We start from the raw sequence: 57,671 nt of genomic DNA, 5'->3' as shown, positions 1-57,671 counted from the left end.
GCCATAGTGGTATCAATGTCACGCAGCTTAGGGACATTCGCCACTTCGACCGGCTCTTCGGCCAGTAGTGAAGCAAATAAAATCGGGAGGGCGGCATTTTTCGCGCCGGAAATGGCCACATCACCTTTTAGCGGGCCATTGCCCGTCACTCGAAACTTTTGCATCAGACCCTCTTACAACTGCATCAGCTTTTTATCGCGCGCCCATTCAGTTGGGGTCATCGCTTTAATACTGACGGCATGGATATCATTGCGTGCAATATGCGCCATCAGCGGTGCATAAATCGTTTGTTGCTTTTTCACACGTGACATCCCGTCAAACATCTCTGCCACGGCAATCACTTCAAAGTGGCTGCCATCGCCTTTCACGTGCAGCTCGTCCACTGACAAAGCTGCCTCTAAAATGGCTTTAACTTCGCTTGCTTCCACGTTTAAACCCCTTTTTGATGCTCAGCATCGTCCAAAAATGTCTCTACATTGCTCAGCGATAAGAGCAACTTAAGTTGCTCTGGCACCCCTTGATAACGCACCTGTTGCCCTTTCTCACGCAGTTGCTTATCCAGGTGTAGCAACATCGCCATGCCGGCGGAATCTACACGTGATAGCGCGCTTAAATCCAGGCTCAAGGCAGTGTCAGTGGGGAGCCACTGGTCACGCTGGCGCCAAAAGTCAGGCACTGTGTCACGATCTAGCCGCCCTGACAAGTGATACTGTTGCCCGTCGCCGGCGGTGAAGCTCACGCTCATGAGGCGTCCTGCTTTTGTTTGTCTTCGCGACGGATGGGACGTTCAGCCAAGGTTTTTAATTGCTCGATGACCGAATCAATACCATCGCGACGTAGCGGTGCTTTCCATTCCGACTGCTTAGACTGGATCATACTCACGCCCTCGGCGGTGACGTCATAGGCTTGCCAATTTCCTGTCCGAGTATTTTTACGTAAGCTAAAGTCGAGGCGAATCGGTGGCCGTGACGGATCGGTAATATCGACCCGCACTTTGACAATCTTATCGTCAGGGGCAATCGGCTGATCTTTTTGTACCTCGACATCTTGGTCATCGTACTCAAGCAAGATCTGCGCGTAAGAGGCAATCATGTATTCCGTGAATGCCTCGGTAAAGGCGTCACGCTGCGCGGGCGTGGCTTTGCGATAGTACTGCGCGCCCAACACCAGTGATGCGGCATACCGAGTATGAATGTAAGGCAGTAACTCATCTTTGACCACATCACGCAGCAAGTCAGGATCAGCGCGGAATAAGGTGCGGTCTTTACGCAGGCGGGTAAAGGTGTTGTCCGCCACTTGCTCGATGAGCTGATAAGGGTTGGATTGATCAACCGGCTCGCTCGCCTGTGCCACAGTGCCAAGGCTTGAAACCAGCAGGCAAACGGCGCTGCTCAGTGCGATCCATGTCTTTTTCATGCTGTTTACTCCTTGTCACCAACGCTATAGAGGAACTGACCAATCAAATCTTCGAGTACCAGTGCCGATTTGGTGTCCTGAATCTTGTCGCCGGCGTCTAAATAGCCAATACCCAGCGCTTCATCCACGAAGCCTGGGGTGATACCAATGTACTGTTCACCCAATAAACCTGCGGTATAAATCGATGCCGAGCTTGATTCCGGAAAACGTCCGGCGTCAGCATTGATTTGCAGGGTGACTTGGGGGACATAAGTCTCGGCGTCCAACGCAATGTCGGTCACTTGGCCAACGGTCACGCCACCCACTTTGACCGGTGAGCGCACTTTTAAGCCACCAATATTGTCGAACTCAGCGGTTAGCGTGTAAGTATCCGCCCGTCCCCAACGCTGGACATCGGCCACTTGAAACGCCAAGACCAATAACGCTGCAATGCCAGCAATGACAAAACAACCTACCCAAAATTCTGTTTTACGACTCTGTTGCATGATTAATTCCCAAACATGAGTGCAGTAAGGACAAAGTCTAGGCCGAGCACGGCCAACGATGAATGTACCACAGTACGCGTGGTGGCGCGGCTGATCCCTTCCGATGTCGGCGTGGCATCATAGCCGTTAAAAAGCGCAATCCAGGTCACAGCCACCGCAAACACCACACTTTTTATCAGTGCGTTGCCCACGTCATAGCCCAGATCGACCGACGCTTGCATCACCGACCAGAAACTGCCGTGGTCAATGCCTTTCCAGTCGACGCCGACCAGCTCGCCGCCCCAAATGCCCACCAGCATAAAAATCACTGCCAGCAGTGGCATGGCAATCACACCCGCCCAAAAGCGCGGTGCTATCACTCGGCGTAGCGGGTCAACCGCCATCATCTCTAGGCTTGATAACTGCTCGGTGGCTTTCATTAAGCCAATTTCTGCGGTCAGTGCTGACCCAGCTCGGCCAGCAAATAGCAAGGCAGTCACCACAGGGCCAAGCTCACGTAGCAGCGACAAGGCCACCATTTGTCCAAGGCTGGTTTCCGCGCCAAAGTCTGACAACACCAGATACCCTTGCAAGCTCAGCACCATACCAATAAACAGGCCAGAGACCATGATGATCGCCAGTGAGCGAACGCCTACCGAATAGAGCTGCTTGACCAATAGCGGGAAGGTTTTGCTCGGTTGCGGACGGCCAATCAGTGCGCCTGTCATCACAAAGGTTGCGCGGCCCATGGATTCGGCCACGCGCATGGCCCGGCGGCCCACGTCTTCTATGTGTGTTCTGATCACCGGAAAATCTCCTGGGTTAACTCGCCAGCGGGATAGCGAAAAGGTACCGGCCCATCAGCATGCCCTTCTAAAAACTGTTTTACCCATGGGTCAGGATTGTCACGCAGCGATTGGGGCGAACCACTGGCAATAATGCGGCTATCGGCGAGCAAATATACCTGATCGGCAATACTCATGACCTCTGGCACATCGTGCGAAACCACCACACAGGTCAATCCCAGTGCTTGGTTAAGCTGACGAATCAAGGTCACCAGCACCCCCATGGTGATCGGATCTTGGCCGACAAAGGGCTCATCAAACAAAATCAATTCAGGGTCAAGCGCAATCGAGCGTGCGAGAGCCGCACGACGTGCCATCCCGCCCGATAAATCACTGGGCATTAATCCTTGCGCGCCACGTAAGCCCACCGCTTCTAGCTTGAGCATCACGATGGTGTGAATAAGCGACTCGTCCAAGTCGGTATGTTCGCGCAGCGGGAAAGCGACATTATCAAACACCGACATATCGGTGAATAACGCCCCTGATTGGAACAGCATGCTCATACGCTGACGGACTTCAAACAACTTGCGTCGTCCTAGGGAAGGAATAGCGTGGCCATCAAACACAATCTCGCCCGCATCGGGTTTAAGCTGACCGGCAATCAAACGCAGCAAGGTGGTTTTGCCTATCCCTGATGGCCCCATGATCGCGGTTACTTGGCCACGTGGCACTTGCAAATCAATATTGTCAAAAATGCATCGATTGCCCCGTGAGAAGGTCATCCCACTGATATCTATCAGGCTCTGTGCTGCCATGGCCGCATCTCATGGTTAGAAAGGAACAAAATTAAGTGGCTGATAATAAGGCGTCACCCACCCTAACACAAGCCACGCCGCACCTCAGCGCCCACAGGACGTGACTTATCCCTGATAATAGCAGCTTATCTTCGCTTTTCTTGTCAGACATAGGTCAGCTTACGTCCGACTAATGTAACGCTGCCATTCATAGCGACTGTTTCACGATGACTGTTTCATGGCGACCATTTCATGGCGACCGTTTCACGGCGACAACCCTCATGTTGATGAATGAAATCACCGATTTCATCGCTAAAGCACGGGCTTTTCGCTTCACATTTACCCCGTTAGCCGTCAGAATTGCACCTCATTTGTACCCAATCAAAAAACGCAAAGGATAGGTGTCATGGTCATAGCGGTTGCCATACTCATTGTTGGACTCATCGTGCTAGTGTGGAGTGCCGACCGATTAGTGTTCGGTGCGGCAGCAATCGCGAAAAACTACGGGGTCTCTCCGCTGGTGATCGGGATGACTATTTTGGCCATGGGCTCCTCTGCCCCAGAGATGATGGTCTCGGCCAACGCCGCCTTAGCGGATAAAACCGACACCGCCGTGGGTAATGTGTTGGGCTCCAACATCGCTAATATTGCGCTGATCCTCGGTTTCACCGCACTGATTAAGCCCCTTTCTATTGGCTCGACTATTATTCGTCGCGAGCTGCCTCTGATGCTAGGGGTCACCGTATTGGCTGGGGTGCTGCTTTGGAACAACCACCTGGGCTTTTTTGAAGGCGTGGGGCTGTTCACCCTGTTTGTGATTTTCATCCTAATGATGCTAAAAATCGGCAAAGACTCGGGTGGCACCGATCCAATACTGGCCGACCAACAATCGGATATTCCTAATGATGTCAGTAACCTGAAAGCGGTGCTGTGGATCATCATTGGTTTGCCATTGCTGCTGGTCTCTTCCGATCAAGTGGTTGACTCGGCGGTGACCATCGCGCAGTACTTTGGCATGAGCGATTTGGTGATCGGCTTGACCATCATCGCCATTGGCACCAGCTTGCCTGAGCTCGCCGCGTCGATAGCAGGGGTAATGAAAGGGGAAGATGATTTGGCCGTCGGCAATATTATCGGCTCAAACGTGTTCAATATTCTCGCAGTGATGGGGATCCCAGGATTACTCAACCCCTCAGCGATCAGTGAGTATGCCATGAGCCGCGATTATTATATTATGTTGGTGCTTTCCATCATGTTGCTGATTTTTGCGCTCGGTAAATCACGTAGCATCAACCGCATTGAAGGCGCTGTTTTTCTCCTTTGTTATATCGGCTATCAAGGCTACCTGTTTGTTAACGCAGCAGCCTAAACGGACACGAGTATGAGTGATTACAGTTTTGATTTTCGCCGCGCAGGGCTTGATGTGCTCAACATTGAGCAAGACGCGATTGCGCAGCTAAAAACGGCGATCGATGACCACTTCGCGGCCGCTTGCCAACTCATCTTACATGCCACGGGGAAAGTGGTGGTGATGGGCATGGGTAAATCCGGCCATATTGGTAAAAAAATCGCCGCGACATTGGCCAGCACGGGGACGCCCGCGTTTTTTGTCCATCCAGGGGAAGCCAGCCACGGCGATCTGGGAATGATAAACCAAGGTGATGTGGTACTGGCCATTTCCAACTCAGGGGAAGCCGGTGAAATCTTAACCTTGCTGCCCGTGATTAAACGCCTCGGGATCCCCTTGGTCTGTATGACCGGCAACCCTAATTCCAGCATGGGTCAGCTCGCGAAAGTGAATCTCAATATTCATGTCCCGCAAGAAGCCTGCCCATTGGCCTTGGCCCCCACCTCCAGCACCACCGCCACCTTAGTGATGGGCGATGCCCTCGCGATGGCGTTGATGCAAGCCAGAGGCTTTACCGCGAACGACTTTGCCCTCTCCCACCCCGGCGGCGCACTGGGGCGTAAGCTATTATTACGTATCAGTGATTTAATGCACCAAGACGAGCGCTTACCCGTGGTTGAGGACTCCGCCACCGTCCGTGATGCGCTTTTAGAGGTGTCAGAAAAAGGCCTAGGCATGACCGCGATTGTTGATAGCCACGGGCAACTGACGGGCGTGTTTACCGATGGCGATTTGCGCCGCTTGCTGGATATGCGCATTGACCTGCATACCACCACCATTGGCTCAGTGATGTCGACAAACCCGGTGACCATTGAACCGGAACTGCTCGCGGCAGAAGGACTCAAACTCATGGAAGAGCGTAAAATTAACGGACTGCTGGTTGCTAAAAACGGCCAGCTGCTCGGCGCCCTTAACATGCATGACCTTTTAAAAGCCGGAGTTATCTAATGGCCTCCACTGTGATTGACACCCTCTATGGCCCTGTGGCTGCCGACGTTTTTCAACGTGCGGCGGCGATAAAACTGCTGATTTGCGATATTGACGGCGTCTTCTCCGATGGCCGCGTATACATGGGCAATCAGGGTGAAGAGCTCAAAGCATTTCATACCCGTGATGGGTATGGCATCAAGTCGATCATGAATGCCGGCATCGAGGTCGCGGTGATCACAGGCCGCCAATCGCAGATTGTCGCGAACCGAATGCAAGCCCTCGGTGTCCAACATGTTTATCAAGGACAAAGTGACAAACTTACCGCGTATCAAGACTTGTGCCGCCATGTTGATGTTTTACCCGCACACACGGCCTACATTGGCGATGACTTAATTGATTGGCCGGTGATGGAGAAAGTCGGGCTTGCCTGCTGTGTGGCCGATGGTCACCCACTCCTTAAGCGTCGCGCGCACTTTGTCACGCAAACAGGCGGTGGCTTTGGTGCCGTGCGTGAAGTGTGTGATCTGATGTTAGAGGCGCGTGGCGAACTCGACCAACACAAGGGCTTGAGTTTATGATCCGGCGGCTTGGCCTGCTTCTATTGGTCGTGCTTTGTGCGGTAACCGGTTACTATTTATTGGTTCAGCATGGCTGGCAGCGGGTACAGCAGGTCACGCCTGATGCCGAAAAACCGCTGTTTACTGGCGAAGCGATTCAAACCGTGCAATATGATGCGGACGGCGTGCGCAGCTACACGGTGCACGCCAAACATCTTGAGCATTATGCCAAGATTGATGAAACCCACTTTAATGAGCCCGTTCTGTGGACGTACAAAGCAGGCAAAGAGGAAGAATGGCGCGTGAGTGCAGACTACGCGATATTGTCCGATGACCACCTGTTGACCATGACGGGCAACGTGCGCATTTTTAACCTACTACCGAATGCGCAAATTGATTCGGTAGCCACTGATTCGGTGACCCTGAATCTCACCACACGAGATTTTTGGTCAGAGAGTCCGACGACGATCACCGGCACCCGTTTTCAAACCAAAGGTAAACGGGTGAAAGGAAATTTCGGTAACCACCAGATGGAATTGTTAGACGATGTTAGAGGCCGATATGAAACGACCCCTCGTTAAAGCGCTGGCAGGTGCCATGTTGCTGCTGTCGCATTACTCACTGGCTCTGAGCAGTGATACTGAGCAACCTATTTATATAGAGTCAGAAAGCCAACACCTGGATATGGCGACCAACACGGTAACCTTTACCCAAAACGTGGTCCTGACCCAAGGCAGCATTAAAATCTTGGCCGATAAACTGATCGTGATTCGCCCAGAAGGCCAAGAAGGTGATGAAACCATCGAGGCGTATGGCAAGCCGGCGACGTTTGAGCAAACCATGGACGATGGCAAAGAGATTCATGGCGAAGCCAACAAACTGCGCTACGAAGTGGGCAATGAATTTCTTAAAATGTCGACCAATGCGATGCTTGAGCAAAGTGGCAATCAGGTGGAAGGTAACGTGATCACCTATGAAATCGACAAGCAACAACTTGTAGCAGAAAGTGATAGTACCAAACGCGTCACCACGATTTTGCAGCCGAGCACCAAATCGTCATCCTCTCAGGATGCATCCACGTCAGACGAGCAATAAGAGGCGACATGGCAACACTCACAGCAGCCAATTTGGCCAAAAGTTATAAAGGGCGAAAGGTGGTCGCCGATGTCAGCTTGGAAGTGAAATCCGGTGAAATTGTTGGTCTTTTAGGCCCTAACGGTGCAGGTAAAACCACGTCGTTTTACATGATTGTCGGCTTGGTCGCTCGTGACGAAGGGGCCATCTATATCGATGACAAAGACATTAGCATTCAGCCGATGCATAACCGCTCACGCCTGGGGATTGGCTACTTACCGCAAGAGGCCTCGATATTTCGCAAGCTGAGCGTCTACGATAACCTAATGGCGGTGTTACAAACCCGTAAGTCGTTAAGCAAAGAAGAGCGCCAAGACAAGGCAGAAGATCTGTTGGATGAGTTTAATATTCAGCATATCCGTGACAGCCTAGGGATGGCCTTATCCGGTGGTGAGCGCCGTCGGGTAGAGATCGCGCGTGCATTGGCCGCCAACCCAAAATTTATTTTGCTGGATGAGCCGTTTGCAGGGGTCGACCCGATATCGGTGATCGATATTAAGAAAATCATCGAGCACTTACGTGATCGTGGCTTAGGCGTGCTGATTACCGACCACAATGTGCGCGAAACACTCAGTGTCTGTGAACATGCTTACATTGTCAGCCAAGGACACTTGATTGCACACGGTACCCCTGATGAAGTGCTTAATGATGAGCATGTCAAACGGGTCTATTTGGGTGATCAGTTCAAACTCTAATGCACCTGATTACGCCAACTCGGTGAGCGTGTTCGGATAAAATATAGTGGACTGGCTCACGCTACAAACTGCCAATCAAGGCTATAGTTAATAAAGAGCGCTTGCCCTGTTAGCCAGAGCAAGCGTTTTTAACCTCTTCGGTCGTTGAAATAAGGAAAGGTGTACCGCCTCTATGAAACCCACGCTTCAGCTTAAGCTTGGACAACAGCTCGCAATGACACCGCAATTGCAGCAGGCTATCCGTCTGCTGCAATTGTCGACGCTGGACTTGCAACAGGAGATCCAAGAAGCGTTGGAAACCAACCCGCTGTTGGAACATGACGAAGGCCAAGATCAGGAGGCCAGTCAGCACGAGCAATCCCATGATCAAGATACCGCTGAGCAAGAAACAGCAACCGCCAGCGCGGACACCATGGAAACCTCGGACGCGTTTGAAAAGAACGAAATGCCGGACGATCTCCCGGTCGATACGACTTGGGATCATCTCTACTCTGCCGGTACCGGCAACACAGGCGCAGGGGCCAGCGGATACGACGACCAACCCGTTTACCAAGGGGAAACCACCCAAACGCTCTACGACTATTTAAAATGGCAGCTCGAACTGACGCCCTTTTCGGAAAACGATCAGGTGATCGCCATGGCGATCATTGATGCGGTGGACGATCAAGGTTACTTGTCGGTCAGCACCGAAGAGATCCTCGACAGCTTAGGAAGCGAAGAGATTGAGCTTGACGAAGTCGAAGCGGTGCTCAAACGCGTGCAACATTTTGATCCGCTGGGTGTGGCGTCTCGCTCACTGCAAGAGTGTTTGATGCTGCAACTGGCAACCTACGACGCCGATACCCCTTGGCTCAACGAGGCTCGTAAAGTGCTCACTGAACACATGGACTTACTCGCCAACCGTGATTATCGCCAGTTGATGCGTGAAACCCGGCTAAAAGAGCCTGAGCTTAAGTCAGTGATGCAATTGATTCATAGCCTCGAGCCACGCCCAGGTAACTTGATTGTGACCAACGAGGCCGAATATGTGGTGCCTGATGTCTCCGTGTTTAAGCATCAAGGGCAGTGGGTGGTCCAAATCAACCCAGATAGCGTGCCCAAACTGAAAGTGAACGAGCAATACGCTGCCTATGGTCGTAATGGTTGTAGCCCCTCTGATAGCCAGTTTATTCGCTCACACCTACAAGAAGCCAAGTGGCTGATCAAAAGCCTGGAAAGCCGTAATGACACCTTGCTGAAGGTGGCACGCTGTATTGTCGAACATCAACACGACTTCTTTGAGTACGGGGAAGAGGCCATGAAGCCGATGGTGCTTAACGACATCGCCTTGGATGTCGATATGCATGAGTCAACCATTTCCCGTGTCACGACACAAAAGTTCATGCATACGCCGCGCGGTATTTTCGAGCTGAAGTACTTTTTCTCTAGTCACGTCAGTACCGACAATGGCGGCGAGTGCTCATCCACAGCAATTCGCGCACTGATCAAAAAATTGGTCGCTGACGAGCCGGCTAATAAGCCGCTTAGCGACAGTAAGATTGCCACATTGCTGGCCGAGCAAGGCATTAAAGTTGCACGACGGACCATTGCTAAGTACCGAGAGTCACTGGGTATTGCGCCGTCAAACCAGCGTAAGCGTCTGCTATAGGCGCCTCAACAGAAGGAAAGTGTGTATGCAAATCAATCTGACCGGACAGTCTGTCGACGTCACGCCACCACTACGCGAGTATGTGGAGACCAAGTTTGCTAAACTCGAGCGCTTTTTCGAGCACATTAATAATGTCCATGTTGTACTGAATGTCCAAAAGCTCGACCAGATTGCAGAAGCAACGCTCCACGTGAACAACGGGGAGATCCATGCAAAAGCACAATCGCATGATATGTATGCGGCCATCGATGGGCTGACCGATAAGCTGGTCAAGCAACTGAGTAAACACAAAGAAAAGCTCAAACAGCACTAAGCTATGGAACTGAAAGAAGTACTGTCAGTGGACTGCACCCGCAGTGCCGTCCACTGCTCTAGCAAGAAACGCGCCCTGGAAATCATCAGCCAGGTTGCTGCGGACAAGCTGGGCACCAACGCACAAACCTTGTTTGAATGCATGCTAAGCCGCGAAAAGCTGGGGACGACCGGCATTGGGGCGGGCATTGCCATTCCCCATGGCCGCACGCTCGACAGCCAACATGCCGTAGGCGTGCTGCTACAATGCGCCGAGCCCATAGAGTTTGATGCGGTGGACAAACGGCCTGTCGATCTGCTGTTTGCGCTGCTAGTGCCCGATGAACAGTGCAAGGTACACCTGCAAACCCTGTCTGCGATTGCCGAGAAGTTGAATGACAAAAAGCTGTGTCGTCAGCTGCGCAATGCCAATTCAGACCAAGAGCTGTACAATATCATTACCCAATAATGGGCAACGCTGACGGGAGCGAACTATGATGCTAAAAATTGTCAGTGGCCGTTCCGGCTCAGGAAAGTCAGTGGCATTGCGGGTACTGGAGGATCTTGGTTATTACTGCGTGGATAACCTGCCCGTCAACTTACTGCGTGACTTTGTTGTCTCGCAAGACGATGCGGACGCAAAAATTGCCGTCAGTCTCGATATTCGCAATCTCCCCAACGCCAAAGAGCCGGTTGCCGACACCTTGGCTGCACTGCGCGAAATCTGCGATGTCACTGTGTACTATTTAGACGCCGACGATAAAGATCTGATTAAACGCTTCAGTGAAACCCGTCGTCTGCATCCCCTTTCTCGACACAACCTCTCATTAGAGCAGGCCATCCAAGCTGAAAAGCAGCAAATGGCGCCAATTAAAGAGCACGCGGATCGGGTAATTAACACCACGGGCTTGTCGATTCACGACTTGAGTGAGTCCGTACGTTCACTGGTACTGGGTCGCACCAGCAGCGATTTGGTGATGGTGTTTGAATCCTTTGGCTTTAAGCATGGTTTGCCCGCCGATGCCGATTATGTCTTTGATGTCCGTTTTCTCCCCAATCCACACTGGGAGCCCGCGCTTCGCCCTCATACTGGGCTCGAGAAGCCTGTGCGTATGTTTCTCGCCGCCCAACCTGACGTGGCCATGTTAGTGGCGCAAATAAAAGGTTTCCTCGAGTCGTGGCTACCTGCACTTAAAAACAATAACCGTAGCTATGTGACCGTGGCGATTGGCTGTACCGGGGGCAAACACCGCTCGGTGTATGTCGCGCAATACTTGTCGGATTATTTTCAGGAGCTGGGCGAGCAAGTGCAAACGCGTCACCGTACCTTGGAGCAAAAACAGTGACCTCGGTATCGACTCAAGTATGTATTCGTAACCGTTTAGGCTTGCATGCACGCGCCGCCATCAAGCTGGTTGAACTGGTGCAAGAGTATGATGCCGATGTGGTGCTGCAAAGCACAGATAAATCCGCCACTGCTGACAGTGTAATGGCCATGCTGATGCTGGAATCAGCGCAAGGCGAAACCATTACGGTATCGGCCAGCGGCCCGCAGGCAACAACAGCGCTTGATGCGGTGAAAGCATTATTTGAGGCGGGCTTCGACGAAGACAGCTAACGGTCCCGCCTCCTCAACCACTGCGCTGACCAGCGCGGTGAATGGCGCTAAATCCCCTCTATCACCGATTTGTCATGCGACAGACTCCCCTGATTAGGTTAGAATTTTAGTCATTGCATTTGGGGGAGTGGCCGATGGCAGACACATTAGAACAAGAACAAAGTAACCTAACCCACCAACGGCTCCAAGAAGTCACTCAATTGCTTGAGCAAGGCATGTTTGTGCGCGTACGCCGTATGCTCGAGGACATGGAGCCAGAAGACACTGCTCACCTTTTAGAGGCCTCTCCGCCGAAAGGACGTCTGGTACTTTGGCAGCTCACCGACCCGGAAGATCAAGGTGAGATCCTTGATGAGCTCTCAGAAGATGTGAAAGACGGCATCATGGTTCGCATGGCCCCTGATCAGCTCGCGGCAGCGACGGAAGGGATGGAAACCGATGATGTCGCTTACTTGCTCCGTAGCCTACCGCAAGACGTTTCCCAAGACGTGCTGGCGGAAATGGATGCCCAAGACCGGACGCGCGTACAGCAAGCCCTCTCCTACCCCGAGGAGTCCGCGGGCGGGATCATGAATACTGACGTCATCACCATTCGTGATGATGTGACCGTGGATGTGGTATTACGCTATTTGCGGATGCGCGGTGAGTTACCCGACACCACAGATACCCTGTATGTGATCGACCCAAACGGCCGCTTAATTGGTAATTTGCCGATCAGTGCCCTGTTGGTTAACCAACCGGATACCGATATCGCTGACATCATGGATGCACCGGATGAGGCGATCAGTGTCACCATGGACGACGGTGATGTCGCCAGCCTGTTTGAACGCCGTAATTGGGTCTCAGCCCCCGTGGTGGATGAGCACAACCACTTGGTCGGTCGAATCACCATTGATGATGTGGTGGACATTATTCGTGAAGACGCTGAACACTCGATGATGAGCATGGCAGGCCTTGATGACGAAGAAGACACCTTTGCCCCCGCGTTTAAAAGTGCGCGTCGTCGTAGCATCTGGCTGGGGATCAATGTATTGGCGGCCTTAACCGCGGCATCGGTCTCCAACATGTTTGAAGGCACCTTGGATAAAATGGCAGCCATCGCGGTATTGATGACCATTGTTCCTTCCATGGGCGGCGTGGCTGGCAACCAGACCGTCGCCTTGGTGATTCGCGGCCTGGCAGTTGGCCATATTGGCGACTCCAATACCCGCTGGCTGCTGGCCAAAGAAGCCACCGTTGGCATGATTAACGGCCTTGTCTGGTCGCTGATCATTGGCGGTGTGGTGGTATTATGGAAAGGCAGTCTTGAGCTGGGGTTGATCATTTCAGGCGCGATGATGGTCAACTTGTTTGTCGCGGGTATTGCTGGGGTGGCGATCCCCACGTTACTGAAAAAGTACAATATCGATCCGGCATTGGCCGGTGGGATGGCCCTGACCACCGTCACCGATGTGGTTGGCCTGCTCGCGTTTTTGGGGCTGGCCACCTTATTTATTACCTAGCCTCTATTACCTAGCCTCGTTAGGATAAAAAAAGGCGAGCCATCTGGCTCGCCTTTCTCATCAGGTCGCTTGAAACCGAGCTATTACTCGTCCAAGAAGCTACGCAATGTCTCAGAGCGGCTTGGATGACGTAACTTACGTAGCGCTTTCGCCTCAATCTGGCGAATACGTTCACGGGTCACATCAAACTGCTTACCCACTTCTTCCAGCGTATGGTCGGTATTCATTTCAATACCAAAGCGCATACGCAGTACTTTCGCTTCACGCGGTGTCAGGCCAGCTAGCACGTCATTGGTTGCCATTTTGAGGTTGTTCGACGTTGCCGAATCCATCGGTAGCTCCAACGTCGTGTCCTCGATAAAGTCACCCAGGTGTGAATCTTCATCATCACCGATTGGGGTTTCCATCGAGATCGGCTCTTTGGCGATCTTCAATACCTTGCGAATTTTATCTTCCGGCATCAACATCCGCTCAGCCAGCTCTTCAGGCAGCGGCTCACGCCCCATTTCCTGAAGCATCTGACGCGAAATACGGTTGAGCTTGTTGATAGTCTCAATCATGTGTACCGGAATACGGATGGTTCGCGCTTGGTCCGCAATCGAACGCGTGATTGCCTGACGGATCCACCAGGTCGCATAAGTTGAGAACTTATAGCCACGGCGATATTCAAACTTATCGACCGCTTTCATCAAGCCAATGTTACCTTCCTGGATAAGGTCCAAGAACTGCAGGCCACGGTTGGTATATTTCTTAGCAATCGAAATAACCAGACGTAGGTTGGCCTCAACCATTTCTTTTTTCGCACGGCGTGCTTTCGCTTCACCGATAGACATACGACGGCTGATGTCTTTGATCCGCTCGACCGACAAGCCCGTCTCTTCCTCGATGATCTTCAGCTTCTGCACACAGCGGCGAAGATCTTCTTCGTAACGCGCCACACGCTCTGCGTAAGGCTTGCCAGAGTTCAGTGCTTCGTCAATCCATGCATCCGATGACTCATTGCCCGCAAACAATTGAACGAAGGTTTTCTTCGGCATTTTGGCCTGATCGACACAAAGACGCATCACCAAACGCTCTTGGGTGCGCACCTTGTCCATGGTTTGACGCATGTCATTAACCAGACGATCAAACTGTTTGGGGATCAGACGGAACTGCTTAAACGTTTCAGACAGCGCATCGATCGACTCTTTCGTACGCTCATCATAACGGCCGTACTGTTGGATCGCCGTTTCCATCGCCGCATAGGTGCTACGAAGCTCGCTGAACTTCTCACGCGCCAGTTCAGGATCGATACCAACATCTTCATCACTCTCATCGTCTTCGTCGGTATCGTCTTTGTCTTCGTCTTCATCATCTTCGTCATCAAGCTCTTTTTCGCTGAGCTCGGAGCCGATATGGGTCGCCGTAGGTGCGACGTCATCCTGGTCTGGATCGATAAAACCAGAAATAATGTCGGTTAAGCGAAGCTCTTCTGCTTCCACTTTATCGAACTGATCGAGCAGTGAGGCAATCGAGGCCGGATATTCTGCCACCGAACACTGCACCTGGTTGATGCCGTCTTCGATACGCTTGGCGATATCGATCTCACCCTCACGGGTCAACAGCTCAACCGTGCCCATTTCTCGCATATACATGCGAACAGGATCCGTGGTGCGACCGATTTCACTCTCCACGCTAGAAAGTGCTGCCGCCGCTGCTTCGGCTGCGTCTTCGTCGGCCACGGTTTCTGACATCATTAGCTCATCGGCATCAGGGGCGGCTTCCACCACTTGAATGCCCATGTCGTTAATCATCTGAATGATGTCTTCTATTTGGTCGGAATCGACAATGTCTTCCGGGAGGTGGTCATTAACTTCGGCATAGGTCAGATAGCCTTGCTCCTTGCCTTTTGCGACAAGCAACTTTAGCTGTGACTGCGGATTTTGATCCATAGACGATATCCAACTTCGGGTCTGAGTGAAGAATTTAGTATGCGGAAACGCAAACCGCCAATTTTAACAAATGTCACCTTTGCTGGCTACTTTCTAAACGGACTGGCTCTGTATCAGTAGCATCAGTTCCCGCTTCTCTTCGACTGATAAGCCGACGGTATTTGACTTCGCTTGCAACTTGGCTATTTGTTGTTCGACACACTGGGCGAGTATTTTATCCAGTGAATCGCAAAAAAGTTCTGACGCATTTTCATCGTCAACATGTAGATCCCAGCCAGCCAAGCGGGCTAGCAAGGGCTCTTGTTTGGTTCCCCGCCAGCGCTCAAGCAACTGACCGGTAGTGATATGGGGGCGCTGTCGACAAATCTCAAGGATGGGGTTTAACAACGCTAACCCAGGTAAATCAATGGTGTCGGCCGATGGTAACGGCGGCACTTCTTGGCCGAGTTTAGGGTACTGCACTAATAGCGCAATCACCTCACGCATCGGCGTGCGTTTAATATCCTGCTGACCATGGACTTTTACCGGCTGGCCCTGGCGACGAATCAGGGTATCGAGCTGATGGTCATCCATGATACCCAGTTTCTGTCCTAGGGTATTACGCAAGTAAAGACGTAAGGTATCACCCGGCACCTTTTCAATCAGCGGCACCGCCAAATTCGCCAGCTTGGCTTTGCCCTCTTGGCTACTGGTGTCCACCTGCTTGAGCAACGTATTAAACATAAAGGTCGATAAGCTTTGTGCCTCACCTAAACGTTGCTCAAACCCCTCTTTGCCTTCTTGGCGGATCATGGAGTCAGGGTCGTCACCATCCGGCAAAAACATAAATTTTAATTGGCGACCATCATGAATATAAGGCAACGCTTGCTCCATCGCCCGCCAAGCGGCATCGCGCCCAGCTCTATCGCCGTCGTAGCAACACAGTATAGTACCGGTTTGCCGGAAAAGGGTTTGAATGTGTTCTCCCGTGGTCGAGGTGCCCAAGGAGGCGACCGCATAATCCACGCCAAATTGCGCCAATGCGACCACGTCCATGTACCCTTCTACCACGAGTATACGCTCTGGATGGCGATAGCGTTGCATCACCTCATACAAGCCATATAGCTCACGGCCTTTATGGAAAATCGGCGTTTCTGGCGAGTTGAGGTATTTAGGAGTGCCATCGCCTAATACACGCCCACCAAAACCGATCACTCGCCCGCGGCGGTCACGGATCGGGAACATCACGCGGCCACGGAACCTGTCGTAGCTATGGCCGTTATCGTTCTCAATCAACATGCCTGCGGTAAGCAACTGGCGAATATCGGCTTGATTGCGACCAAAGCGGCGCTTAATGGTGTCCCATTTATCAGGGACAAAACCGATACCAAACTGTTTAACCACTTCGCCGGATAGACCACGCTGTTTGAGGTAATCAATGGCCACTTGCCCTGCATCAGTGCGTAATTCCCCACTGTAGGTTCGGGCAATGGCTTCCATCATCTCGTAGATCTGACGCTTGTCATCACTGGGCATACTCGGACGCGTGTTACCGCCTCCTGTTTGCTCACGAGGTACCTCTAAGCCTAACGTGCTGGCGAGCTCTTCGATGGCATCAGGAAATTCGAGTCGTTCAAACTCCATCACAAAGTCGATGGCATTGCCGTGCACACCACATCCGAAGCAGTGATAAAACTGCTTATCTTGGCTTACACTGAATGAAGGCGTCTTTTCGTTATGGAAAGGGCAACAGGCACTGTAGTTTTTGCCTTTTTTCTTGAGCTTGACCCGTGCATCAATGATCTCAACGATGTCGAGACGTGAAAGCAAGTCATCAATGAATGCGCGCGGGATTCTGCCTGCCATAACCTGAAATTTATAGGGAGAGAAGCAAACAAGCCGCGCCGTCCAAATAGGAAAGCACGGCTTGTTATAGAGTGGGAAAAGGCTAGCCTAGGTGTGCTTTAACACGCTGGCTTACTTTTCCCATATCAGCACGGCCTTGAACTTGGGGTTTTAATACCCCCATCACTTTGCCCATGTCTTGCATTGACGATGCACCGGATTGTTCAACCGCTGCTTTCACCAATGCATCGACCTCGTCATCGCTTAGAGGTTGGGGTAGAAATTCTTCTATCACCGCAATCTCAGCGAGCTCTGTCTCGGCAAGATCATCACGACCGGCTGCTTGGTACTGGGCTACGGAATCACGGCGCTGCTTAACATTTTTGGTCAGCACAGCCAGGATCTCGTCGTCGCTCAGCGACTGACGGGTATCCACCTCTTGCTGCTTAATGGCTGCCATAACAAGGCGAAGCGTCCCTAGACGTGCCTTGTCTTTTTGTTTCATCGCCGTTTTCTGGGCGTCTTTTAGACGTTCAAGCAATTCCATAGCACCTTCCTGAATCTGTCTTTATTAGTACAGACGTACGCGGCGTTGGTTTTCGCGTGCCAACTTCTTCAGGTGACGCTTCTGAGCGGCAGCTTTAGCGCGTTTGCGAACGGTAGTTGGCTTTTCATAGTTCTCACGACGGCGAACTTCAGAAAGAATACCGGCTTTTTCACAAGAGCGCTTAAAGCGACGCAGTGCTACGTCAAATGGTTCGTTTTCACGTACTTTAACTACTGGCATGTGCCTTTCACCTCGGGGGTTGTCAGTTACTGCTGGCGAACAATTGGCCAGCCTTGATTAAAAATGGTGCGAAATTCTAATCCGAAGAAGGGGTGAATGTAAAGCGCATCTGGCGAATTACTTCTAAGCCATGTAAGATTGCGCGCACGGTCAGTCTGTTCTGACCCTCTCTTCTCCACTTCGATTGTCACATTATATCATGTGGGCAATGATCTTAAATACACAATCTATCGGCTGTTAACCTGAGGTTATGATGCGCATTTTAGGCATAGAGACATCTTGTGACGAAACCGGCATTGCGATCTACGACGATCACGCAGGTCTCTTGTCACACCAACTTTACAGTCAGGTAAAACTGCATGCCGATTATGGCGGCGTGGTACCCGAGCTGGCCTCGCGCGATCATGTTAAAAAAACCTTGCCACTGATTAAAGCGGCCATGGCAGAAGCCAACCTCACCCCCGCCCAGATTGACGGTATTGCCTATACCGCCGGTCCAGGATTGGTCGGTGCCTTACTGGTTGGCTCCACCATTGGCCGAAGCCTCGCCTATGCCTGGCAAGTCCCCGCGGTGGGCGTTCACCATATGGAAGGCCACCTTCTCGCCCCGATGCTAGAAGACAACCCGCCGCCGTTCCCGTTTATTGCCTTGTTGGTCTCTGGCGGACACACACAATTGGTCGAAGTGAAAGGGATTGGTCAGTATCGCATTCTTGGCGAGTCAATTGACGACGCCGCCGGTGAGGCGTTTGACAAAACCGCCAAGCTGATGGGCCTTGACTATCCGGGAGGGCCCTTGCTGTCGAAACTGGCAGAAAACGGCACCCACGGCCGCTTTACCTTTCCACGCCCGATGACCGACCGTCCCGGTTTAGACTTTAGCTTCTCAGGGTTAAAAACCTTTGCCGCCAATACCATTGCCGCCAATGAGACGGATGCGCAAACCCGTGCTGATATTGCCTATGCGTTTCAGGATGCCGTGGTCGATACCCTGGCTATCAAGTGTAAGCGTGCGCTAGACCAGTGCGGACTAAATCGCTTAGTGGTCGCGGGCGGCGTGAGTGCCAACCGTCATTTGCGGGAAAAGCTCGAAGCGCTGACGCAAAAACGGGGGGGCGATGTGTTCTATCCTCGCCCTGAGTTTTGTACCGATAATGGCGCGATGATCGCCTATGCGGGCATGCAGCGGCTTAAAAACGGCGAGCATATGGGGCTGGGTGTGAAAGCGCAGCCACGTTGGCCACTCGACACGCTTGCCGCGGTCGACAACGACGCCTAACATTGGTCAAACCTGATAGAAAAAAGGCAGCCTTACGCTGCCTTTTTGCTACTAACGCACCAGCGTATAACCTGCCTCTTCCCTGTCGCTAACGTCGCCACCAACCAAGAAGCACGGGTTTTTCGTCACCATCCAACAAGCGCCGGATATTGTCGTAGTGACGAAACAAAATCAAACACGAAAGCATGGCGACGGGCATGGTAAATTGCGGCTTAATCCACCAGGTAAATAGGGGAGCGACGATCGCTGTTACAATCGCACTCAGTGAGGAGTAGCCCGTCAACACAAGCACCAGTCCCCAGGTCGCCACCAGCAAGCCGGTTAGACTCAAACCAATCGGCGCCATCGCGCCCAGTGCGGTCGCCACCCCTTTACCGCCACGGAAATGGAAAAAGACCGGATAAATATGTCCAAGACAGGCAGCAATCGCAATCAGGCCCAGCAGGAATGGGTTAATGCCAATCAGGTAGCTTAGCCAAACGGGGATCATCCCTTTTAGCATGTCACACAGCAGCACCCATGCCGCGGCAAAACGCCCACCAAGGCGATAAACGTTAGTCGCACCTGGGTTTTTCGACCCTTGATCTCTTGGGTCTGGCAGGCCAAACGCTCGACAGACCAACACGGCACTGGACACAGAGCCAAGTAAGTAGGCAGCGATGATGATGGCAATGGCCAGTGCAGTCATGTGAAATCCCTAGAGTTTGTGCCGCATTCGTTGCTATAGTGCGCCGACGTTCATCGATAAACCTATCATGGATCGGAACGCATTGCGTATCCATCTGTCAATGAACACATCCAATAATACGAACTTTCTTACCACAGTGGTATCCGACCTGTCACGGAGTGTGAAAAAACATGGATTCCGTATTCATAGAGCAACTCGACGTGTACACCACTATCGGTGTCTACGATTGGGAACAAACCATCCAGCAAAAGTTGGTGTTGGATATTGAAATGGCGCACGATAATCAACCCGCCGCCCAACAGGATGACGTGGCGCTGGCGCTTGATTATGCCAGTATCAGTGAGGCGGTCATCGCCCATGTACAAGCCAGCCGCTGTGCGTTGATCGAACGTGTCGCGGAAGAGGTCGCTCACTTAATCCAAACCCAGTTTGGCGTCCGCTGGATTAAAGTGCGGGTAGCCAAGCCAGGCGCAGTCGCGCAGGCCAACAACGTGGGTGTAGTCATAGAGCGAGGCACACGGTGACACAAGCATTACTTAGTATTGGCTCTAACATTGAGCGCGATCGTCATATCGAACAGGCCGTTCATGCCTTACGTCAACTCGACCCTCACTGTCGCTTTTCACGCATTTTTGAAGCCGAACCGGTAGGATTCGACGGCCCCAATTTTTATAACCTCATTGCCGAGCTTCACACCTCGCTTTCGTTGCAGGACTTTTGGCAAGCCGTTCGTGACGTTGAATCGCAACAAGGCCGCGAGCGCAACGACCCCAAATGCCGCGATCGCACCATAGACATCGACTTACTCACGTTTGGCGAGCATTGCCAGGCAAAAGGGCCCATGTTACCTCGAGACGATATCTATAAGTTTGCCTTCACGCTCCGTCCGCTCGCCGAGCTCTGCCCTAACCAAGCTATTCCTGGCGATGGCCGTACCTTCGCCCAGCTTTGGCAGACCTTTGACCAAGACCAACCACTATGGCCGATTGAGACGCCAACGTATTTGAAGGATATTTAAGCACCATGAGCCTCTTTGAAGCCTTTTTTCTGGCCTTGATTCAAGGGTTAACCGAGTTTCTTCCTATTTCCAGCTCCGCACACCTTATTCTGCCTTCACAGCTTTTTGGCTGGGCCGATCAGGGGCTCGCCTTTGATGTTGCCGTACACGTCGGCACACTGGCCGCAGTGGTGGGGTATTTTCGCCGTGAAGTGTGGCGTCTGCTTAAGGCCTTTTTTGCCTCACTCAAAGGGGAGCACAGCTCGGATAGTCAATTGGCATGGATGATCGTGTTAGCCACGATCCCGGCGTGTGTGGCCGGTTTGTTCTTAAAAGACGTGATCGAGCTTTACCTGCGAGCAGCCTGGGTGATCGCGGCAACCACACTGATTTTTGGTGGTTTATTGTGGTGGGCGGATCGCAAAGCGACCCAAACATGCGATGAATATCAAACCACGCCCTACCGCGCGGTACTGATAGGCGTTGCGCAAGCCCTTGCCCTCATTCCTGGCACCTCGCGCTCGGGGGCGACCATTACCGCAGCCTTAATGCTCGGTTATACACGCGAAGCCGCGGCACGTTTTTCATTTTTGATGTCGATTCCTATCATCACACTCGCCGGCTCCTATCTAGGCCTACAGCTTGCGACCAGCCCAGAGCCGGTGGCGATGGACGCGATTGGGGTTGGGTTATTGGTATCGTTTGTCAGTGCTTATGCGTGTATTCACGCCTTTTTAAAGCTGGTGACACGGGTGGGCATGTTACCCTTCGTGATCTATCGCTTGGTATTGGGTGTGCTATTGCTGGCGTTTATCGCCGGATAAAAAAACACCAAGCACGATATACGTGCTTGGTGATCTCACACTGAGGGGGATTAGCGGCCTAAGCGTTATTCCCCCGCGACTTTCATTGCATCAATGATCACTGAGCCAGTTTGAATTTGGCTGCGCGTTTCGATATCGGTGCCAATCGCGACAATGTTAGCGAACATCTCGTTAAGATTACCGGCAATGGTGATCCCACTCACCGGGTATTGGATCTCACCGTTTTCCACCCAAAAGCCTGCCGCGCCCCGTGAGTAATCCCCAGTCACTGGGTTCACCCCTTGTCCCATCAACTCAGTCACCAATAATCCCGTACCTAAGGTTTTTAGCATGGCATCGGCATCTTGGCCGGTGTGGCTAACGTACCAGTTGTGAATACCGCCTGCATGGCCGGTTGGTTCCATGCCCAGCTTACGCGCAGCATAACTGGTGGCGAGATACGTGTTTAGTACACCCTTTTCAATGATACGCCTGTCTTGCGTGATCACCCCTTCGCTATCAAAAGGCGCACTGGCGGAGCCTTTTCGTACATGAGGCAGCTCATTGATGGTGAGCCAATCTGGGAAGATCTGCTCGCCTTTCTTATCGAGCAAGAAAGAGGACTTGCGGTAAAGTGCTGAACCGCTGATGGCCATCACCAAATGGCCAAACAGCCCGGTCGCCACACTGCGATCGAACATCACTGGCACTTGGCATGTGGAGACACTGCGTGGATTTAAGCGCGCCACGGCGTGTTTGGCCGCTTCGACTCCCACAAATGTTGGTGTCCATAAGTCCGCTTTGTCACGCGCCACGGTGTAGCTCATGTCACGCTCCATCCCTGCATCACTTTCCGCAATCACTGAGCAGCTTAACGCTTGGCGGCTCGAGGGATAGCTGCCCAGCATGCCATGGCTGTTGCCATACACTCGCACACCATAATGACTGTCATAGCTGGCACCATCACTGAATTTGATGCGGCTGTCGTGATTGAGCGCCGCTTGCTCGGCTTCAATCGCCAAGGCGGCGGCGGTATCAGGCTCGGGCTCATCGGGATAGAACAAATCGAGATCAGGATAGTCAAACGCCATTAACGCTTTAGGCGCAGGGCCGCCAAAGGGGTCAGGCGAAGTATAGCTTGCAATTTCAAGCGCCGCTTCAACGGTTTTCGCAATCGCTTTTTCTGACAAATCAGTCGTGGATGCGCTGCCTTTGCGCTGCTCACAATATACGGTGATCCCAAGGGCACCGTCTTGATTAAACTCCACGTTTTCGACTTCGCCCATCCGCGAGCTGACGCTGATGCCGGTACTTTTGGTAATCGCCACTTCCGCCTGGTCACTTTTGGCCGATGCCATGTCGAGCGCACGGCTGACAGCTTGACGAAGTTGCTGCTCTTGCTCGGCGACTTGTTGTTTCACACTCATAGTTGACCTTTTTGATTCGCATTCAAGTTCGACACACTCAGCGCCACGCGCCTATGATAAAAAAGCCCGCGTTTGGGCGCATTTCTTGTTAACATACGTGTCATTGCACATTCTCACTGAGGTTGAACATGGGCCGTAAAAATAAACCCGCTCCCTGGGAGGAAGAGGAAGAGATCATCTGGGTCAGCAAGTCCGAGATGAAACGCGATATGCTTGCCTTGCAAGAACTTGGCGAAGCACTGGTCAAACTCAAACCAGCCGTGTTAGAAAAATTCCCGCTCGACGATGACTTGCTCAGCGCGATTACCGACGCACAACGTTTGAAAAACGAAGCGCGCCGTCGCCAACTGCAATATGTTGGCAAGCTTATGCGCTCTCGCGACCCTGAACCGATTCAGGCTGCGCTTGATAAGTTGCAAAACAAGCATGCTCAGCAAACGGTCGAGCTTCACAAGCTTGAGCAGCTCCGTGACCGCATCATTGACCAAGGCGACAGTGCGATTAGCGATGTGCTTTTGCAGTATCCTGATGCCGATCGTCAACGGTTACGTCAACTGGCTCGTCAGGCGAAAAAAGAGCAGCAACAAAACAAACCGCCCAAGGCGTATCGCGAAATTTTCCAGTATCTCAAAAGCTTTTACGACCAAAGCCTGTAAACTGCCACGCCAGTGCCCCGCACTGGCGTGCAGACTTAGGACTCAGTGCCTCCAACCGTCATCGCATCCAGTTTCAAGGTCGGCTGTCCAACCCCCACAGGGACGCTTTGTCCGGCTTTGCCACATACCCCCACACCTGGGTCAATGGCCAAATCATTCCCCACCATTGAGACTTGCTGCATCGCTTCGATACCGCTGCCAATTAAGGTCGCCCCTTTCACTGGGGTGGTAATTTCACCGTTTTCAATCAGGTAAGCCTCTGAGGTGGAGAACACAAACTTACCCGAGGTAATATCGACCTGACCGCCACCAAAGTTTGGCGCATATAAGCCACGCTCCACACTGGCAATCATCGACGCTGGCGAGCTCTCGCCACCCAGCATGTAGGTATTGGTCATCCGCGGCATAGGCAGGTGCGCATAAGACTCTCGTCGGCCATTGCCAGTGGGCGCAACGCCCATGAGGCTGGCATTGTGCTTATCTTGCATATAGCCTTTGAGCACACCGTTTTCGATTAACACATTGTACTGGCCCGGGACTCCTTCATCATCGATGCTCAGTGAGCCGCGGCGATCATTCATGGTGCCATCATCGACAATGGTGCACAGCGAAGAGGTCACCTGCTCGCCAAGGCTACCGGTAAATACCGATGACTCTTTACGGTTAAAGTCCCCTTCAAGGCCATGACCAACAGCTTCATGTAAAAGTACGCCCGGCCACCCCGCACCCAATACCACGGGCATGGTGCCTGCCGGTGCCGCGCCGGCGCGCAGGTTGACCAGGGCTAAACGAATCGCTTCATCGGCAAATTGCAGCGCGCGTGACTTACCTGCATGCTCTTGCAAGAATACGTCATAGCCATAACGGCCACCGCCTCCCGCACTGCCGCGTTCACGGCGTCCATCTTGTTCAACCAACACAGAGACAGATAAGCGAACCAACGGGCGAATATCGGCGCCATAAGTACCATCAGTAGCCGCCACCAGCACTTGCTCATACAGGCCATTCAAGCTGGCATTTACCTCTTTCACTCGAGGCTCTTTGGCACGGATATAGCTGTCTATTTCTTTGAGTAGGGCGATTTTTTGCTCGCGCGTTAAACTCGCAAGCGGATCCGTCGGGCCATAATAAGGTTTGGCTTGTACGGCTGAAAAAGCACGCACTTTGCCTTGTCCCCCTGCCGGGGCAATACCGCGTGCTGCGGTGGCACTTTGCATCAAGGCGTCCGGGGTGAGCTGATCCGAGTAGGCAAACCCGGTTTTTTCACCGCTGATCGCTCTGACACCGACCCCACGGTCGATATTAAATGAACCGTCTTTGATGATGCTGTCTTCCAAGGCGAGGGATTCATGCCAGGTGGATTGGAAGAAAATATCACCGTAGTCAATCTGGCGACCGCTCAGGTGCGCCAGTGTCGCATGCAGTTGCGACTCACTTACGCCCGCCGGGCGCAGCAAGGTTTCTTCGACCTGTTCCAGACTCATTCGTTTACTCTTGGTTGTGGCTGCCGAACTGGCAGCCGAGAAAAAAGATAACGCGCCGAGGGTGCGCTATTTCAGTTGGCTTTGCAACCGGGTATGAGACAGTACGGGCATCTTATGCCGAATGGATTCCCCCACACTTAAATCAAGTTCAGCCCAGGTAACGCCTGGCTCACTCCCCAGTGACGCCACAACCTGCCCCCAAGGGTCGATGATCATCGAGTGCCCCCAAGTTTGGCGCCCTTTGCTGTGCTCACCACACTGCCCTGCCGCAATCACCCAACATTGGGTTTCTATCGCTCGCGCCCGCAACAAGGTTTCCCAGTGTGCTTGACCGGTCACGCGGGTAAAGGCCGCCGGCACAGTGATAATGTCGGCACCTTGGGCACGCAGCGCTTGATACATGGGGGCAAAGCGCACATCGTAGCAGATACTTAACCCAAGGCAGCCAAAGGGGGTATCGAGTGTTGCGAGACGGTCACCCGCTTCAAAGTAGTCAGACTCACAATACCGCCCGTGGGCATCGGCCACTTCCACATCAAACAAGTGCAATTTGTCATAGCTGCCGCGTAAATGCCCAGCGTTATCAAACACCAAGCTGGTACTGCTTAACATGCCGTTGTCGTTTTGAATTGGAAAGGCGCCGACCACCAGCCAAAGGTCATAATGATGGGCCAATTCGGCAAGCTGTTGCTGCAGTGGACCATGACCCAATCGCTCGGCATGGCGCTGATAATCTTGTTTACTGCCAAACACTAGGGCATTTTCTGGGGTAAGCACCAGTTTGACGCCTTGTTCACTCAAGCGATGTAAACTGGCTTGCAATGCCTTCATGTTGTGGCTGGGATCGGCGCTGGATGTCATCTGGACAACACCTGCTTTCATCATGCTCACTCCTTGGCGTTTTCTGCTTGTTGGCGCAATCGTTCCGTCGCGTCGGCTGGCAATGCGAGTGCCTCTTTATCACGCGACACTTCCCTGATATCGGGCGTCCCTATCGGGCCGCTTACTTGATAACGGACTTGGGTGAAAACGTCCACCACGGGTGAAATCGCGGTGGTGACCGCTAACACATACAGCGCCGTCTGCGGCGTGACCGCAAACGCGCTCAGTACTGGGATCCCAGAGGTAATATCCGGCGTAAACCGCACATCGGCGTTGACGCGATTGGTCACCAAATTGGCAATCCCTTTAATAACCATATCACCGGCAATCCCATCCATGCGGATATTATCCGTCACAACCACGCCATTTGTGATCACAGCCCGTCCGGTAATGTCATCAAAGGCCAAACCATCTTCAAATACGCCCGAGAAATCGAGCTGGATTTTACGTAAGATAGAATCAAGGCTGAACAGCCCCAACAGTTTACCGGCGCCCCCCACTCCGCTTAAATAGCCGTCTTTTACATCCGAGCGAATGTCACCATTAAGGCTGGCAATATCGACCTGCCAAGGCAGGCCGGCGTAATCTAACGAGGCTTGAGTCGAAAAGCTGGCGTCTTGGATACCACCACTGATGCCAAACCGTCCCATGAGATCTGACGTACTCTCCCCGCCTAACGCGAGGGTCAATGCGGTTTGATTGTGGCCTTGCTCGTCAATTAGCCAATGGCCGCTGATGGACGCGTGGTTTTTCCCACTCTCCAGCGTCAGAGAAGACAGGTCGACCTGAGAGGCTTTCTTATCAAGTACCGCCTCAATGCGTCCGAGCCGATACCCTTGTAACCACAGATCCTCAATCACCAAGTGTGTCGGCGGAATGGCGGCAAGCAAGGCTTTATCTTCCGGGGTCGCCCGTGTATCCACAGGTTCAAAAAGGGGGGTATCCGTCGGTTGCTCGTCGTCGGTCAACTGGCGATTGATATGCCAATGGTCAATCTCAACATTCAAGCGCCCTTGTGTCGGCCACATGGCTTGCCCGCTAAGCTCACGACTGCCCATTAACACATCCCAGCCATCGGCTTTGCGTCGCGCGGCTAAAGACACATCATGAAACGCTAAAGGGTCGGCACTGACAGCATCAACCTTGGCATTAATACGCTGAGGCATGGGTAAAGCAGGGTATTGTCCGCTGCCGCTCGGCCAAGATTGACGGGCTTGCTCCCAGACGTTTTTCCAAGCCGCGAGATCGAGTTGTTCAAGCTTTAGATCAAAACGATGATCACGCGTTGCCAATAGCCGGGTCCCTGGCTCTCCAATCTGCCATTGACTCGCGGTAAACTGCGGGCGCTGACCTTGGGTATCAATCCGTGCGTGATAGCTCACTTTGGGCAGGACCACGCGCCCCGTCAAGCCTTCACTGTTTCCCGTCGCCTCGATACGCGCCTGCCCTTTTTGCCAGCGTGACTTGTTAAGCGGGGCTGGCAACGTCGACTGCAGCGGCGTGGTATCAACATCCACACCGAGCCGATAATCAAAACCGGTGTCATTTAAGGTTAAATCGAGCCCCGCCTGCCAACGTGCACCGCCCGCCAGATAGGGGGCAAGTGGCAACGAAAGCGTGTCCAGCAATGGCACTACATCCCAATCAGCGTCGAGATCTAAATCAAGCTGATACCCGGCCTCCACCGTTTCTCCGCTAAAGCCAAGACTGATCGGCTGCCCTAACCACTGCGCCTGCATCGATCGGGTAGTCAGGGTATCGTCACTAAAAGCCAGCTCGCCGGACAGGTTATCCAGTTGCATATCGGGTGCCTGAATCGATACCTGGTTGCCGGTAAAGCGAACCCTCCCCTCGGCATGAGGTTGCTCACCATTGAGCGGGATATCGAGCCCTAGGTCTGCATTGACAAGCCCATCGACTTGCACATGGGTCAAGGCCGCTCCCACCGTATCGACCAAAGGCGTCGCCAGCATGTATTGACGGACAGCCGATCCGGTTGCCGCCAATGACGCGTTAATATCGAGGTAACTGTCCGGCTGGGTCATATCGGCAATCTCAGCCTGCACTTGGCGACTGACGGCGTCGCCCAAACGAACATGATCACCTTCAATCGCTAAGCGCGCATTTTCAAACAGTAAACGGGCGTCGAGCTCCGTCAACGTCGGCCAAGCAGTGTTAAAGCTAAATGCCCCGCCGCGAAGTGGCACCATGGCTTGGAAAATACCGCTGTGATCTGAGTAAGGGAAAGCGTCGAGGGCTCCAAACCAAAGAATTTCACTGTCTTTGGCTCGTCCGGCTTGAATGGCGCGAGAAAGGTAATCGGTTAAGGAGTCTGGCAATGCTCGAGTGGGGAGATAGCGCCATGTCTGTCCAGCATCAGATACGTCAGCCTGCACGTATAACGCCAAAAAAGGCGCGCCTTTTGAGGGAATATCCAGACGAAATGCGCCTGAGCCTTGCACGTCTGCCCCGCGCACCTTGGCCTTATCACTCCATACACTCAGGCCACGATCCGTTTGCTGCCAATTCAGGGTTAAACTGCCGTGCTCAAGCGGGAGCGGTGCTTGAAAAAAGTCCCCGTACGGCAGAGGTTGTGCTCCCAGCGCTAGCTCAGCTTGGCCTTGTCGGCCTTGCCCAGAAATCGTCGCGCTCAAGCCTTTGAACGCCGGCAGGTAGCCCCAGCGCTTGGCTGAGACCGCTTCGAGCTTGGCTTGATAACGTAACGGGGCGTCGGGTGCTTTACTCAACGCTAAGGAGCGGATCTGACCTGATGGGGACAACGCGGCCGCCACACTGTGCTGTTGCGCCGATTGACTGGCAAGCCCAAGCAAAGGCCGTAAAGAGGCAATATCGACGTCGGCCGCATTGAGACGCCAGTTGTCCAACGCCCCCTGCCAAGAAAGCTGTGACATCGCCGCTTGCGTGGTCGTGCCGGTTTGTACCCATAGTCCATCCGTGTCGAGGCGCCATGTCTGTTCATCCAAGGCCTGCAACTGAACATGGCTATCTTTTATCGCCCATTGCTTCGCTTGACGCTCATCCTCTTGCCACGCTAACGCGAAATGATCAATCGACAACAGTCCATTGTCGACACGCCCCTGCTCCACCCTGACCCAGGCTTTTGCATCTAAACGCGCGGTGTTGATGGTGGCGGATGGCGTGAGCTGTTGGGTCAGCCAAGGGGCAATATCCATCGCCTCACTGGCCAAATAAAAATCTCCCGTTAACGTACTCAAGCCGTCGGTTTCGCGGAAGGCAGCATTAACACGCACCTTTTCCAGTTGCGTGCCTTGCATGCCTAGTCGCCCTTGTACTTGGTGCTCACCTTGGTTATTGCGCCAAAACAAGTCACTGATCACCAGAGTCTGCGTTTCCAGCGAAGGGGTGACTAGGATCACCTTGGCATTGGGGATCGAAAATTGCCCTAACCGCGCCAAGAATAAGTCTTCTAGCCGCTCGCGTACGCCCGCTTGGGTATTTTTATCTGGTAGCTGACCGGTATCAAACACCAAGCCGTCGAGTGTGACATGGGAGAATACCGGCTGACGCCGAATGAGGGTGGCAGAGACATCCAGTTGCAAACTGATTGCGCGAGCGGTTAACAGCGGGGGGCCGTTGTCGCTGGTGGCGAGCGCGACGTTTTCGAGTCGCAGTGACGGCGTCAGATTGCGCCACTGGCCCGCAATACCATCCAGTTGTGCGCTAAAGCCGGTTTGCGCCGATACCCACTGCCGGAGCGGCGCTTGCAAGATCTCCATATTGGGCAATAGAAAGCGCAAACCGCCGACTAGTAGGGCGGTTATCACTATCACACTGATCACGCTGACCGTAAGCCAGCGCATACCCCTTCTCACCCAGGTCATGGATTACATCATTACTACGTCAAACTGTTCTTGCGTGTATAACGGCTCGGATTTCACTTTCACTTGCTTACCGATAAACACTTCTAACTCCGCCACAAGGTGCGAGTCTTCCTCTGCCAATGCCTCAATCACCGCAGGGGCCGCGTACACCACAAATTTATCCGCTTCATAAATGCGGTTAACGCGAGTAATTTCACGTAGCACTTCATAGCAGACGGTTTCCACGGTTTTAACCGACCCTCGCCCATCACAGGTTGGACAGCCACCACACAGTACATGTTCAATACTTTCTCGCGTGCGTTTGCGTGTCATTTCCACCAGCCCTAGCTGAGTGAAACCATTGATGTTGGTTTTCACTCTGTCTTGGCTGAGCGCTTGCTCGAGAGAGTGCAACACGCGACGCCGGTGCTCATCCGTGCTCATATCGATAAAATCGATAATGATGATCCCACCGAGGTTTCTCAGCCGTAATTGGCGAGCAATCGCGCGTGTGGCCTCAATATTGGTATTAAAGATAGTCTCATCCAGATTCCGCCGCCCAACAAACGCGCCTGTATTGATGTCAATGGTGGTCATCGCCTCGGTCTGATCGATAATCAGGTAGCCGCCAGACTTGAGCTGGACTTTGCGCTCCAACGAGCGTTGGATTTCATTTTCGGTATCATACATATCGAAAATCGGCACCTGACCGTCGTAATACACCAGCTTGTCGGCCAGCTCCGGCACAAACTCAGAGGTGAACTCTTGGAGCTTTTCATAGGCTTGCTTGGAGTCAACCCGAATTAAATCCAGCTCGGTACCCACAAAGTCACGCACGATGCGCTGTGCCAGTGCCAGCTCACCATACAGCATGGATTTGGCTGGATAACGCGTGCGGCGCTCTAACACCTTATTCCACAAACGCTTTAAAAAGGCAGCATCTTGCGCCATTTCATTGTCTGTTGCCCCTTCAGCGGCGGTACGGATAATAAAGCCACCGAGCTCGTCGCAATAATCACTGACAATGCTTTTGAGACGTTTACGCTCGTCTTCACTTTCAATGCGTTGTGATACCCCAACATGGGCCGCACCTGGCATGAAGACCAGATAACGCGAAGGCAAGGTAATATCGGTGGTAAGGCGCGCGCCCTTGGTGCCCAGCGGATCTTTGACCACTTGCACCACAATATCTTGCCCTTGGCGAACCAGCTCGGAGATATCGCGCACTTGGAATTGTTGCTTCTCATTTTCCGACACACACTCGGTATGGGGAACAATATCTGAGGCATGTAAAAACGCGGCCTTCTCTAGGCCAATATCGACAAAGGCTGCCTGCATGCCAGGCAACACACGACTGACTTTGCCTTTGTAGATATTGCCTACAATACCGCGTTTGGCTTCTCGCTCGATATGGATCTCTTGGAGGTTCCCCCCCTCAATCATCGCCACCCTGGTCTCGCTGGGGGTGACGTTTATTAGCAGTTCCGCACTCATGGTTTCCCCGAATCTCTCAAAAGTGGGGTCTAGCGACAGATGTGCGCTCAGACCGAAAATTGTTTGAGCAGCTGCTCGGTTTCATACAGTGGCAAACCAACCACGGCGTGATAGCTTCCATCAATCCGGGTGACAAATTTACCGCCCAGTCCTTGAATCGCATAGGCGCCAGCCTTATCGACTGGCTCGCCCGATTGCCAATAAGCCTCAATCTGTTCATCACTTAGCGTACAAAACCACACCTTGGTGGTCACCACAGTGGTGATCTGCTTCATGGCATTGGCGACAGTGACCGCTGTCATCACTTGGTGTTCGCGCCCTGACAGTTGCTTAAGCATTCGGATCGCCTCCGCTTTATCATGAGGCTTTTCGAGGACCTGTTCACCGTCAACCACAATGGTATCAGCACCGAGCACTGGGGTATGGCCACCGGTTTGCACGACCCCTGCCCGTGCCTTGTCTTGCGATAAGCGAGACACGTAAGCATAAGGCGACTCACCGGCCTGTTGTTGCTCCTCCACATCGACCACGACACGGGAGAAATTCACGCCCATCTCGGTGAGCAGTTCATGACGCCGAGGCGACCCCGAGGCCAGATATAAATCAAAGCTCATGATACCTCTTTACGATTAGTGCGTTAGCGAATGGCAAAGCGACGACGTAAACGGCGCAATAATAGGAAGATCCAAGGCCAGAGTATAAAGTTAAGCACACCCGCCCAAAGCTGCTCTGGATTAAACTGTACGTTAGACACCAAGTACTCCGCCCAGAACTCGATCAATTTTCCCGCCAAGGTCAGCAATGCCAATAAGAGTGCCTGCTGCCAATAAGACATGTTGCGTAACAATTGAAAGTTCAGCGCGACGATGTAAACCAAAATCGCCATCATCAAGCCACGCACCCCAAGGGTCGAGCCCAACATCAAATCCCATAAGAGGCCGAGTACTAACGCGGTACCGACATTAACCCGGTGGGGCAATGCCAGCACCCAATAAAACGTCACCAGCAATACCCAAGAAGGACGAAAGGGTGCAAGCTCCCCCGGCCAGGGCGCGGCTTGCAAAATCAGCGCTATGATAAAAGAGAGCCAAATTACAAACTGGCCGCGAAATGTCACATTTGCCATTACGGCGATTCTCCCTCACCATCTGGAGATGGCGCTGTATCAGGTGATGGTGCGGTGTCTGATGGCGGCTGCGCGACAGGTTGATCCGGGCGTGCATTCTCGCCCTTTTCAGGTGTTGGCCACACCAAAAGCAGATAACGCAGGCGATCAAACTTCACTGCTGTGGTGGCTCGCACTTGCGCAAATGGGCGCTTATTATCAAACGAAAACTCCGTCACCGTACCAACCGGGTAGCCTTCAGGAAAGACACCGCCCAGTCCCGAGGTAACTAACTTGTCACCCACCTTGATATCCGTGCTGCTAGGAATATTGTCTAAACCAATGTAGTGGGTCGACCCGCGCCCAGAGGCAATCACCCGTATATCATTACGCATGACCTGAACCGGGATCGCATGGGTGGGATCGGTCAGCAGCAGAACGCGGCTATTGTGGGCGCCCACATACGCAATTTGGCCAACCACCCCGTGCTCGTTGATTACCGGTTGCCCTTCATAAACCCCATTGGTCCGCCCTTTATCTAGCATGACTTGATGTTTATAAGGGTCCGAGTCAACGGCCATGACTTCAGCCACCATTTTGCGTTCGTCACGAATAAACGACGAGCCCAGTAGCTCGCGTAGGCGCTGATTTTCGCGCTCTGTCTGCGCTAAAAGAAGCTGGTCACTTTCCAGTTGTAACACCTGCTTTCGCAATGCGCGGTTCTCTGCAACTAAACGTTGATGAGAACGAAACTGCATCACCAGTTCATCTAAGGTGTCGCGCGGGACGTTGGACGCATACTGTAGCGGTGCCACCAGCGTGTTTAGGAAATAACGCACTCCTGCGAACGCATCAAGACGACTATCAGCCAGCATAAGGCTGACTGATAGTAAAAGAGCGAAAAACAGGCGCAGTTGCAGAGAGGGTCCTCTGCCAAACATAGGTTTCATAATGAAAACGACCTGTTTGTAGGCGCAGTCACGTTAATCTTCGCTAAAAAGATCACCGCCGTGCATATCGATCATTTCTAGCGCTTTACCTCCGCCACGTGCGACACAAGTCAGCGGATCTTCGGCAACGACGACTGGAATGCCGGTTTCTTCGGTAAGCAAACGGTCAAGATCGCGCAGCAGCGCACCACCACCGGTGATCACCATGCCACGCTCAGAAATATCAGACGCCAGCTCCGGTGGGCATTGCTCGAGCGCCACCATCACCGCAGAGACAATCCCGGTTAGCGGCTCTTGCAGGGCCTCTAAGATCTCATTGGAATTAAGTGTGAAGCTACGCGGCACCCCTTCAGCAAGGTTACGACCACGTACCTCAATTTCACGCACTTCATCGCCTGGGTAAGCGGAGCCGATTTCATGCTTGATGCGCTCTGCGGTGGCTTCACCAATCAAGCTGCCATAATTTCGGCGAACATAGTTGATAATCGATTCATCGAAACGGTCACCACCAATACGTACCGACGATGAATACACCACGCCATTAAGCGAAATGACCGCCACTTCTGTGGTACCACCGCCGATATCGATCACCATCGAACCCGTTGCTTCTGATACCGGCAAGCCTGCGCCAATCGCCGCTGCCATGGGCTCATCAATTAAATAGACTTCACGTGCACCGGCACCTAATGCCGACTCACGGATAGCTCGGCGTTCAACTTGGGTTGAGCCACAAGGTACGGCCACCAAGACGCGCGGGCTTGGACGCATGTAGCTGTGATCGTGCACCGATTTAATAAAGTGCTGCAGCATTTTTTCGGTGACGTAGAAATCAGCAATCACACCGTCTTTCATTGGACGAATTGCGGCAATGTTCCCCGGTGTTCGACCCAGCATCTGCTTCGCATCATGACCCACAGCAGCCACACTCTTGGGAGAGCCTGCACGGTCTTGGCGAATAGCGACAACAGACGGCTCATCCAGAACAATGCCCTGTTCTTTTACGTAAATCAGTGTATTGGCGGTTCCCAAGTCAATGGATAGATCGTTGGAAAACATCCCGCGAAGTTTCTTAAACATGATGGTCGATTAATCCTGCAAGCTATGAAATCAGACAAATTGAGCTAAATGTATCAACGCGCAAGGTAAGCGGCAAGATACGGTGCTGTAAACCTGAATGAGATCTGTGTTTTTTTTCAATGCGCTGTCATTTTGATGGTTTTTCCATCAAAAACGCATTATTCCTTTTATCTTTATCGGGTCGGTGATTGGCATGACTGATGAATCACCAACTGCGTCGATGCCTTCGTTGACGCCGTTGCCTCGTAATACGTTAAGTAACAATCCGTCGCTGGCTGATCAGGAAGCCGCCAGATAAAGTCGACCCGATTTTTCTCTGGATAGCGTCGCAACTGCCAACGCGTTGTATCCTTCAGCGCCGTCACTAACTCAGGCAAGGCACTTGCCTCAGGGTAGCCATAAGACACACGAATGGACGTGCCGTTGACGGTCAGTGATTGTTCCGCCTGATCACTGACTTTTTTCTTCTCGGCCAACGCGTGTGTTTGCGTCATGGCGCTGTCGATGCCGCTTTTTAAGCCTTTTAGCGCGGACACATTAGCATCCGCCTCATAATCGTAGAACTTAGGGATCGCAATCACCACCAGCACCGACAAAATACTGACCACTAATAAGGCTTCTAACCAACCGCGTCCTTGTTGGTGGGAGAGCTTGATGGCTTGACTCATCGCTTCCCCCATCGGCGGCGTTTTTTCTGTGCTGGGTGCGGAGACATTTCCGCCCCAAGCAGCCGCCCTTGTCCGCCCGCGACACCCAGTTCTTTCACCACTGACCATTCCTCATTGGTTTCCACGCCTACCGCCAGTACCTCGGTGGTGGTAGCCTCACAAGCACCTAACACGCTGCGTAAATACAGCTGGTTCTCTGGCCGTTGGTGGATATTGCGCACCAAACTACGATGAAGCTTAATATAAGCGGGTTGAATATCTTTAACATAGTGAGTGCTTACTATCGTTCTACCTGCTTGGTCAACAACTAGACGGCACCCTAACGCGGCAATCATTCGTAAGCAAGGCCGCGCCGCATCAAAGTGTGAAACCAAAGCGCCTTCAGACACTTCCACCAGTAAGCGATTCAATGTACTTCTTGGCGTTTGTAGCAACATATCGCGCAACCACACCACAAACTCACGTTGACAAAGTGAGTACGCACTTACATTGACGGCGTAGTTATCGATGTAGTCACGCGTTTTTAGCCACCACAGCGCGCGACCCACGGTCGCCTTGTCAAACGCCACGTCCATGCCAACCCATTCTACCCCTGGCCAAAAGCGCGAGGCCTTAAGCACCTTGCCTTTTTCGTCCTTAATTCGGCCTAAAAGTTCATAATGAAGGCGGGTTTTGCCATCTCGCGCAAACACCGGTTGGCGATAAAGCATTGGCCCTTCTCCCGCCATCACCGACTCGAGTAAGGTGCGCCAACGTACACTACCACGTTTATCCAGTTGGCTTAGTTGTTTGTCGAACTGTGACCAACCATTCTGGCCGGTTAGCGCCGCCGCTTTAAGTGCACGTTCGGCTTCATCCATTAGTCGCCCACGTCGCTCACTGGCGCCAAATGAGGTCATCCCAAGGTGGAACCAATTATCTTGATCCAACGCCTCGGGTGGCGCGAGTTTATCTAACGCATTGGTGATTTGCGCTAAAAAGGGATGCACTTCTTCTCCCGCTTGGTTGACCAGCAAAATGGCAAAGTCCGAGGCAAAATAACGTGCCAACACGGCATCCGGAAAACGCTGAATCGCATTCGACAGAACATTGCCAATCGCTTGAATCAATTGATCGGCGGCTTCTTGCCCGTGCTGCGCCACCAGATCTTCCCATTCCGCCACCCTCACTAGGATCACACTGCCTTGGCTGGCATCATCACTGGCTAGTGTGTGCAAGCGATTATCAAACATCACGCGATTCGCGGCGCCGGTGAGTTGGTCTAAGAAGGTGTTGGTGCGAATAAAGGTGTCAAAACGACTACGCTCTTGGCGCGCTTCTTTAAGCTCTTCGATCAGTTGCGTTAACGCCGCGCTTGCCGGGATCGGCCACTCGCGGCTATCACCTTGCTGCGCATCATCGAGTCGCCCCGCTAAGATCAGTCGGCCACGCTGCTCAAGCACCTCACTGCCATACAGCTGACGCCGGAGCCAACGGATCCCCCATGTGAGCCCCAAGACAATCACCAAAATCGCCGCCGATAAGGAGGACAATGGACCAATGGAATAGGCAAACTCCGCATACGGCGGCACAAAGGTCAGTTTGACCGCAAACCCTGGGTTGCTATCGAGCGGTATATCACGAGAGATTACCTGTTGATTGGTCACCGCCTGGTATTGAATTTGCTCATATTGATACAAGATCCCAGCGTCCGAGTAGATAGTGAGGGACGTCACGTCACTGGCTTTAAGCATCTTGGGAAGCCAGCGCGAAAAGTATTGGTTATCACGCTGGTCACTGGCCATCTCTTGATCAATCACCTCAACCATGCCGTCAACATAATGCGAGATGAAATCAATCCCCAATTGGCGGAAGCTGATCGCACCGCCGATAAACAACACAAAAATGGCACACACCACAATAAGCGTGACAAATGCAACGAGTCGGTTGGTCAGCTTCATACCGCTGACTTTGATCGCACTGGCTGTTCTATCCATGATTCTCTGCTGACTTGGGTCGCCTTTGGGGGCTAGTAGCCGCTATTATCAGGCTTGGTTATCATAATGTGAATGCCTAGACCACGAATCGGTGGCTGTCTTTTTACGCAACGAGGACTCATGGACTGGATTACCTGTACACAAAGCTTTATCTGCGTGGTGGATCATGGCTCGTTGGCCCAAGCGGCCACCAAGCTACACACCTCAAGTTCTGCCCTGTCAAAACGCCTAAGCTGGCTAGAACGCCAACTGGGGGTTCAATTGCTCAAACGCACTACACGCAGTTTGTCGATGACAGATGCGGGTGATCTCTTCTACCACCGCGCCAAGACGTGGGTCGATGACTGGCAACAATTAGTCAGTGAGACCACCTCCACCTTTGGTGAGGTCAGTGGTGTATTGCGTATCGGTGCGCCATTGGTGACAGGGAACCGCTTTCTGGTCAACTTTATTGCTGAGTTTCTTGAGATTTATCCGAAAATCAAAGTCGAACTCACCACCCTCACCCCTGGCCAGCTGCCGGATCTGAATCTGGACGTGGTGATCAGTCGTGAACTCGAGTACTTTAACTCCGCCAGCTACATCGCCGCCAAATTATTTGATTTTCAACCTGGCTTTTTTGCTGCCCCTGCCTACCTCGAGCGCCATCCGCCCATCACCACGCCAGCGCAACTTACCCAGCATAATATTTTGCTTTACGGTAATTCGCATCAGCCTCAAGAGCGGGTGTTTGAAGATGGCACCCGCTTACAATTGTCCGGTAATTTTGTCTCACCCAACCCTGAAGCCTTGGTCAGTGCCGCGGTGATTGGCATGGGGATCATTTTAGGGGGCGCCGGGACGGTGCAAAAAGAAATCGACCAAGGCTTATTGGTCCCGGTGCTACCAGCCCTTAAGCAACCACGCTTATCGGCCTACGCCTACTACCCTAAGCTGGAATACAACCACACCAAAACCAAATTATTTATCGATTTTATTAAACAGAAAGTTAAAGATTTGTACGTTTAGTGTGCAGATAAAGCAAGAGGTAACGCCAACTATCATCGGGGCTTAGCCGATTTTGGAAAAAGTATTTTATCTTTTATCTATATATCGATAACAATCACTGCGCTAGGGTGAGACAAGACACTCACCTCAACAACGTGCAATATTCATGGCCTATTATAATCCTAAGTACCCTGATACCCCCTCGCTTAAACGTGCAGCAAAACGGCGTATCCCAGCCTTCGCCTTTGATTATCTTTGCGGCGGTTGTCACGATGAAATTGGCGTGGCGCACAATGCCGGGGCGTTTGAACACGTAAAACTGCAGTCTGACTTGCTTGCGCCTACCCCAGAGATCGACTTATCCGTCGAGCTATTTGGCCAACGCTATGCCGCGCCTTTTGGCGTCGCCCCCGTCGGACTTCAAGGGTTAATGTGGCCCAAGGCGCCGGAAATTTTGGCAAAAGCGGCCTATCAAGCAAAGCTTCCTTATGTGCTCAGCACCGTATCCTCAGCGAGTCTTGAGACCATCGCCGAGATCTCTGAGGGAACGGCGTGGTATCAACTCTATAACCCAACGGATGCCAAGATCCGTAAAGATCTCATGGGTCGCATTAAAAGTGCAGGGTATAAAGTGCTGGTCGTCACTGTGGATGTGCCGACCTTCGGTTATCGCCCGCGCGATATAAAAAATGGCTTGGCGATGCCGCCGAAAATGAATCTGCGCAATATCGTGCAAATGATGCAGTGTCCGGCATGGAGCTGGCAGACGTTACTGGCTGGCGTGCCTGAGATGCAAACCCTCAAGCCTTACATGCCAAAAAACATGCCCACCAGCGAACTGGCGAACTTTATGAACAATACGGTGATGGGCGCCGTCGACTTCGACAGCCTCAAGGTGATCCGCGATAACTGGGACGGCCCCTTGGTATTAAAAGGCTTGGTCAACCCAGACGATGTCAAACAAGCGGTTGCGCTCGGTGCCGACGCAGTGGTCTTATCCAACCATGGGGGACGTCAGTTAGATGTTGGCGAGTCGCCACTGGATACCATTCAAACCATCAAGCGCTTATATGGTGACAAGATTAAACTGCTGATGGACAGTGGCGTACAAAGCGGCGGGAATGTGGCCCAAGCGATGGCCATGGGCGCCGACTTCACCCTGCTGGGCCGCACTTTTGTCTATGCCTGTGGCGCGTTGGGCCATCATGGGGGGGAACACGCGATAGATATGCTCACCCAACAAATGACCCAAGTAATGGGCCAGTTAAAATGCCCAACGCCGGTGCAATTGCCGCACTTTTTAAAAGCGGGCCCCGGTGTCGCCTAACCCAGCCCGTTCAGTAACCGACCACGCCAAAAAGCAAAAAGCCCCAACAGGGGCTTTTTCGTTTCAACCACATTGGCGTTGACTCGCCACTTAACGCAGTCCGTTTTAGAACGGAATATCGTCGTCAAAATCAGGCAAATCGTTGTATTGCTGCTGAGGTTGCGACTGTGGCTGTGGTGCCGACTGCTGCGGTGGCTGTTGGTTAAAGTTTTGCTGTGGTTGTTGAGGCTGCTGAGGCTGTCCCCATCCACCTTGCTGCTGCGGTGACTGCTGCATGGGCTGACCTTGGCTCTGACCACCACGGCCACCCAGCATTTGCATGCTGCCACTAAACGGTTGTACCGCGACTTCCGTGGTATAACGGTCTTGCCCGTTTTGGTCTTGCCACTTGCGTGTCTGCAGTTGGCCTTCGATATACACCTGAGAGCCTTTGCGCAGATACTCACCCGCGACTTCGGCGGTTTTACCGAACAGCACAACACGGTGCCACTCTGTTTTCTCACGCATCTCACCGGTGTTTTTATCACGCCATGACTCTGAGGTCGCGAGGCTGAGGTTCGCCACCGCACCGCCGTTGGGGAGGTAACGGATTTCCGGATCGTTGCCCAAATTACCAATCAAGATGACTTTGTTTATGCCACGGCTGGCCATAGGTGACTCCCACTGTTCTTGGTTGCGCGCGAAACGATTTCGCAAACTGGATAAATAAGGAGGAAGTCTAGCACGAGCACCCCAGAGGTTCGAAGCTTTTCCACGCGATCTGTTTCCATATTCTGCAGTTAAAGCGTCAGCACAATGGGTTATCACTCGCAGCGTATACCTTAAAGATAAAAATGGTTTAGACTGATGGAAAGCTTGCCCAGCCTTGACGTCGGTGATCACCCCACTAACGTCACACGGATACGCATGTTGAGTCATCATCAGTAGGATGCTTATGAACCAGGCCGAAACCACCTCAGATAGTTACACACTGCTTCTTATTTCTCAGCCCAGCATGTCTGTGTCTGCACTGATGACATGCTTAGAAAAAGCAATTCATAGCGAGGTTGAGCTCGTGACGCCCGATGCGATCACTGACAAGCTCACCGCACGACCCGGTTTAGTGTTGGTAGACTTAAACGCCTTTGATGACATTGCCACCGAGCAGCTAAAACAATCGCTGATCCCCTTTGCCGACCAACATGTCTTTGCGCTGCTCAATGCACATGACTTAAGTGCCAAAGAACTCGCCAGCTGGCCATTTATCAAAGGGGTCTTTAAAAAAGAAGATGAGATCCGCCACCTATGTTATGGCATCGAAAAAATGTTCTCTGGCGAGTACTGGCTCCCCCGTCACAAAATGGCCGCGTTAATTCACTATTATCAGCAGCACCACCAACAAGCGATCGATGAGCAGGCCATTGTCCTGACCAACCGCGAGCAACAAATCCTGCGCCACCTTGTCACGGGCGCCTCTAACCAAGACATTGCCCGTGCATTGGACGTCAGTGAGCATACCGTTAAGTCGCACCTTTATAACGTGTTTAAGAAAATCAATGTTAAAAACCGAGTACAAGCCGTGTTTTGGGCGAAAAACAACTTGTCCCTAATTGGCTCGACGGGGCTTGAGGCCTATCCTGGCACCGACGACGATCACCGCTAGTTGGGTCAAGCTCACCCATCAAGGTAGGATGTCACGTTACTCAGTTAAAAAGGAATCACAGGATGGGATTTGATGTCTTTAACGGGGATGCCGATGGGCTTACCGCGCTGGTGCAATGGCGCTTAGCGCACCCACAAGCCACCACGTTAATTACTGGGGTTAAACGCGATATTGCTCTGTTAAAGCAAGTGCCCACAGGCCCCGAGCAGGTCACAGTACTCGATGTTTCTATGGCGAAGAACCAAGACGCACTCGCGAGATTACTCGCGGCTGGCACGCGCGTGTTCTATGCTGATCACCATCAAAGTGGCCCCATCCCAGATTCGCCTTTGTTAGACGCACATATTCATACCAGTGCTAACACCTGTACCGCGCTTATTATCGATAAACTTCTCGGTGGGCAGTATCGAGAATGGGCGTTAGTTGGCGCGTATGGCGATAACCTGGATCGCACGGCTAATGCCCTCGCTCAACAGTCGGGTATTGACGAGCAAACGCGCGCGCGGCTGGCACAGCTCGGCCACTATCTCAACTACAACAGCTATGGCGCGAGCTTGGATGACCTCATTATGCCCCCCGCGGTGTTATATCGTCACCTGTGTGGCTTTTCGACCCCCGATGCTTTTATGCGCGCTTATCCGGACATCGTGATGGCACTGGCTGACGCGTATCAAAGCGACCGGGCGCATGCGCAAACCCTAACCCCGGCGCTAGGCGATGAAAACGCACAAGTGTATCAGCTTCCCGATGCCGCTTGGGCACGCCGAATAAGTGGCATGTTTGGCAACCAATTAGCCAACCGCCATCCTGATAGAGCCCATGCCGTGCTCACGCCAATGCCAGGAGGAGAATGGATGGTCAGTATTCGTGCCCCTTTAAATCGGCCTACTGGGGCGGCGCAGTTGGCCGAGCAATTCACAACAGGCGGTGGCCGCGCCGCGGCGGCGGGAATTAATGCCCTCCCGCCGGCGTCCTTATCGACCTTTACCGATGCATTTATGGCGTATTTTTCCGCCCATGCGGACTAAGCAACGCGGGGACGGTCACGCTATCTAGCCGCGTTGGCGCGCAGTACTTGCTTAGCCGCACTGAACCCAGCAAACTATTGACCCAGATAACATTGTTAGCAGCCGCTTGCTAACAACCCGCTTAGGGGTGTCGACCGCGTCATAAACCGCTCGCCACCCAACAAAAACGAAAGGATCTGAGATGATAAAAAAATGTCTGTTCCCAGCGGCTGGCTATGGCACCCGCTTTTTACCGGCAACCAAGTCAATGCCGAAAGAAATGATGCCAGTGGTCAACAAGCCTTTGATTGAATATGGCGTGGATGAAGCCTTGGAAGCGAGTATCAACGGCATGTGTATTGTCACCGGTCGTGGCAAGCATGCCATCATGGATCATTTTGATAAAAACTATGAGCTTGAGCATCAAATCAGTGGCACCAACAAAGAAGTGTTACTCGATGACATTCGCAATACCATAGAGAAAGCGTCATTCACTTACATTCGCCAACACGAAATGCGTGGACTCGGGCATGCGATTTTAACCGGTCGCGATCTGGTCGGCGACGAAGCGTTTGCTGTCGTGCTCGCCGATGATCTTTGCATCCATCCTGACAATGGCGTTCTCAAGCAAATGGTCGCTCTATATAACCAGTTCCGTTGCTCGATTGTCGCGGTGGAAGAAGTCCCGGAAGATGAGACCCATAAATATGGTGTCATTGCCGGCCAAGAGATCAAAGATGACCTTTTCCGCGTAGACAACATGGTGGAAAAACCCGATCCCGGCGATGCGCCAAGCAATCTTGCTATTATTGGCCGGTATATTTTAACGCCAGATATCTTTGATCTGTTAGAAACGACCCCGCCAGGTAAAAACGGCGAAGTCCAGATCACCGATGCGCTGCTCAAACAAGCACAGTCAGGGTGTGTACTGGCGTATAAATTTAAAGGCGAGCGCTTTGACTGTGGCAGCGTAGAAGGCTTTATTGAAGCCACCAATCACTGCTACAAGCACCACTACCTTGGCGGAAGCAACAAAGACGAAGCGACGGTCAAAAACCGTCGATAACGTTAACCGCGTCGGATCGCGCGTTTTTCCCTTCGAGTAAAGGCTGTGTAAATATACAGCCTTTTTATTTGGTCATGGTCATGTCTGTGCCATACTAGGCGACCAACCAGTGAGCTGACTGAGTAGTAGGATAATAATGGACAATATCGACGTCAGAGGCGCGCGCACGCATAACCTCAAAAACATCAACCTCACCATCCCTCGTGATAAACTGATTGTGATCACCGGCCTATCTGGCTCGGGAAAATCATCGCTGGCCTTCGACACCCTATACGCCGAAGGCCAGCGCCGTTACGTTGAATCCTTGTCAGCGTATGCGCGCCAGTTTCTCTCCTTAATGGAAAAACCCGATGTTGACCATATCGAGGGTCTGTCACCTGCGATCTCGATAGAGCAAAAGTCCACCTCGCATAACCCGCGCTCAACGGTCGGCACCATCACTGAAGTGTATGACTACTTACGCTTACTGTATGCGCGAGTCGGCGAGCCACGCTGTCCCACTCATGATGTGACCTTAGCGGCTCAGACCGTCAGTCAGATGGTCGATAAAGTGCTTGGGCTGCCGGAAGGAAGCAAGCTGATGCTGCTCGCGCCGATCATTAAAAACCGTAAAGGGGAGCATGTTAAGACTCTGGAGAACCTCGCTGCGCAAGGGTTTATCCGTGCCCGAATCAATGGCGAAGTGTGCGATCTATCCGATCCGCCGACTTTGGAGCTTCATAAAAAACACACCATTGAGGTGGTGGTCGATCGCTTTAAAGTGCGCGATGATCAGCAACAGCGTTTGGCAGAATCTTTTGAGACCGCGCTCGAGCTAACAGGCGGCAGCGCGGTGATCAGTTGGATGGACGGTGAAGGGGAAGAGATCATTTTTTCCGCCAACTTTGCCTGCCCACACTGCGGTTACAGCATGCAAGAGCTTGAGCCGCGCCTGTTCTCCTTTAATAACCCAGCTGGTGCCTGTGGTACCTGCGACGGCTTGGGGGTGCAACAGTATTTTGATCCTAAGCGCGTTCTCCAAAATCCAGCCGTCAGCCTCGCGGGTGGGGCGATCCGCGGCTGGGATCGGCGTAACTTTTATTACTTCCAAATGCTACGCTCGCTGTCTGAGCATTATGGCTTTGATTTGGAAACGCCGTGGCAGGATCTGTCGGGCACCGTTCAGGACATTCTCTTGTACGGTTCCGGCCCGAAAGAGATCGAGTTCAAATACGTCAACGATCGGGGCGATATTCGCGTACGTAAGCATCCCTTTGAGGGGATCCTCAATAACATGGAGCGTCGCTATCGCGATACCGAATCGAATGCTGTGCGCGATGAGCTTGCCAAATATATCGCCACCAAACCCTGTGCCAGCTGTGGTGGCTCACGCTTACGCCAAGAAGCTCGTCACGTGTTTATCGACGGCCACAATCTACCCGAAATTTGTGAGCTGAGCATTCAACAGGCGCTGGACTTCTTTGAACAACTGGCCTTGACCGGGCAACGCGCTAAGATTGCCGAAAAAGTGATGAAAGAGATCCATGACCGGCTACGGTTTTTGGTCAATGTGGGGCTTAACTACCTGAATTTATCGCGCAGTGCCGATACCCTCTCTGGCGGTGAAGCACAGCGTATTCGACTGGCCAGCCAAATTGGCGCGGGCTTGGTGGGGGTCATGTACGTACTGGATGAGCCCTCTATTGGTCTGCACCAGCGTGACAATGCCCGCTTGCTCGATACCTTGGAGCATCTGCGCGATCTGGGGAACACTGTCATGGTGGTCGAGCATGATGAAGATGCCATTCGCGCGGCCGACTACATCATTGATATTGGCCCGGGGGCCGGGGCACATGGTGGTCAAATTGTTGCCGAAGGCAGTTTAGAGGACATACTCGCCAGTGAGTCGTCACTGACAGGTCAGTATCTAAGTGGAAAGCAAGCGATCGAGGTCCCCGCAAAGCGTATTGAGCGCGACCCAAACAAAATGTTGACGCTGAAAGGGGCGACGGGCAACAACCTGAAAAACGTTGATCTCCACCTACCTGTCGGACTCCTTACTTGCGTGACGGGCGTGTCAGGCTCAGGCAAGTCAACGCTTATCAATGACACCTTTTTTAAAGTGGCCCACCAGCAATTAAACGGCGCGACCACCGCCGATCCCGCGCCTTACGAGTCGATTGATGGGTTGGGACATTTCGACAAGGTGATCGATATTGATCAAAGCCCCATTGGCCGTACCCCACGCTCAAACCCAGCCACTTATACGGGGATCTTTACCCCGATCCGTGAGCTGTTTGCCGGTACCCAAGAGGCACGGGCACGCGGATATAAAGTGGGCCGTTTTAGCTTTAACGTGCGCGGCGGTCGCTGCGAAGCGTGCCAAGGTGATGGCGTGATCAAAGTGGAAATGCATTTCTTGCCCGATGTGTATGTACCTTGTGATGTGTGTAAAGGTAAACGTTATAACCGGGAAACATTGGAAGTACGCTATAAAGGCAAAACCATCGATGAAGTCCTTGAGATGACCGTCGAGGACGCGCGTGAGTTTTTCGACGCCGTGCCCGCTATCAAGCGTAAACTGCAAACATTGATGGATGTCGGTCTGAGCTATATTCGCCTTGGCCAAGCAGCCACCACCTTATCGGGGGGTGAAGCACAGCGGGTCAAGTTAGCACGAGAGCTGTCTAAGCGTGACACGGGTAAAACGCTTTACATCCTCGATGAACCAACCACAGGGCTTCATTTCCATGATATTCAGCAACTGCTTAATGTCCTGCACCGCTTGCGCGAACAGGGCAACACTATCGTGGTGATTGAGCATAATCTGGATGTGATAAAGACCGCGGACTGGATCATCGACTTAGGGCCAGAGGGCGGTAATGGCGGCGGTGAAATCATCGCGCAAGGTACACCGGAAGCGATCGTGGATGTGGTGGGTAGCCACACCGCTCACTTCCTCAAACCTATGTTGGAGCGATAATGACCTCAGCGCTGCCGCAGAGTCGCGTGATACGAAAGCCGCTAACAACCCCATTTCTACTAACGTTAGCGGCCTTGTGGTTGATCTGCTTACCACTGTACTCGGTGTCTCTCCCGCTGGTTGGCATACGTCACCCTGCAGCGGCGCTTTCCTTGTTAACGCTCGCGTTCACCTTGGGGTTTGCCTGCTTAGAAGTCGTGCGTCAGCATACTTGGCGGGCAAGCCGACTGACCTGGATGCTTGGTTTGGCAACGGGCCTGGCGATTATTCCTTATTACTACCCACACGCTGAGGCACTCAATAGCGGCTATGCCATGGCCGCCTTGATACTTAGCCTCGGTTTCTTCTCCAGCCTTCAACAGTTTGTTTTTAACCATTCGCAGCGGCAAAAGCTACTCGGGGTATTTTTACTCGCCTCTTGGCTAGCGGTACTGTCGGTGTTGGGCAATCAATCACCACCGGGCATGGCGCCTTTTATGTTTAACAACTGGGTGCCTCACTTGCCCCCTGCGGTCACGCACACACTGCTACTTACAGGTCTCACCTTAGCGGCGTATATTCTCGCCAGAGAGCCGAGTGGCCGCTACCGCCATCCCATCAGCCAAAGCTTATTGGCCGTCACCCCTTTGGTTTTTATTCCAGTGTTAGCGATGCAAGGCCAGCCCCTGCTGCTGCTCTTTGCCTTGTGTGCCATCGTGTTACAGCAAGCCTATTTGAGTCGCTTTGCCTCCAGGCGCCAGCACAAAGCTTGGCTTGTGGCAGTCTGTCTCGGCGCGATCCTGGCGATATTTGCCCTCAGTGGTCAAGATAGTTGGCAATGGCTGAGCGACGGCGAGCGACGTGCGTTGGGTTTAGCGTGGCAACAATGGCAGACAACGCCCTTTTTCGGCGTGGGCATGGGGAATGGTAAGCAGGCCTTGCTGTTGCTTTCTGCTTCACAACCCGGCCACCTTGGTCCAGTGAACCTGCCCAGTGCACTGCTGTTTTGGCTGTTGGAAGGAGGCTTATTGATTGGATTGGGCTATGTGTTGGTGATCATGGCGCTCGGCGTCAGGATCCTTCGTGCTCCCTCAGGGACACGGCGGATCTTGATTGCTTTAGTGCTACCTCCGCTCACTGGACTGATGATCTATCCGGTAAGCGGCACCCAGTGGTTCAATGGGGTATTGTTACTCCTTTGGCTATACTGGCTTGATAACCTCACCAGCAAATATCGCCGCTACCCGGTACTCACTCATGGTTACAGCCAACGTGTGGCCAGTCGCACCGTGATCACTGCCCTCGTCATCACGACACTCGTGTGCCTGTCATCCGTATATTTGGCCAATCGTTATTTGCGCGACTCTTTACTCAGCTCGCAACGTTTTGCCTTATACCAGCAACATCCATGGTGGCAGCAAAAGCTGGCCCACGCACAACAAAGCCGTCACTTTCAGGCTAATTTAGCAACTCTGTCTGACACTGAGCGCCAGCAACACCTTAACCAATTATTGCGCCAAGTCGCACAACGACCACGCTTTGCTGGCTATCAGCATGCCTATCAAGTGGCCCTACAAATCGGTGACCGTCAGCGGGCTCGCGATATCCAGCAAGAAGCGCGTTACTTGTATCCAAACGCGGCGAAGGTATGGACAATCCGCCATACCCTACCGGATCATTCAACGCCCTAGCGCAATGCCTCTTCAAGGGCTTTAAGGCACAGGGCAATGTTCTCATCCCTTGCGCCGTAGCCCATTAAGCCGATTCGCCAGGCTTTACCCGCCAAATCACCGAGGCCAGCGCCAATTTCCAAGTTATAGGTGTGAAGTAAATGCTGGCGCACGGCGGCATCATCCACGCCCTCAGGAATATAAACGGCGTTAAGCTGGGGCAAACGATAAGGTTCATCGACCACAAAGCCAATCCCTAAATTGTCCAATCCCGCTTTCAAACGCTGATGCATGGTATCGTGGCGTTGCCACGCGTTCTCAATCCCTTCGTGATACAGTTTGAGCAGGGCTTCATGTAGGGCATATAAACTATTCACGGGTGCCGTATGGTGGTAGCTACGTTTGCCGTCGCCGCTCCAATACCCCAGCACCAAACTTTGATCGAGAAACCAGCTTTGCACCTTGTGAGTCCGCGCCTGCATTTTTTCTACTGCACGGGGCGAGAATGTCACTGGCGACAAGCCCGGTACACACGACAAACATTTTTGACTGCCTGAATAGACTGCATCTAATTGCCACTCGTCCACCTTCAACGGCACGCCACCGAGTGAGGTCACCGCATCGACAATAGTGAGGCAGCCGTGTTCACGTGCCAAGGTGGCAAGGGCCTGTGCATCAGAGCAAGCGCCTGTGGACGTCTCCGCGTGGACAAATGCGACAATGCTAGCCTCCGGGTGCGCCTTCAAGGCCGCTTCAACCTTTTCAGGATTAACCGGATCGCCCCAGGCATCATCAACCATGACCGCATGTGCGCCACAACGCTCCACGTTTTCTCGCATCCGGTCGCCAAACACGCCATTGCGACAGACGATCAATGTGTCGCCAGGCTCCACCAAATTGACAAAACAGGCTTCCATCCCCGCACTCCCGGGTGCAGAGACCGCAATGGTAAACGGATTGTCGGTTTGAAAAGCGTACTGCAGTAGCTGCTTGACCTCATCCATCATGCCAATGAATAAGGGGTCAAGATGCCCCAATGTCGGCTTGCTCAATGATTGCAGCACCGACGGGTAAATGTCAGAGGGCCCTGGCCCCATCAATGTGCGAGCGACGGGTTGAAAAGACTGAATATCGGAAATTGCACGAGCCATCACGAATCCTTGTTGTTGGTACCGAGGCTCACCGTTATAGCATATTTTTTCGCCATCCCCCTAGCCTCTGGCACATGAACTGTGTGATCGCTAGCGGCGATTTATGTTTCTTTTCAGTGCCGATAGGGCGCAATGGCCTCCTTTTCCTCAGTCAAAGCGGGGGCTGGGCAGTGCTCCCCCATCAAGAGCAAAAACACGGTTGACACCCTGCGACCACACCCGTAATGTTAAAACTGTTCATGCGGTCACCAACCCATGACTGAACATGCAGAAGAGGTGCATTTCTCAGGCAGTTATCAGGCGGAGCCCCACTCCTAAGCGTGATAACCAGGGGAGACAATGCCGAGGTGGCGTAAGATCGGGGTCGATACGCTGCCGGCCTTGAAGGCTGAATCCTTCAGGCTGTCACTTGTCATCCATATGGACAGACAGGTGGAGCGCTTCTGGCAGAATGCCTGCCGTTTGCTCTTCCTACCTTGTCGCGGTATTTATCGCGGTCACGATGTGACTTCTGATGTTCCCCACTGACTTTTGAATATGTTGAATCAATGAGCACGAGCTCAAAAGGGGAAAAGGACGTGAACCCGTTACCATCAATTTCAGTCGCTAAGTTTGGCGGCACCAGTGTCGGGACGCTAGCGGCGATGCAGCAAAGCGCCGCGGTTATCGAGCAAAACCCGCAAACCCGTTTAATCGTGATCAGTGCGTGCGCCGGAGTGACCAATCATTTAGTCGCGCTCGCAAAAGGGATCAGCGACCCTGACGTGCGCCAAGCCAAGTTGGACGCCATTAATGCCATTCACCAAGCAATATTGCAGCAACTTCCTGATTGCCAAAACACGCAAGCAGCCGTCGAACACTGGCATCTCGCCATTGCCGAGTATGCCGAAAAAGCGGCCATCATTCCTGACACAGCGCTAACGGATGCGTTAGTTGCCTGCGGCGAGCTGATCTCAACCCATATTTTCACCCATTTGCTCAACAGCCGAGGTATAACCGCTTTGAGAGTAGATGCGCGTGAATTGCTGCGCACCGACAGCCAGTTTGGCTGTGCCCAGCCTGACCCACAACAGACGCGAACACAGTGCCACGACCAATTGCTTCCGCATTTAGCCACACATCGAGTGGTCACCCAAGGGTTTATCGGCGCGGATGCCCACGGACAAACCACCACCTTAGGCCGTGGTGGTAGCGACTACAGTGCAGCACTGTTCGCCGAAGCCGTGGACGCAGAGAGTTTGGCCATTTGGACCGATGTGCCCGGGATTTATACCACCGACCCGCGGATTGCCGAACAAGCGCGCCCAATCAGTGAGATTAGTTTTAGCGAAGCCTCAGAAATGGCCACGTTTGGTGCCAAAATCCTGCACCCGTCCACCTTGCTGCCTGCAGTGCGCCAACATATACCAGTGTTTGTCGGGGCCGCGAGAGCGCCTGAGCAAGGCGGCACCTGGATCCGCGAGCACGCGCACTCGGCACCGCTGTTTCGTGCCGTCGCCTTACGACGAAACCAAACCATGGTGACACTAACCAGCTTAAACATGTTCCATGCATATGGTTTTTTGGCCAAAGTATTTGAGGTTTTGGCACGATTTGAAATCTCGGTGGACTTGATCACCACCTCGGAGGTCAGTGTCGCTTTAACCCTTGATCAAACCAACACTCAGGGCGACGCGCCGCAGCTGCCACAAGCGGCTATCGCCGAGCTGACCCAGTTATGTCATGTCGAGATCTGCGAGAACCTGGCGGTGGTAGCGCTGATTGGCAATGATATGAATCATACTGCTGGCGCGACAGCACCAGTGTTCAGTGCCTTAGCACAACATAAACTACGCATGATTTGCTACGGTGCCAGCAACCACAATGTATGTGTTGTGGTTGAAGATGACGATGCCACCCAGGTGGTGCAGCGGTTACACGCGGACTTATTTGAATAATAAAAAAGCCAGCACAGCCAATATGCTGGCTTCTTTCGTTAGCCGTTTAAGTTCGGCCCGAGCCATTTCTCCGCTTCTTCGCTGCTCCACCCTTTGCGTGCTGCGTAGCTGTCTCGCTGATCGTTTTGGATCTTCGCCACCGCAAAGTAACGTGACTCAGGGTGGGAAAAATACCAACCTGAGACCGACGCCCCCGGCCACATGGCATAGCTTTCGGTAAGTGTCATCCCCGTATGTGCTTCTACCGACAGCAATTGCCAAATTTTGCCTTTCTCACTGTGTTCAGGACAGGCGGCATAACCCGGCGCTGGCCGGATCCCTTGGTATTGCTCGCGGATCAGCGCATCGTTATCGAGCGTCTCATCGGGCGCATAGCCCCACAAGGTAATCCGAATTTGCTGATGGAGGTACTCTGCAAAGGCTTCTGCAAGTCTATCGGCGACCGCCTGGATCATGATCGCGTTATAATCATCCCCTTTCGCTTTGTATTCTTCCGCCAAGGCATATTCGCCAATACCACCTGTCACCGCAAATGCGCCAATCCAATCCGGCTGGCCACTGCTTTTTGGCGCAATAAAGTCCGACAAGCAATAGTTGGCACCACGAGGCTTTTTCGTTTGCTGACGCAAGTGGTTCAGTACGGTGAGCGTCGCTTGGCGAGACCCATCATCATAGACTTCAATATCATCCTCAACGCTGTTGGCAGGAAAAAGGCCACACACTCCCTTCGCGGCGACCAAGCCTTCTGCCTCGAAACGATCGAGCCAAGCATTGGCGTCTTGATACAAACGGCGCGCTTCCTCACCCACTAGTTCGTGATCCAAAATCGCCGGGAATTTGCCACTGAGTGACCACGTCATAAAGAAGGGTGTCCAGTCGATATACTGACGTAAGGTCGCTATCGAGACATCATCGTAAACATGCACGCCCGGCTTCAACGGCTGCGGAGGAGCATAGTTTGCCCAGTCCGTTTGCCACTTATTGTCCCGCGCCTGCTCAAGGGTGACGGGAGCGGTTCGAGGCGTTTTGCGTTGATGTTGCTCACGCACCGCCGCATAGTCTTTGGCTAAACGGGCCACAAAATCCGGCCGCTGAGTCTGTGACAGCAACGATGAGCACACCCCCACGGCACGTGACGCGTTGGGCACATAGACCACGGGCGCATGGTAATGCTGTTCAATCTTCACCGCGGTATGGGCTTTGGACGTGGTCGCGCCGCCAATAAGCAAAGGAATATCAAACCCTTGGCGCTCCATCTCTTTCGCCACGTTCACCATTTCATCTAACGATGGGGTAATCAGGCCTGATAAACCAATAATATCGACGTTTTCCTCACGCGCCACCGACAGGATTTTATCGGTCGGCACCATCACGCCGAGATCAATAATCTCGAAGTTATTACATTGCAGCACCACGCCAACAATGTTTTTGCCAATGTCATGCACATCCCCTTTGACCGTGGCGAGCAAGATCTTGCCATTGGTCTGTCCTTGCTGCTTTTCAGCATTGATGTAAGGCTCAAGGTAAGCCACCGCCTGCTTCATCACCCGTGCCGACTTCACCACTTGTGGTAGGAACATCTTGCCTTCACCAAACAAGTCCCCGACCACGTTCATGCCTGCCATCAGTGGGCCTTCAATCACTTCTAGAGGTTTACTTGCCGCGGCGCGAGCCAGCTCGGTGTCTTCAACAATAAACTCTGTAATGCCTTTGACCAGTGCATGTTCCAACCGCTTTTCCACCGGCCAACTGCGCCACTCTGCAGTTTCCGCGACCTCGTTCTCCCCACTATCGCGATAGCTGTCGGCGATCTCCAATAAACGCTCCGTGGCGCCATCATCTTTGTTGAGCACCACATCTTCTACTGCCAAGCGCAGCGATTCAGGCAAATCATCATAGATGGCTAACTGGCCCGCATTGACGATCCCCATGTCCATGCCATTTTTGATGCAGTGATACAAAAACACCGCATGAATAGCCTCACGGACGGGGTTGTTGCCTCGAAACGAAAACGACACATTGGAGACGCCGCCCGAGATCATGGCATGCGGCAGGGTTTGTTTAATGTCAGCCACGGCGTTGATGAAATCGACTGCGTAGTTATTGTGCTCATCAATGCCGGTAGCAACCGCAAAAATGTTGGGATCGAAGATAATATCTTCCGGCGGAAAACCGACTTGCTCGACCAGAAGATGATAAGCGCGCGTACAGATTTCCACTTTCCGCGCTTGAGTATCGGCTTGACCTTGTTCGTCAAACGCCATCACGATCACCGCCGCGCCATAGCGACGGACTAAACGTGCTTGGTGAAGAAAAGCCTCTTCTCCTTCTTTGAGCGAAATAGAATTGACGATGCCTTTCCCTTGAATGCACTTGAGGCCAGCTTCAATCACTTCCCATTTAGAGGAGTCAATCATCACTGGCACACGGGCAATATCCGGCTCGGCCGCGCATAAATTGAGGAATCGCACCATAGCCTTTTCGGCATCCAACATGCCTTCATCCATATTGATATCGATGATTTGGGCGCCGTTTTCCACTTGCTGCAATGCCACTTCCAGCGCCTCGTCGTATTGCTCTTCAACGATTAAACGTTTAAAGCGTGCTGAGCCAGTTACATTGGTGCGCTCACCCACGTTAACGAACAAGCTATCGGCATTAATGGTCAGGGGCTCGAGCCCAGATAAGCGACAGGCCACAGGGTGGTCAGGCAGAGAGCGTGGCGAATGTTTTTTCACCGCGTCGCTAATCGCTTGAATATGTTCAGGCGTGGTGCCACAACAACCACCGACCAAATTGATAAAGCCTGACGCCGCCCACTCATCAATGTGTGTCGCCATCTCTTCGGGAGAAAGGTCATACTCACCAAACGCGTTGGGCAACCCCGCATTAGGGTGGACGGAGACAAAGCCCTCACAAATGTCGCTCAGCTCTTTGACATACTGGCGCAATTCAGCCGGCCCCAGTGCGCAGTTTAAGCCAAACGACAGTGGCTCAACATGGCGCAGCGAGTGATAAAAGGCGGCGGTCGTTTGTCCGGATAAGGTGCGTCCAGACGCATCAGTGATGGTGCCGGAGATCATAATGGGTAAGCGAAACCCACGGGCATCAAAGACCTTTTCAACCGCAAACGCACAGGCTTTGGCATTCAAGGTATCAAAAATGGTCTCCAACATGATGATATCAACCCCACCCTCAATGAGCGCTTCGGTGGACTCGGCATACACGTCGACTAACTGATCAAAGCTGACATTGCGAAACCCAGGGTCATTCACATCTGGTGAGATTGAGCACGTTCGGTTGGTCGGCCCCAACACACCCGCGACAAAACGGGGTTTATCCGGCGTTTTCGCCGTCCACGCATCAGCGACCTCACGCGCAAGCCGGGCTGCCGCGACGTTGATTTCCGCACTCAGCGCCTGCATGTCGTAATCGGCCATCGCAATTTGGGTGGCGTTAAAGGTGTTAGTTTCAATAATGTCCGCGCCCGCGGCCAGGTAATCACTGTGTAGCGAAGCGATCTTATCAGGCTGAGTCAGCACCAAAAGATCATTGTTGCCTTTCACATCACAGTGCCAATCTTTAAAACGTTGGCCACGATAATCGGCCTCATTGAGCCCTAACCCCTGAATCATGGTGCCCATGCCACCATCGATCACTAGAATACGGTCGCGCAGTTGCTGTGTCAGTCGGTCCATACTATTACGCTTATCATCTTCCTCGTTGCAGTCATTTCATCCTACCACAGCGAAAATGGAAATCTAGACGTCTATAAATAACAATTTATTTTGATCTATTTCAATTCAGCTGTTCGTTTTGACAACGATTTCTATTAATATTTTGACACATTTTTTCATTCCCTCGTTGTACTAGGAAGCGGCATGTCAACTTACGCAATCCTCAGCTTTATGGCTGCTGCAGCCATCTTTATCGCTTTTATTAATAGTAAAATCAGTCGAGTACAAACCACCATCGCCATTACCGCTAGCTCGCTCCTACTGTCTTTGTTGATAGTGGTCGCTGGTCAATACCAAGCCATTCCACTCAAAACCATGGCCGAGCAAATACTGACAGATATCCACTTTGATACCTTTTTGCTCAAAGGCGTCCTCGGCTTTTTGCTCTTCGCGGGGGGAATTGGTGTCAAGCTTCCCTCTTTCTCCGACCAAAAGTGGGAGATCACGACCCTGGTGATCGGCGGGCTATTGGTCTCTGTGTTTTTAATCGGCACCGGTATCTGGGGCGTGTTTCAGCTGATCGGTATTCCTTTCGATTATCTCTACTGCCTGCTATTTGGCGCGCTGATCTCGCCGACCGATCCCATTGCTGTTCTCGCCATTGTGAAAAAACTGCAAGCACCGATGCGGATCACGACACAAATAGAGGGAGAGTCGCTATTTAATGATGGCGTGGGTATCGTGATCTTTGTGACTCTTTTTACCCTGGCCTTTGGCGACAACAACCCGACGGTGGGCGGTACCATTGCCTTGTTTTTACAAGAAGCCGTTGGCGGGATTTTATATGGCCTGGTGCTTGGCTATCTTTTCCATCGCTTGATTTGTGCCACCAACGATCACTCGATGGAATTGCTATTAACGCTGGCTATCCCCAGCGCTGGCTATGTCCTGGCCGATATGCTGCATGTCTCTGGCCCGCTGGCAATGGTGGTTGCCGGGATTATGATTGGCAACTGGACCCGCTTTATTGGCTTTTCCAAAGAAAGTGAAGATCACCTCGACCACTTCTGGGAACTGGTCGATGAATTTCTTAACAGCCTACTCTTTCTCCTAATCGGGGTTAGCTTGCTGCAAATCAGTTTCCATAAAGAAGACTGGATCATTATGGCGGCGGTGGTGCCTATTGTGCTTCTCGCCCGGTTTATCAGCGTGAAAGTGTGTTACCTCGGCTTTAAGCGCTTTCGAACCTATAACCCTTGGGCAGTACGTATATTAAGCTGGGGAGGCTTACGCGGAGGGCTTGCGTTGGCCATGGCAATGGCCGTGCCCGCTGGCATCATGGTGGTGCCGGAAAAAAATATCGATGTTCGCGAGCTGATCCTCATCATGACCTATGCGGTGGTGGTGTTCTCCATTTTGGTGCAAGGCTCAACCATGACAGGCATGGTTGATAAAGCAAACGCAGCACAAGACGAAATGGATAAACATCAAAGCTAACCGAGTCCCTAACCCAAAAGCGCCCGCGGGCGCTTTTTTATTCATCAAGGGTAAAGTTAGACGCGGAAAAGGCATCCAAGTCAAAGGGCGTTTGCTGGTAAACACAATAGTTTAGCCAGTTGGCAAACAGTAAATGCCCATGGCTGCGCCAACTCACATACGGTGGCTGCGAAGGATCGTCATCTGGGTAATAGTTAAGGGGGACCGCGGGCTCCATGCCTTCTTCTAAATCCCGATGGTATTCATGATGCAGGGTATGAGAATCATACTCAGGATGACCGGTGACAAACACATTGCGCTTATCTTTCGTCGCCGCCAGATAGGTACCCGCTTCATTGGACGTGGCTAAAATATCGAGGTCGGTATGTTCGGCCAGATAACTCGGAGAAAAATCCGCATAGCGTGAGTGGGGCGCTAAGAAGCTATCATCAAAGCCGCGTAATAGCGGGTGTTTGCATAACTCAGCATTAATGTGGTGACGGTAAACCCCTGACAACTTCTCTTTGCGGGTTTTCTTGGGTAAATCATACAGCAACTTTAACCCTGCTTGCGCGGCCCAACAAATATATAAGGTTGAGGTAACGTGCTTATGCGCCCAATTCATCACATCTTGAAGGTGCTCCCAATATATCACGTCCTCAAACTGCACCAGTCCTAACGGTGCCCCCGTCACGATCAGACCATCAAAGTTGCGCGTTCGTACGGTCTCAAATTGACGATAGAAGGTATCAAGATGCTCGGTTGGCGTATTTTTGCTTGGTCGATTATCTATCCGCAGTAACTCCACATCCACTTGCAAGGGACTGTTAGAAAGCAGACGCATAAATTGCGTTTCGGTCTCGATTTTTTTCGGCATCAGGTTAAGTAGCAGCACCTTCAGCGGGCGAATGTTTTGACTCACCGCACGGGTTTCTGTCATCACGAAAATATTTTCGCGCCGCAGGATATTGGTCGCGGGAAGTTGATCCGGGATTTTAATCGGCATCACTGCCTCCTAGGGATGTTTAGACGTCCAGATATCTAATAACATAACGCAGCCACTGACCGAGCTCAAGCAATAATCAATCATTGCACAAGTGTTGTTTAAGCATAGGAAAAGACAGGATCAATGAGGAGAGGCAAAAACGAAAAAAGCCCCCCGCAAATGCGGAGGGCTTATAAATAACTCTTGGCAGTGACCTACTCTCACATGGGGAGACCCCACACTACCATCGGCGCAGCAACGTTTCACTTCTGAGTTCGGCATGGGTTCAGGTGGTGCCGTTACGCTATGGCCGCCAAGAAAAACCTGGTGCTGATAGGCAGATTTGAACTGCCGACCTCACCCTTACCAAGGGTGCGCTCTACCAACTGAGCTATATCAGCGAAAACGCTTCATCAAAGTCTTACTTTTTATCTGCTTTGATAATTAAATCACTTCTAATTAAAGTCTTACACTACGTTGCTTTAATTAGGTTATCTTGTTTGATGCGATGAGGATGTTGAATCGAGACGCGCAGTGTATGCCAATACATGAGCATCGCAGATATCAAAAGCATCGAGCTATCAACAAGATGAGCCGTTTTTGCCTTCAGATTTTTCCAAAAATCTGAAAACAAGAAAGCAAGCCTGGCGATGTCCTACTCTCACATGGGGAGACCCCACACTACCATCGGCG

The 57,671-nt window shown here is 52.5% G+C and carries 53 protein-coding genes, 1 tRNA gene, 1 rRNA gene and 1 riboswitch (1 of these 56 running past the window's edge); of the genes, 26 read left to right on the top strand and 29 right to left on the bottom strand.

The window, feature by feature from the left end; translation table 11 throughout:
- The 7 genes in view from murA to mlaF are tightly spaced (at most 9 nt apart) and all read right to left on the bottom strand, a layout consistent with a single transcriptional unit that may run on beyond the window.
- Nucleotides 1–164 carry the 5' portion of a UDP-N-acetylglucosamine 1-carboxyvinyltransferase gene (murA, locus tag BZG25_RS13565; protein WP_077578667.1) on the bottom strand. 1,096 nt of this gene lie to the left of the window's left edge, so the window shows 164 of its 1,260 coding nt (coding positions 1–164); the start codon lies at nt 162–164; the stop codon falls past the left edge of the window.
- Between the two features lie 9 nt (nt 165–173).
- Nucleotides 174–428, bottom strand: coding sequence for a BolA family iron metabolism protein IbaG (gene ibaG, locus BZG25_RS13560; protein ID WP_077606044.1), 255 nt, complete (start codon nt 426–428; stop codon nt 174–176).
- A gap of 2 nt (nt 429–430) precedes the next feature.
- Nucleotides 431–745 (bottom strand): lipid asymmetry maintenance protein MlaB, encoded by a 315-nt coding sequence (locus BZG25_RS13555; protein ID WP_046073920.1) that lies wholly within the window; start codon nt 743–745, stop codon nt 431–433.
- Complete coding sequence (gene mlaC / locus BZG25_RS13550; RefSeq protein ID WP_046073919.1) at nt 742–1,416, bottom strand: phospholipid-binding protein MlaC; 675 nt, start codon at nt 1,414–1,416, stop codon at nt 742–744. The genes BZG25_RS13555 and mlaC overlap by 4 nt, the downstream gene beginning before the upstream one ends.
- 5 nt (nt 1,417–1,421) lie before the next feature.
- Entirely contained in the window at nt 1,422–1,901 is a 480-nt protein-coding gene (gene mlaD, locus BZG25_RS13545) for an outer membrane lipid asymmetry maintenance protein MlaD (protein ID WP_046073918.1), read from the bottom strand.
- A gap of 2 nt (nt 1,902–1,903) precedes the next feature.
- Nucleotides 1,904–2,683: a lipid asymmetry maintenance ABC transporter permease subunit MlaE gene (gene mlaE, locus BZG25_RS13540; RefSeq protein ID WP_369795692.1), complete on the bottom strand. Its 780-nt coding sequence runs from the start codon at nt 2,681–2,683 to the stop codon at nt 1,904–1,906.
- A complete protein-coding gene (gene mlaF, locus BZG25_RS13535) occupies nt 2,683–3,480 on the bottom strand; it encodes a phospholipid ABC transporter ATP-binding protein MlaF (RefSeq protein ID WP_046073916.1) in 798 nt (265 codons plus the stop codon). The genes mlaE and mlaF overlap by 1 nt, the downstream gene beginning before the upstream one ends.
- A 385-nt stretch (nt 3,481–3,865) precedes the next feature.
- Here mlaF and BZG25_RS13530 point away from each other — a divergent pair, with 385 nt between their 5' ends.
- The 12 genes from BZG25_RS13530 (at nt 3,866) to mgtE (ending at nt 13,242) form a co-directional block, all read left to right on the top strand.
- Complete coding sequence (locus tag BZG25_RS13530; RefSeq protein ID WP_046073915.1) at nt 3,866–4,828, top strand: calcium/sodium antiporter; 963 nt, start codon at nt 3,866–3,868, stop codon at nt 4,826–4,828.
- 12 nt (nt 4,829–4,840) lie between these two features.
- Nucleotides 4,841–5,815 (top strand): KpsF/GutQ family sugar-phosphate isomerase, encoded by a 975-nt coding sequence (locus BZG25_RS13525; protein WP_046073914.1) that lies wholly within the window; start codon nt 4,841–4,843, stop codon nt 5,813–5,815.
- Nucleotides 5,815–6,375, top strand: a complete 561-nt coding sequence (kdsC, locus tag BZG25_RS13520; protein ID WP_077578664.1) for a 3-deoxy-manno-octulosonate-8-phosphatase KdsC — start codon at nt 5,815–5,817, stop codon at nt 6,373–6,375. The genes BZG25_RS13525 and kdsC overlap by 1 nt, the downstream gene beginning before the upstream one ends.
- Nucleotides 6,372–6,935 carry an LPS export ABC transporter periplasmic protein LptC gene (gene lptC, locus BZG25_RS13515; protein WP_046073912.1) on the top strand — a complete coding sequence of 188 codons (564 nt, stop codon included), beginning with the start codon at nt 6,372–6,374 and terminating at the stop codon, nt 6,933–6,935. The genes kdsC and lptC overlap by 4 nt, the downstream gene beginning before the upstream one ends.
- The gene (gene lptA, locus BZG25_RS13510; RefSeq protein WP_046074202.1) at nt 6,916–7,449 is read left to right on the top strand and encodes a lipopolysaccharide transport periplasmic protein LptA; all 534 of its coding nucleotides are present in this window, start codon (nt 6,916–6,918) and stop codon (nt 7,447–7,449) included. The genes lptC and lptA overlap by 20 nt, the downstream gene beginning before the upstream one ends.
- Nucleotides 7,450–7,457: 8 nt before the next feature.
- A complete protein-coding gene (lptB, locus tag BZG25_RS13505) occupies nt 7,458–8,183 on the top strand; it encodes an LPS export ABC transporter ATP-binding protein (RefSeq protein ID WP_046073911.1) in 726 nt (241 codons plus the stop codon).
- Between the two features lie 172 nt (nt 8,184–8,355).
- Entirely contained in the window at nt 8,356–9,831 is a 1,476-nt protein-coding gene (locus BZG25_RS13500; protein WP_077578662.1) for an RNA polymerase factor sigma-54, read from the top strand.
- Between the two features lie 25 nt (nt 9,832–9,856).
- Entirely contained in the window at nt 9,857–10,144 is a 288-nt protein-coding gene (gene hpf, locus BZG25_RS13495) for a ribosome hibernation promoting factor (protein ID WP_046073909.1), read from the top strand.
- Between the two features lie 3 nt (nt 10,145–10,147).
- The gene (ptsN, locus tag BZG25_RS13490) at nt 10,148–10,591 is read left to right on the top strand and encodes a PTS IIA-like nitrogen regulatory protein PtsN (RefSeq protein ID WP_046073908.1); all 444 of its coding nucleotides are present in this window, start codon (nt 10,148–10,150) and stop codon (nt 10,589–10,591) included.
- Nucleotides 10,592–10,616: 25 nt separating this feature from the next.
- Nucleotides 10,617–11,468 carry an RNase adapter RapZ gene (gene rapZ, locus BZG25_RS13485; RefSeq protein WP_046073907.1) on the top strand — a complete coding sequence of 284 codons (852 nt, stop codon included), beginning with the start codon at nt 10,617–10,619 and terminating at the stop codon, nt 11,466–11,468.
- Nucleotides 11,465–11,740 (top strand): HPr family phosphocarrier protein, encoded by a 276-nt coding sequence (locus BZG25_RS13480; RefSeq protein ID WP_046073906.1) that lies wholly within the window; start codon nt 11,465–11,467, stop codon nt 11,738–11,740. Before rapZ ends, BZG25_RS13480 begins: the two co-directional genes overlap by 4 nt.
- A gap of 134 nt (nt 11,741–11,874) precedes the next feature.
- Entirely contained in the window at nt 11,875–13,242 is a 1,368-nt protein-coding gene (gene mgtE / locus BZG25_RS13475; protein WP_046073905.1) for a magnesium transporter, read from the top strand.
- A gap of 83 nt (nt 13,243–13,325) precedes the next feature.
- On the opposite strand, the gene rpoD is transcribed toward mgtE, so the two are convergent.
- The 4 genes from rpoD to rpsU all read right to left on the bottom strand — a co-directional run bounded on the left by rpoD (nt 13,326) and on the right by rpsU (nt 17,784).
- Nucleotides 13,326–15,173 (bottom strand): RNA polymerase sigma factor RpoD, encoded by a 1,848-nt coding sequence (gene rpoD, locus BZG25_RS13470; protein ID WP_077578661.1) that lies wholly within the window; start codon nt 15,171–15,173, stop codon nt 13,326–13,328.
- A 93-nt stretch (nt 15,174–15,266) separates the two neighbouring features.
- Nucleotides 15,267–17,018 (bottom strand): DNA primase, encoded by a 1,752-nt coding sequence (dnaG, locus tag BZG25_RS13465; RefSeq protein ID WP_077578660.1) that lies wholly within the window; start codon nt 17,016–17,018, stop codon nt 15,267–15,269.
- An 82-nt stretch (nt 17,019–17,100) separates the two neighbouring features.
- On the bottom strand, nt 17,101–17,544 hold the full coding sequence (locus BZG25_RS13460; protein WP_077578659.1) for a GatB/YqeY domain-containing protein: 444 nt from the start codon (nt 17,542–17,544) through the stop codon (nt 17,101–17,103).
- Between the two features lie 24 nt (nt 17,545–17,568).
- Entirely contained in the window at nt 17,569–17,784 is a 216-nt protein-coding gene (gene rpsU, locus BZG25_RS13455) for a 30S ribosomal protein S21 (RefSeq protein ID WP_046073901.1), read from the bottom strand.
- A 253-nt stretch (nt 17,785–18,037) separates the two neighbouring features.
- Between rpsU and tsaD the strand changes: the two genes are divergently transcribed.
- A complete protein-coding gene (tsaD, locus tag BZG25_RS13450; protein ID WP_046073900.1) occupies nt 18,038–19,063 on the top strand; it encodes a tRNA (adenosine(37)-N6)-threonylcarbamoyltransferase complex transferase subunit TsaD in 1,026 nt (341 codons plus the stop codon).
- 88 nt (nt 19,064–19,151) lie between these two features.
- Here tsaD and plsY read toward each other — a convergent pair whose 3' ends face one another.
- Nucleotides 19,152–19,751 (bottom strand): glycerol-3-phosphate 1-O-acyltransferase PlsY, encoded by a 600-nt coding sequence (gene plsY / locus BZG25_RS13445; RefSeq protein ID WP_046073899.1) that lies wholly within the window; start codon nt 19,749–19,751, stop codon nt 19,152–19,154.
- 170 nt (nt 19,752–19,921) lie between these two features.
- Here plsY and folB point away from each other — a divergent pair, with 170 nt between their 5' ends.
- Genes folB through BZG25_RS13430 form a run of 3 tightly spaced genes read left to right on the top strand, consistent with a single transcriptional unit; the run spans nt 19,922 to nt 21,572 of the window.
- Entirely contained in the window at nt 19,922–20,275 is a 354-nt protein-coding gene (folB, locus tag BZG25_RS13440) for a dihydroneopterin aldolase (protein WP_046073898.1), read from the top strand.
- Nucleotides 20,272–20,769: a 2-amino-4-hydroxy-6-hydroxymethyldihydropteridine diphosphokinase gene (folK, locus tag BZG25_RS13435; protein WP_077578658.1), complete on the top strand. Its 498-nt coding sequence runs from the start codon at nt 20,272–20,274 to the stop codon at nt 20,767–20,769. Before folB ends, folK begins: the two co-directional genes overlap by 4 nt.
- 5 nt (nt 20,770–20,774) lie before the next feature.
- Nucleotides 20,775–21,572, top strand: a complete 798-nt coding sequence (locus BZG25_RS13430; RefSeq protein ID WP_077578657.1) for an undecaprenyl-diphosphate phosphatase — start codon at nt 20,775–20,777, stop codon at nt 21,570–21,572.
- Nucleotides 21,573–21,637: 65 nt separating this feature from the next.
- On the opposite strand, the gene pmbA is transcribed toward BZG25_RS13430, so the two are convergent.
- Nucleotides 21,638–22,978: a metalloprotease PmbA gene (gene pmbA / locus BZG25_RS13425; RefSeq protein ID WP_046073895.1), complete on the bottom strand. Its 1,341-nt coding sequence runs from the start codon at nt 22,976–22,978 to the stop codon at nt 21,638–21,640.
- A 128-nt stretch (nt 22,979–23,106) separates the two neighbouring features.
- On the opposite strand from pmbA, the gene yjgA reads away from it, so the two are divergent.
- Nucleotides 23,107–23,634 carry a ribosome biogenesis factor YjgA gene (yjgA, locus tag BZG25_RS13420; protein ID WP_046073894.1) on the top strand — a complete coding sequence of 176 codons (528 nt, stop codon included), beginning with the start codon at nt 23,107–23,109 and terminating at the stop codon, nt 23,632–23,634.
- Nucleotides 23,635–23,669: 35 nt separating this feature from the next.
- On the opposite strand, the gene tldD is transcribed toward yjgA, so the two are convergent.
- The 10 genes from tldD to csrD form a co-directional block, all read right to left on the bottom strand.
- Nucleotides 23,670–25,118 (bottom strand): metalloprotease TldD, encoded by a 1,449-nt coding sequence (gene tldD, locus BZG25_RS13415; RefSeq protein WP_046073893.1) that lies wholly within the window; start codon nt 25,116–25,118, stop codon nt 23,670–23,672.
- A 66-nt stretch (nt 25,119–25,184) separates the two neighbouring features.
- Nucleotides 25,185–26,003: a carbon-nitrogen hydrolase family protein gene (locus BZG25_RS13410; RefSeq protein ID WP_046073892.1), complete on the bottom strand. Its 819-nt coding sequence runs from the start codon at nt 26,001–26,003 to the stop codon at nt 25,185–25,187.
- Nucleotides 26,004–26,005: 2 nt separating this feature from the next.
- Complete coding sequence (locus BZG25_RS13405; protein WP_158010271.1) at nt 26,006–29,842, bottom strand: YhdP family protein; 3,837 nt, start codon at nt 29,840–29,842, stop codon at nt 26,006–26,008.
- 24 nt (nt 29,843–29,866) lie between these two features.
- Nucleotides 29,867–31,336, bottom strand: coding sequence for a ribonuclease G (gene rng, locus BZG25_RS13400; protein ID WP_046073890.1), 1,470 nt, complete (start codon nt 31,334–31,336; stop codon nt 29,867–29,869).
- A gap of 47 nt (nt 31,337–31,383) precedes the next feature.
- Nucleotides 31,384–31,950 (bottom strand): nucleoside triphosphate pyrophosphatase, encoded by a 567-nt coding sequence (locus BZG25_RS13395; protein ID WP_046073889.1) that lies wholly within the window; start codon nt 31,948–31,950, stop codon nt 31,384–31,386.
- A 23-nt stretch (nt 31,951–31,973) separates the two neighbouring features.
- Entirely contained in the window at nt 31,974–32,462 is a 489-nt protein-coding gene (mreD, locus tag BZG25_RS13390; protein ID WP_046073888.1) for a rod shape-determining protein MreD, read from the bottom strand.
- Nucleotides 32,462–33,391, bottom strand: a complete 930-nt coding sequence (gene mreC / locus BZG25_RS13385) for a rod shape-determining protein MreC (RefSeq protein WP_077606033.1) — start codon at nt 33,389–33,391, stop codon at nt 32,462–32,464. Before mreC ends, mreD begins: the two co-directional genes overlap by 1 nt.
- A gap of 33 nt (nt 33,392–33,424) precedes the next feature.
- Complete coding sequence (locus BZG25_RS13380) at nt 33,425–34,468, bottom strand: rod shape-determining protein (protein ID WP_046073887.1); 1,044 nt, start codon at nt 34,466–34,468, stop codon at nt 33,425–33,427.
- A gap of 173 nt (nt 34,469–34,641) precedes the next feature.
- Complete coding sequence (locus tag BZG25_RS13375; RefSeq protein ID WP_077639268.1) at nt 34,642–35,136, bottom strand: hypothetical protein; 495 nt, start codon at nt 35,134–35,136, stop codon at nt 34,642–34,644.
- Entirely contained in the window at nt 35,133–37,112 is a 1,980-nt protein-coding gene (gene csrD, locus BZG25_RS13370) for an RNase E specificity factor CsrD (protein ID WP_046073885.1), read from the bottom strand. Before csrD ends, BZG25_RS13375 begins: the two co-directional genes overlap by 4 nt.
- Nucleotides 37,113–37,232: 120 nt before the next feature.
- Here csrD and BZG25_RS13365 point away from each other — a divergent pair, with 120 nt between their 5' ends.
- Together BZG25_RS13365 and BZG25_RS13360 are read left to right on the top strand one after the other, a co-directional pair.
- Nucleotides 37,233–38,120 carry a LysR family transcriptional regulator gene (locus BZG25_RS13365; protein WP_046073884.1) on the top strand — a complete coding sequence of 296 codons (888 nt, stop codon included), beginning with the start codon at nt 37,233–37,235 and terminating at the stop codon, nt 38,118–38,120.
- A 145-nt stretch (nt 38,121–38,265) separates the two neighbouring features.
- Complete coding sequence (locus BZG25_RS13360; protein WP_077639267.1) at nt 38,266–39,426, top strand: alpha-hydroxy acid oxidase; 1,161 nt, start codon at nt 38,266–38,268, stop codon at nt 39,424–39,426.
- 105 nt (nt 39,427–39,531) lie between these two features.
- Here BZG25_RS13360 and BZG25_RS13355 read toward each other — a convergent pair whose 3' ends face one another.
- On the bottom strand, nt 39,532–40,077 hold the full coding sequence (locus BZG25_RS13355; protein WP_046073882.1) for a single-stranded DNA-binding protein: 546 nt from the start codon (nt 40,075–40,077) through the stop codon (nt 39,532–39,534).
- Nucleotides 40,078–40,360: 283 nt separating this feature from the next.
- Between BZG25_RS13355 and BZG25_RS13350 the strand changes: the two genes are divergently transcribed.
- The 5 genes from BZG25_RS13350 (at nt 40,361) to BZG25_RS13330 (ending at nt 47,773) form a co-directional block, all read left to right on the top strand.
- Nucleotides 40,361–41,068: a LuxR C-terminal-related transcriptional regulator gene (locus BZG25_RS13350; protein ID WP_077606031.1), complete on the top strand. Its 708-nt coding sequence runs from the start codon at nt 40,361–40,363 to the stop codon at nt 41,066–41,068.
- Between the two features lie 62 nt (nt 41,069–41,130).
- Nucleotides 41,131–42,096 (top strand): acetyltransferase, encoded by a 966-nt coding sequence (locus BZG25_RS13345; protein WP_077639266.1) that lies wholly within the window; start codon nt 41,131–41,133, stop codon nt 42,094–42,096.
- 181 nt (nt 42,097–42,277) lie between these two features.
- A complete protein-coding gene (gene galU / locus BZG25_RS13340) occupies nt 42,278–43,141 on the top strand; it encodes a UTP--glucose-1-phosphate uridylyltransferase GalU (protein WP_077639265.1) in 864 nt (287 codons plus the stop codon).
- A gap of 136 nt (nt 43,142–43,277) precedes the next feature.
- Nucleotides 43,278–46,103 (top strand): excinuclease ABC subunit UvrA, encoded by a 2,826-nt coding sequence (gene uvrA / locus BZG25_RS13335; protein ID WP_077639264.1) that lies wholly within the window; start codon nt 43,278–43,280, stop codon nt 46,101–46,103.
- Entirely contained in the window at nt 46,103–47,773 is a 1,671-nt protein-coding gene (locus tag BZG25_RS13330) for a Wzy polymerase domain-containing protein (protein ID WP_077578644.1), read from the top strand. Before uvrA ends, BZG25_RS13330 begins: the two co-directional genes overlap by 1 nt.
- On the opposite strand, the gene BZG25_RS13325 is transcribed toward BZG25_RS13330, so the two are convergent.
- Nucleotides 47,770–48,903 (bottom strand): alanine--glyoxylate aminotransferase family protein, encoded by a 1,134-nt coding sequence (locus BZG25_RS13325; RefSeq protein ID WP_077578643.1) that lies wholly within the window; start codon nt 48,901–48,903, stop codon nt 47,770–47,772. The two genes, BZG25_RS13330 and BZG25_RS13325, sit on opposite strands and share 4 nt — an antisense overlap.
- A gap of 263 nt (nt 48,904–49,166) precedes the next feature.
- Nucleotides 49,167–49,354: riboswitch (Lysine riboswitch) on the top strand.
- A gap of 97 nt (nt 49,355–49,451) precedes the next feature.
- Between BZG25_RS13325 and lysC the strand changes: the two genes are divergently transcribed.
- Entirely contained in the window at nt 49,452–50,840 is a 1,389-nt protein-coding gene (gene lysC / locus BZG25_RS13320) for a lysine-sensitive aspartokinase 3 (protein ID WP_077578642.1), read from the top strand.
- A 38-nt stretch (nt 50,841–50,878) separates the two neighbouring features.
- Here lysC and metH read toward each other — a convergent pair whose 3' ends face one another.
- On the bottom strand, nt 50,879–54,538 hold the full coding sequence (gene metH / locus BZG25_RS13315) for a methionine synthase (protein ID WP_077578641.1): 3,660 nt from the start codon (nt 54,536–54,538) through the stop codon (nt 50,879–50,881).
- Between the two features lie 183 nt (nt 54,539–54,721).
- Here metH and BZG25_RS13310 point away from each other — a divergent pair, with 183 nt between their 5' ends.
- Nucleotides 54,722–56,014 carry a sodium:proton antiporter gene (locus BZG25_RS13310; protein WP_077578640.1) on the top strand — a complete coding sequence of 431 codons (1,293 nt, stop codon included), beginning with the start codon at nt 54,722–54,724 and terminating at the stop codon, nt 56,012–56,014.
- A gap of 37 nt (nt 56,015–56,051) precedes the next feature.
- Here BZG25_RS13310 and metA read toward each other — a convergent pair whose 3' ends face one another.
- The 3 genes from metA to BZG25_RS13295 form a co-directional block, all read right to left on the bottom strand.
- A complete protein-coding gene (gene metA / locus BZG25_RS13305) occupies nt 56,052–56,999 on the bottom strand; it encodes a homoserine O-succinyltransferase (protein ID WP_046073872.1) in 948 nt (315 codons plus the stop codon).
- 181 nt (nt 57,000–57,180) lie between these two features.
- Nucleotides 57,181–57,296 (bottom strand): 5S ribosomal RNA (gene rrf, locus BZG25_RS13300).
- 7 nt (nt 57,297–57,303) lie between these two features.
- Nucleotides 57,304–57,379: transfer RNA gene (locus BZG25_RS13295), tRNA-Thr, on the bottom strand.
- Nucleotides 57,380–57,671: the final 292 nt, after the last annotated feature.

The sequence above is a fragment of the Salinivibrio sp. ML198 genome, assembly GCF_001996015.1.
GTDB classification, from domain to species: Bacteria; Pseudomonadota; Gammaproteobacteria; order Enterobacterales; family Vibrionaceae; genus Salinivibrio; species Salinivibrio siamensis.
Note: the sequence above shows the minus strand (reverse complement) of the source record. Positions and strands in the feature narration are given on the sequence as shown.

What these genes read in the sequence shown, in the direction of transcription:
- BZG25_RS13555 (WP_046073920.1), bottom strand. Translation starts at nt 745, where the DNA reads ATGAGCGTGAGCTTCACCGCCGGCGACGGGCAACAGTATCACTTGTCA.
- mlaC (WP_046073919.1), bottom strand. Translation starts at nt 1,416, where the DNA reads ATGAAAAAGACATGGATCGCACTGAGCAGCGCCGTTTGCCTGCTGGTT.
- mlaD (WP_046073918.1), bottom strand. Translation starts at nt 1,901, where the DNA reads ATGCAACAGAGTCGTAAAACAGAATTTTGGGTAGGTTGTTTTGTCATT.
- mlaF (WP_046073916.1), bottom strand. Translation starts at nt 3,480, where the DNA reads ATGGCAGCACAGAGCCTGATAGATATCAGTGGGATGACCTTCTCACGG.
- BZG25_RS13530 (WP_046073915.1), top strand. Translation starts at nt 3,866, where the DNA reads ATGGTCATAGCGGTTGCCATACTCATTGTTGGACTCATCGTGCTAGTG.
- BZG25_RS13525 (WP_046073914.1), top strand. Translation starts at nt 4,841, where the DNA reads ATGAGTGATTACAGTTTTGATTTTCGCCGCGCAGGGCTTGATGTGCTC.
- kdsC (WP_077578664.1), top strand. Translation starts at nt 5,815, where the DNA reads ATGGCCTCCACTGTGATTGACACCCTCTATGGCCCTGTGGCTGCCGAC.
- lptC (WP_046073912.1), top strand. Translation starts at nt 6,372, where the DNA reads ATGATCCGGCGGCTTGGCCTGCTTCTATTGGTCGTGCTTTGTGCGGTA.
- lptA (WP_046074202.1), top strand. Translation starts at nt 6,916, where the DNA reads ATGAAACGACCCCTCGTTAAAGCGCTGGCAGGTGCCATGTTGCTGCTG.
- lptB (WP_046073911.1), top strand. Translation starts at nt 7,458, where the DNA reads ATGGCAACACTCACAGCAGCCAATTTGGCCAAAAGTTATAAAGGGCGA.
- BZG25_RS13500 (WP_077578662.1), top strand. Translation starts at nt 8,356, where the DNA reads ATGAAACCCACGCTTCAGCTTAAGCTTGGACAACAGCTCGCAATGACA.
- hpf (WP_046073909.1), top strand. Translation starts at nt 9,857, where the DNA reads ATGCAAATCAATCTGACCGGACAGTCTGTCGACGTCACGCCACCACTA.
- ptsN (WP_046073908.1), top strand. Translation starts at nt 10,148, where the DNA reads ATGGAACTGAAAGAAGTACTGTCAGTGGACTGCACCCGCAGTGCCGTC.
- rapZ (WP_046073907.1), top strand. Translation starts at nt 10,617, where the DNA reads ATGATGCTAAAAATTGTCAGTGGCCGTTCCGGCTCAGGAAAGTCAGTG.
- mgtE (WP_046073905.1), top strand. Translation starts at nt 11,875, where the DNA reads ATGGCAGACACATTAGAACAAGAACAAAGTAACCTAACCCACCAACGG.
- rpoD (WP_077578661.1), bottom strand. Translation starts at nt 15,173, where the DNA reads ATGGATCAAAATCCGCAGTCACAGCTAAAGTTGCTTGTCGCAAAAGGC.
- dnaG (WP_077578660.1), bottom strand. Translation starts at nt 17,018, where the DNA reads ATGGCAGGCAGAATCCCGCGCGCATTCATTGATGACTTGCTTTCACGT.
- BZG25_RS13460 (WP_077578659.1), bottom strand. Translation starts at nt 17,544, where the DNA reads ATGGAATTGCTTGAACGTCTAAAAGACGCCCAGAAAACGGCGATGAAA.
- rpsU (WP_046073901.1), bottom strand. Translation starts at nt 17,784, where the DNA reads ATGCCAGTAGTTAAAGTACGTGAAAACGAACCATTTGACGTAGCACTG.
- tsaD (WP_046073900.1), top strand. Translation starts at nt 18,038, where the DNA reads ATGCGCATTTTAGGCATAGAGACATCTTGTGACGAAACCGGCATTGCG.
- plsY (WP_046073899.1), bottom strand. Translation starts at nt 19,751, where the DNA reads ATGACTGCACTGGCCATTGCCATCATCATCGCTGCCTACTTACTTGGC.
- folB (WP_046073898.1), top strand. Translation starts at nt 19,922, where the DNA reads ATGGATTCCGTATTCATAGAGCAACTCGACGTGTACACCACTATCGGT.
- BZG25_RS13430 (WP_077578657.1), top strand. Translation starts at nt 20,775, where the DNA reads ATGAGCCTCTTTGAAGCCTTTTTTCTGGCCTTGATTCAAGGGTTAACC.
- pmbA (WP_046073895.1), bottom strand. Translation starts at nt 22,978, where the DNA reads ATGAGTGTGAAACAACAAGTCGCCGAGCAAGAGCAGCAACTTCGTCAA.
- yjgA (WP_046073894.1), top strand. Translation starts at nt 23,107, where the DNA reads ATGGGCCGTAAAAATAAACCCGCTCCCTGGGAGGAAGAGGAAGAGATC.
- tldD (WP_046073893.1), bottom strand. Translation starts at nt 25,118, where the DNA reads ATGAGTCTGGAACAGGTCGAAGAAACCTTGCTGCGCCCGGCGGGCGTA.
- BZG25_RS13410 (WP_046073892.1), bottom strand. Translation starts at nt 26,003, where the DNA reads ATGATGAAAGCAGGTGTTGTCCAGATGACATCCAGCGCCGATCCCAGC.
- BZG25_RS13405 (WP_158010271.1), bottom strand. Translation starts at nt 29,842, where the DNA reads ATGCGCTGGCTTACGGTCAGCGTGATCAGTGTGATAGTGATAACCGCC.
- rng (WP_046073890.1), bottom strand. Translation starts at nt 31,336, where the DNA reads ATGAGTGCGGAACTGCTAATAAACGTCACCCCCAGCGAGACCAGGGTG.
- BZG25_RS13395 (WP_046073889.1), bottom strand. Translation starts at nt 31,950, where the DNA reads ATGAGCTTTGATTTATATCTGGCCTCGGGGTCGCCTCGGCGTCATGAA.
- mreD (WP_046073888.1), bottom strand. Translation starts at nt 32,462, where the DNA reads ATGGCAAATGTGACATTTCGCGGCCAGTTTGTAATTTGGCTCTCTTTT.
- mreC (WP_077606033.1), bottom strand. Translation starts at nt 33,391, where the DNA reads ATGAAACCTATGTTTGGCAGAGGACCCTCTCTGCAACTGCGCCTGTTT.
- BZG25_RS13380 (WP_046073887.1), bottom strand. Translation starts at nt 34,468, where the DNA reads ATGTTTAAGAAACTTCGCGGGATGTTTTCCAACGATCTATCCATTGAC.
- BZG25_RS13375 (WP_077639268.1), bottom strand. Translation starts at nt 35,136, where the DNA reads ATGAGTCAAGCCATCAAGCTCTCCCACCAACAAGGACGCGGTTGGTTA.
- csrD (WP_046073885.1), bottom strand. Translation starts at nt 37,112, where the DNA reads ATGGATAGAACAGCCAGTGCGATCAAAGTCAGCGGTATGAAGCTGACC.
- BZG25_RS13365 (WP_046073884.1), top strand. Translation starts at nt 37,233, where the DNA reads ATGGACTGGATTACCTGTACACAAAGCTTTATCTGCGTGGTGGATCAT.
- BZG25_RS13360 (WP_077639267.1), top strand. Translation starts at nt 38,266, where the DNA reads ATGGCCTATTATAATCCTAAGTACCCTGATACCCCCTCGCTTAAACGT.
- BZG25_RS13355 (WP_046073882.1), bottom strand. Translation starts at nt 40,077, where the DNA reads ATGGCCAGCCGTGGCATAAACAAAGTCATCTTGATTGGTAATTTGGGC.
- BZG25_RS13350 (WP_077606031.1), top strand. Translation starts at nt 40,361, where the DNA reads ATGAACCAGGCCGAAACCACCTCAGATAGTTACACACTGCTTCTTATT.
- BZG25_RS13345 (WP_077639266.1), top strand. Translation starts at nt 41,131, where the DNA reads ATGGGATTTGATGTCTTTAACGGGGATGCCGATGGGCTTACCGCGCTG.
- galU (WP_077639265.1), top strand. Translation starts at nt 42,278, where the DNA reads ATGATAAAAAAATGTCTGTTCCCAGCGGCTGGCTATGGCACCCGCTTT.
- uvrA (WP_077639264.1), top strand. Translation starts at nt 43,278, where the DNA reads ATGGACAATATCGACGTCAGAGGCGCGCGCACGCATAACCTCAAAAAC.
- BZG25_RS13330 (WP_077578644.1), top strand. Translation starts at nt 46,103, where the DNA reads ATGACCTCAGCGCTGCCGCAGAGTCGCGTGATACGAAAGCCGCTAACA.
- BZG25_RS13325 (WP_077578643.1), bottom strand. Translation starts at nt 48,903, where the DNA reads ATGGCTCGTGCAATTTCCGATATTCAGTCTTTTCAACCCGTCGCTCGC.
- lysC (WP_077578642.1), top strand. Translation starts at nt 49,452, where the DNA reads ATGAGCACGAGCTCAAAAGGGGAAAAGGACGTGAACCCGTTACCATCA.
- metH (WP_077578641.1), bottom strand. Translation starts at nt 54,538, where the DNA reads ATGGACCGACTGACACAGCAACTGCGCGACCGTATTCTAGTGATCGAT.
- BZG25_RS13310 (WP_077578640.1), top strand. Translation starts at nt 54,722, where the DNA reads ATGTCAACTTACGCAATCCTCAGCTTTATGGCTGCTGCAGCCATCTTT.
- metA (WP_046073872.1), bottom strand. Translation starts at nt 56,999, where the DNA reads ATGCCGATTAAAATCCCGGATCAACTTCCCGCGACCAATATCCTGCGG.